Annotated in this window: 56 protein-coding genes and 1 riboswitch (2 of these 57 only partly in view); of the genes, 33 read left to right on the top strand and 23 right to left on the bottom strand. The window is 61.4% G+C overall.

Features of this window, described 5'->3' with window-relative positions; all coding sequences use genetic code 11:
- The 7 genes from HX821_RS15740 to HX821_RS15710 form a co-directional block, all read right to left on the bottom strand.
- Window positions 1–941, bottom strand: partial view of a microcin C ABC transporter permease YejB gene (locus tag HX821_RS15740; protein WP_003208021.1) — the 5' portion only. It extends 121 nt beyond the left edge of the window; 941 of the gene's 1,062 nt are visible here — the first part of the coding sequence; the start codon lies at window positions 939–941; the stop codon falls past the left edge of the window.
- Window positions 941–2,800, bottom strand: a complete 1,860-nt coding sequence (locus tag HX821_RS15735) for an extracellular solute-binding protein (protein ID WP_003208022.1) — start codon at window positions 2,798–2,800, stop codon at window positions 941–943. The genes HX821_RS15740 and HX821_RS15735 overlap by 1 nt, the downstream gene beginning before the upstream one ends.
- A gap of 140 nt (window positions 2,801–2,940) precedes the next feature.
- Window positions 2,941–3,222: a peptidylprolyl isomerase gene (locus HX821_RS15730; protein ID WP_003208024.1), complete on the bottom strand. Its 282-nt coding sequence runs from the start codon at window positions 3,220–3,222 to the stop codon at window positions 2,941–2,943.
- A gap of 87 nt (window positions 3,223–3,309) precedes the next feature.
- A complete protein-coding gene (locus tag HX821_RS15725; protein ID WP_102370284.1) occupies window positions 3,310–4,167 on the bottom strand; it encodes a response regulator transcription factor in 858 nt (285 codons plus the stop codon).
- A gap of 56 nt (window positions 4,168–4,223) precedes the next feature.
- The gene (locus HX821_RS15720; RefSeq protein WP_003208028.1) at window positions 4,224–5,642 is read right to left on the bottom strand and encodes an aminotransferase; all 1,419 of its coding nucleotides are present in this window, start codon (window positions 5,640–5,642) and stop codon (window positions 4,224–4,226) included.
- Window positions 5,643–5,667: 25 nt separating this feature from the next.
- Window positions 5,668–6,768, bottom strand: coding sequence for a polyamine ABC transporter substrate-binding protein (locus HX821_RS15715; protein WP_177036016.1), 1,101 nt, complete (start codon window positions 6,766–6,768; stop codon window positions 5,668–5,670).
- A 104-nt stretch (window positions 6,769–6,872) separates the two neighbouring features.
- On the bottom strand, window positions 6,873–7,367 hold the full coding sequence (locus HX821_RS15710) for a DUF1543 domain-containing protein (protein WP_177036015.1): 495 nt from the start codon (window positions 7,365–7,367) through the stop codon (window positions 6,873–6,875).
- 108 nt (window positions 7,368–7,475) lie between these two features.
- Here HX821_RS15710 and HX821_RS15705 point away from each other — a divergent pair, with 108 nt between their 5' ends.
- Complete coding sequence (locus tag HX821_RS15705) at window positions 7,476–8,297, top strand: aldo/keto reductase (RefSeq protein ID WP_177036014.1); 822 nt, start codon at window positions 7,476–7,478, stop codon at window positions 8,295–8,297.
- 55 nt (window positions 8,298–8,352) lie between these two features.
- On the opposite strand, the gene HX821_RS15700 is transcribed toward HX821_RS15705, so the two are convergent.
- Complete coding sequence (locus tag HX821_RS15700; RefSeq protein WP_003208034.1) at window positions 8,353–8,868, bottom strand: Hcp family type VI secretion system effector; 516 nt, start codon at window positions 8,866–8,868, stop codon at window positions 8,353–8,355.
- Between the two features lie 476 nt (window positions 8,869–9,344).
- On the opposite strand from HX821_RS15700, the gene tssA reads away from it, so the two are divergent.
- Genes tssA through HX821_RS15620 form a run of 16 tightly spaced genes read left to right on the top strand, consistent with a single transcriptional unit; the run spans window position 9,345 to window position 29,249 of the window.
- Window positions 9,345–10,898 (top strand): type VI secretion system protein TssA, encoded by a 1,554-nt coding sequence (gene tssA / locus HX821_RS15695; protein WP_177036013.1) that lies wholly within the window; start codon window positions 9,345–9,347, stop codon window positions 10,896–10,898.
- A gap of 32 nt (window positions 10,899–10,930) precedes the next feature.
- Window positions 10,931–11,428 carry a type VI secretion system contractile sheath small subunit gene (tssB, locus tag HX821_RS15690; RefSeq protein WP_177008256.1) on the top strand — a complete coding sequence of 166 codons (498 nt, stop codon included), beginning with the start codon at window positions 10,931–10,933 and terminating at the stop codon, window positions 11,426–11,428.
- A gap of 28 nt (window positions 11,429–11,456) precedes the next feature.
- A complete protein-coding gene (gene tssC, locus HX821_RS15685) occupies window positions 11,457–12,932 on the top strand; it encodes a type VI secretion system contractile sheath large subunit (protein ID WP_003208039.1) in 1,476 nt (491 codons plus the stop codon).
- On the top strand, window positions 12,929–13,354 hold the full coding sequence (gene tssE, locus HX821_RS15680; protein ID WP_102604773.1) for a type VI secretion system baseplate subunit TssE: 426 nt from the start codon (window positions 12,929–12,931) through the stop codon (window positions 13,352–13,354). The genes tssC and tssE overlap by 4 nt, the downstream gene beginning before the upstream one ends.
- Window positions 13,344–15,119, top strand: coding sequence for a type VI secretion system baseplate subunit TssF (gene tssF, locus HX821_RS15675; protein ID WP_177036012.1), 1,776 nt, complete (start codon window positions 13,344–13,346; stop codon window positions 15,117–15,119). Before tssE ends, tssF begins: the two co-directional genes overlap by 11 nt.
- Entirely contained in the window at window positions 15,083–16,090 is a 1,008-nt protein-coding gene (gene tssG, locus HX821_RS15670; RefSeq protein WP_177036011.1) for a type VI secretion system baseplate subunit TssG, read from the top strand. The genes tssF and tssG overlap by 37 nt, the downstream gene beginning before the upstream one ends.
- 12 nt (window positions 16,091–16,102) lie before the next feature.
- Window positions 16,103–18,667: a type VI secretion system ATPase TssH gene (gene tssH / locus HX821_RS15665; protein ID WP_177036010.1), complete on the top strand. Its 2,565-nt coding sequence runs from the start codon at window positions 16,103–16,105 to the stop codon at window positions 18,665–18,667.
- Window positions 18,667–20,199, top strand: a complete 1,533-nt coding sequence (locus HX821_RS15660) for a sigma-54-dependent Fis family transcriptional regulator (RefSeq protein ID WP_177036009.1) — start codon at window positions 18,667–18,669, stop codon at window positions 20,197–20,199. Before tssH ends, HX821_RS15660 begins: the two co-directional genes overlap by 1 nt.
- A 33-nt stretch (window positions 20,200–20,232) precedes the next feature.
- A complete protein-coding gene (locus tag HX821_RS15655; RefSeq protein ID WP_003208049.1) occupies window positions 20,233–20,364 on the top strand; it encodes a hypothetical protein in 132 nt (43 codons plus the stop codon).
- 18 nt (window positions 20,365–20,382) lie between these two features.
- Complete coding sequence (tagH, locus tag HX821_RS15650; RefSeq protein ID WP_177036008.1) at window positions 20,383–21,564, top strand: type VI secretion system-associated FHA domain protein TagH; 1,182 nt, start codon at window positions 20,383–20,385, stop codon at window positions 21,562–21,564.
- 5 nt (window positions 21,565–21,569) lie between these two features.
- The gene (tssJ, locus tag HX821_RS15645; RefSeq protein ID WP_023658927.1) at window positions 21,570–22,052 is read left to right on the top strand and encodes a type VI secretion system lipoprotein TssJ; all 483 of its coding nucleotides are present in this window, start codon (window positions 21,570–21,572) and stop codon (window positions 22,050–22,052) included.
- A 1-nt stretch (window position 22,053) separates the two neighbouring features.
- A complete protein-coding gene (tssK, locus tag HX821_RS15640; protein WP_134326852.1) occupies window positions 22,054–23,382 on the top strand; it encodes a type VI secretion system baseplate subunit TssK in 1,329 nt (442 codons plus the stop codon).
- A gap of 4 nt (window positions 23,383–23,386) precedes the next feature.
- Window positions 23,387–24,247, top strand: coding sequence for a type IVB secretion system protein IcmH/DotU (gene icmH / locus HX821_RS15635; RefSeq protein ID WP_177036007.1), 861 nt, complete (start codon window positions 23,387–23,389; stop codon window positions 24,245–24,247).
- 15 nt (window positions 24,248–24,262) lie between these two features.
- A complete protein-coding gene (gene tssM, locus HX821_RS15630) occupies window positions 24,263–27,649 on the top strand; it encodes a type VI secretion system membrane subunit TssM (protein ID WP_177036006.1) in 3,387 nt (1,128 codons plus the stop codon).
- Window positions 27,646–28,383 carry a PP2C family serine/threonine-protein phosphatase gene (locus tag HX821_RS15625; RefSeq protein ID WP_177036005.1) on the top strand — a complete coding sequence of 246 codons (738 nt, stop codon included), beginning with the start codon at window positions 27,646–27,648 and terminating at the stop codon, window positions 28,381–28,383. Before tssM ends, HX821_RS15625 begins: the two co-directional genes overlap by 4 nt.
- Entirely contained in the window at window positions 28,371–29,249 is an 879-nt protein-coding gene (locus HX821_RS15620; RefSeq protein WP_177036004.1) for a serine/threonine-protein kinase, read from the top strand. The genes HX821_RS15625 and HX821_RS15620 overlap by 13 nt, the downstream gene beginning before the upstream one ends.
- Here the strand turns inward: HX821_RS15620 and HX821_RS15615 are convergent.
- Both HX821_RS15615 and HX821_RS15610 read right to left on the bottom strand, forming a co-directional pair.
- Window positions 29,246–29,575, bottom strand: a complete 330-nt coding sequence (locus tag HX821_RS15615) for a DUF6388 family protein (RefSeq protein WP_087694170.1) — start codon at window positions 29,573–29,575, stop codon at window positions 29,246–29,248. The genes HX821_RS15620 and HX821_RS15615 overlap by 4 nt on opposite strands.
- 27 nt (window positions 29,576–29,602) lie before the next feature.
- On the bottom strand, window positions 29,603–30,898 hold the full coding sequence (locus tag HX821_RS15610) for a serine hydrolase domain-containing protein (protein WP_371316162.1): 1,296 nt from the start codon (window positions 30,896–30,898) through the stop codon (window positions 29,603–29,605).
- Window positions 30,899–31,152: 254 nt separating this feature from the next.
- Here HX821_RS15610 and HX821_RS15605 point away from each other — a divergent pair, with 254 nt between their 5' ends.
- Window positions 31,153–33,246, top strand: a complete 2,094-nt coding sequence (locus HX821_RS15605; protein ID WP_102604784.1) for an EAL domain-containing protein — start codon at window positions 31,153–31,155, stop codon at window positions 33,244–33,246.
- Here the strand turns inward: HX821_RS15605 and HX821_RS15600 are convergent.
- Window positions 33,224–34,090 (bottom strand): LysR family transcriptional regulator, encoded by an 867-nt coding sequence (locus tag HX821_RS15600; RefSeq protein ID WP_177036002.1) that lies wholly within the window; start codon window positions 34,088–34,090, stop codon window positions 33,224–33,226. The genes HX821_RS15605 and HX821_RS15600 overlap by 23 nt on opposite strands.
- Before the next feature lie 92 nt (window positions 34,091–34,182).
- Here HX821_RS15600 and HX821_RS15595 point away from each other — a divergent pair, with 92 nt between their 5' ends.
- Window positions 34,183–34,737, top strand: coding sequence for a DUF4865 family protein (locus HX821_RS15595; RefSeq protein ID WP_087694166.1), 555 nt, complete (start codon window positions 34,183–34,185; stop codon window positions 34,735–34,737).
- A gap of 40 nt (window positions 34,738–34,777) precedes the next feature.
- Here HX821_RS15595 and HX821_RS15590 read toward each other — a convergent pair whose 3' ends face one another.
- Window positions 34,778–35,506: a CbtA family protein gene (locus tag HX821_RS15590; RefSeq protein WP_177036001.1), complete on the bottom strand. Its 729-nt coding sequence runs from the start codon at window positions 35,504–35,506 to the stop codon at window positions 34,778–34,780.
- A gap of 15 nt (window positions 35,507–35,521) precedes the next feature.
- Complete coding sequence (locus HX821_RS15585) at window positions 35,522–35,734, bottom strand: CbtB domain-containing protein (RefSeq protein ID WP_003208073.1); 213 nt, start codon at window positions 35,732–35,734, stop codon at window positions 35,522–35,524.
- A gap of 31 nt (window positions 35,735–35,765) precedes the next feature.
- Window positions 35,766–35,905, bottom strand: a riboswitch (cobalamin riboswitch).
- A 27-nt stretch (window positions 35,906–35,932) separates the two neighbouring features.
- Here HX821_RS15585 and HX821_RS15580 point away from each other — a divergent pair.
- From HX821_RS15580 to HX821_RS15570, 3 genes are read left to right on the top strand one after another with little or no spacing between them, the layout of a single operon-like run.
- Window positions 35,933–36,496 carry a histidine phosphatase family protein gene (locus tag HX821_RS15580; protein WP_177036000.1) on the top strand — a complete coding sequence of 188 codons (564 nt, stop codon included), beginning with the start codon at window positions 35,933–35,935 and terminating at the stop codon, window positions 36,494–36,496.
- Between the two features lie 58 nt (window positions 36,497–36,554).
- On the top strand, window positions 36,555–37,310 hold the full coding sequence (cobF, locus tag HX821_RS15575; protein WP_003208076.1) for a precorrin-6A synthase (deacetylating): 756 nt from the start codon (window positions 36,555–36,557) through the stop codon (window positions 37,308–37,310).
- A gap of 12 nt (window positions 37,311–37,322) precedes the next feature.
- A complete protein-coding gene (locus tag HX821_RS15570) occupies window positions 37,323–38,042 on the top strand; it encodes an alpha/beta hydrolase (RefSeq protein ID WP_003208077.1) in 720 nt (239 codons plus the stop codon).
- A 145-nt stretch (window positions 38,043–38,187) separates the two neighbouring features.
- Here HX821_RS15570 and HX821_RS15565 read toward each other — a convergent pair whose 3' ends face one another.
- Complete coding sequence (locus HX821_RS15565) at window positions 38,188–38,766, bottom strand: hypothetical protein (protein ID WP_177035999.1); 579 nt, start codon at window positions 38,764–38,766, stop codon at window positions 38,188–38,190.
- Window positions 38,767–38,838: 72 nt separating this feature from the next.
- Window positions 38,839–40,647 carry a monovalent cation:proton antiporter-2 (CPA2) family protein gene (locus HX821_RS15560; RefSeq protein ID WP_102604789.1) on the bottom strand — a complete coding sequence of 603 codons (1,809 nt, stop codon included), beginning with the start codon at window positions 40,645–40,647 and terminating at the stop codon, window positions 38,839–38,841.
- A 359-nt stretch (window positions 40,648–41,006) separates the two neighbouring features.
- Between HX821_RS15560 and HX821_RS15555 the strand changes: the two genes are divergently transcribed.
- The 3 genes from HX821_RS15555 (at window position 41,007) to HX821_RS15545 (ending at window position 42,685) form a co-directional block, all read left to right on the top strand.
- Window positions 41,007–41,372 carry a type II toxin-antitoxin system RelE/ParE family toxin gene (locus HX821_RS15555; protein WP_003208083.1) on the top strand — a complete coding sequence of 122 codons (366 nt, stop codon included), beginning with the start codon at window positions 41,007–41,009 and terminating at the stop codon, window positions 41,370–41,372.
- Window positions 41,365–41,670 (top strand): XRE family transcriptional regulator, encoded by a 306-nt coding sequence (locus tag HX821_RS15550; protein ID WP_003208085.1) that lies wholly within the window; start codon window positions 41,365–41,367, stop codon window positions 41,668–41,670. The genes HX821_RS15555 and HX821_RS15550 overlap by 8 nt, the downstream gene beginning before the upstream one ends.
- A 118-nt stretch (window positions 41,671–41,788) precedes the next feature.
- Complete coding sequence (locus HX821_RS15545) at window positions 41,789–42,685, top strand: LysR family transcriptional regulator (protein ID WP_256579493.1); 897 nt, start codon at window positions 41,789–41,791, stop codon at window positions 42,683–42,685.
- Here the strand turns inward: HX821_RS15545 and HX821_RS15540 are convergent.
- A complete protein-coding gene (locus HX821_RS15540; protein WP_177035998.1) occupies window positions 42,675–43,076 on the bottom strand; it encodes a RidA family protein in 402 nt (133 codons plus the stop codon). The genes HX821_RS15545 and HX821_RS15540 overlap by 11 nt on opposite strands.
- A 181-nt stretch (window positions 43,077–43,257) precedes the next feature.
- On the opposite strand from HX821_RS15540, the gene HX821_RS15535 reads away from it, so the two are divergent.
- Both HX821_RS15535 and HX821_RS15530 read left to right on the top strand, forming a co-directional pair.
- The gene (locus HX821_RS15535; protein WP_177035997.1) at window positions 43,258–44,811 is read left to right on the top strand and encodes a DUF726 domain-containing protein; all 1,554 of its coding nucleotides are present in this window, start codon (window positions 43,258–43,260) and stop codon (window positions 44,809–44,811) included.
- Window positions 44,812–44,852: 41 nt separating this feature from the next.
- The gene (locus HX821_RS15530) at window positions 44,853–46,172 is read left to right on the top strand and encodes an Nramp family divalent metal transporter (protein WP_087694160.1); all 1,320 of its coding nucleotides are present in this window, start codon (window positions 44,853–44,855) and stop codon (window positions 46,170–46,172) included.
- A gap of 10 nt (window positions 46,173–46,182) precedes the next feature.
- Here the strand turns inward: HX821_RS15530 and HX821_RS15525 are convergent, their stop codons facing one another.
- The 3 genes from HX821_RS15525 to HX821_RS15515 all read right to left on the bottom strand — a co-directional run bounded on the left by HX821_RS15525 (window position 46,183) and on the right by HX821_RS15515 (window position 47,999).
- On the bottom strand, window positions 46,183–46,560 hold the full coding sequence (locus HX821_RS15525; protein ID WP_003208092.1) for a type II toxin-antitoxin system VapC family toxin: 378 nt from the start codon (window positions 46,558–46,560) through the stop codon (window positions 46,183–46,185).
- Window positions 46,557–46,928 carry a type II toxin-antitoxin system Phd/YefM family antitoxin gene (locus HX821_RS31815; protein ID WP_003208094.1) on the bottom strand — a complete coding sequence of 124 codons (372 nt, stop codon included), beginning with the start codon at window positions 46,926–46,928 and terminating at the stop codon, window positions 46,557–46,559. Before HX821_RS31815 ends, HX821_RS15525 begins: the two co-directional genes overlap by 4 nt.
- Before the next feature lie 138 nt (window positions 46,929–47,066).
- Window positions 47,067–47,999, bottom strand: coding sequence for a LysR family transcriptional regulator (locus tag HX821_RS15515; protein WP_102604793.1), 933 nt, complete (start codon window positions 47,997–47,999; stop codon window positions 47,067–47,069).
- 118 nt (window positions 48,000–48,117) lie between these two features.
- Here HX821_RS15515 and HX821_RS15510 point away from each other — a divergent pair, with 118 nt between their 5' ends.
- From HX821_RS15510 to HX821_RS15500, 3 genes are all read left to right on the top strand, one after another.
- Window positions 48,118–48,603 (top strand): DMT family transporter, encoded by a 486-nt coding sequence (locus tag HX821_RS15510; protein WP_008437061.1) that lies wholly within the window; start codon window positions 48,118–48,120, stop codon window positions 48,601–48,603.
- 4 nt (window positions 48,604–48,607) lie between these two features.
- Window positions 48,608–49,063: a DMT family transporter gene (locus HX821_RS15505; protein WP_003208100.1), complete on the top strand. Its 456-nt coding sequence runs from the start codon at window positions 48,608–48,610 to the stop codon at window positions 49,061–49,063.
- Window positions 49,064–49,164: 101 nt separating this feature from the next.
- Complete coding sequence (locus tag HX821_RS15500) at window positions 49,165–49,335, top strand: metallothionein (protein ID WP_043224890.1); 171 nt, start codon at window positions 49,165–49,167, stop codon at window positions 49,333–49,335.
- 114 nt (window positions 49,336–49,449) lie between these two features.
- On the opposite strand, the gene HX821_RS15495 is transcribed toward HX821_RS15500, so the two are convergent.
- Complete coding sequence (locus HX821_RS15495; RefSeq protein ID WP_017479865.1) at window positions 49,450–49,692, bottom strand: DUF6555 family protein; 243 nt, start codon at window positions 49,690–49,692, stop codon at window positions 49,450–49,452.
- Between the two features lie 116 nt (window positions 49,693–49,808).
- Between HX821_RS15495 and HX821_RS15490 the strand changes: the two genes are divergently transcribed.
- The 3 genes from HX821_RS15490 to HX821_RS15480 all read left to right on the top strand — a co-directional run bounded on the left by HX821_RS15490 (window position 49,809) and on the right by HX821_RS15480 (window position 51,826).
- Window positions 49,809–50,573: a helix-turn-helix domain-containing protein gene (locus HX821_RS15490; RefSeq protein ID WP_177035996.1), complete on the top strand. Its 765-nt coding sequence runs from the start codon at window positions 49,809–49,811 to the stop codon at window positions 50,571–50,573.
- An 89-nt stretch (window positions 50,574–50,662) separates the two neighbouring features.
- Entirely contained in the window at window positions 50,663–50,836 is a 174-nt protein-coding gene (locus tag HX821_RS15485) for a DUF1427 family protein (RefSeq protein ID WP_003208108.1), read from the top strand.
- Between the two features lie 30 nt (window positions 50,837–50,866).
- Window positions 50,867–51,826: a zinc-binding alcohol dehydrogenase family protein gene (locus tag HX821_RS15480; RefSeq protein WP_102369314.1), complete on the top strand. Its 960-nt coding sequence runs from the start codon at window positions 50,867–50,869 to the stop codon at window positions 51,824–51,826.
- A gap of 142 nt (window positions 51,827–51,968) precedes the next feature.
- On the opposite strand, the gene HX821_RS15475 is transcribed toward HX821_RS15480, so the two are convergent.
- The 3 genes from HX821_RS15475 to HX821_RS15465 all read right to left on the bottom strand — a co-directional run.
- Window positions 51,969–53,006 (bottom strand): purine nucleoside permease, encoded by a 1,038-nt coding sequence (locus HX821_RS15475; RefSeq protein ID WP_177035995.1) that lies wholly within the window; start codon window positions 53,004–53,006, stop codon window positions 51,969–51,971.
- 20 nt (window positions 53,007–53,026) lie between these two features.
- Window positions 53,027–53,983 (bottom strand): nucleoside-specific channel-forming protein Tsx, encoded by a 957-nt coding sequence (locus tag HX821_RS15470; protein WP_032899590.1) that lies wholly within the window; start codon window positions 53,981–53,983, stop codon window positions 53,027–53,029.
- A gap of 155 nt (window positions 53,984–54,138) precedes the next feature.
- Window positions 54,139–55,034, bottom strand: partial view of an AraC family transcriptional regulator gene (locus HX821_RS15465; protein WP_177035994.1) — the 3' portion only. 55 nt of this gene lie beyond the right edge of the window; 896 of the gene's 951 nt are visible here — the last part of the coding sequence; its start codon lies off the right edge, out of view; the stop codon is at window positions 54,139–54,141.

The raw sequence follows: 55,034 nt of genomic DNA, 5'->3' as shown, positions 1-55,034 counted from the left end.
TAATCCCGTGAAACTGCAGCTTCGTAGCTCATGCGACCGAGGCCGTCGAGGGAGAAGATCACCTCGATCAGCAGCGAACCGGCAAAGAACACCGCGATAAATGCCTGGGGAATCCCCGAGATCACCAGCAGCATGGCGTTGCGGAACACATGCCCGTAAAGCACCCGGCGTTCACTCAAGCCTTTGGCCCGGGCGGTGACCACGTACTGGCGGGTGATTTCATTGAGGAACGAGTTTTTCGTGAGGATGGTCAAGGTGGCGAAGCCGCCGATCACCAGGGCGCTGACCGGCAGTACCAGGTGCCAGAAGTAATCGGCGATCTTGCCGACGGTGCTCAACTGGTCGAAGTTTTCCGAGACCAGCCCGCGCACCGGGAACCAGTTCAACGAAGTGCCGCCGGCGAACACCACGATCAGGAACATCGCAAACAGGAACGCCGGCATCGCATAGCCAATCACGATCGCGGTGCTGCTCCACACATCAAAACTGCTGCCATGGCGCACCGCCTTGCGAATCCCCAGCGGGATCGACACCAGGTAGGTGATCAAGGTGGCCCACAGGCCGAGGGAAATGGTCACCGGCATCTTTTCGAGGATCAGGTCGGTCACGCTTTTGCCACGGAAGAAGCTGTTGCCGAAGTCCAGCTGGGCGTAGCTCTTGAGCATCAGCCACAGGCGTTCCGGCGCGGGCTTGTCGAAGCCGTATTGTTTTTCGATGTCCTTGATCAGTTTCGGGTCCAGGCCACGGCTGGCCCGGGAGCCGCTGCTGAGGCTTTCGGCAGACGAGCCGCCGACGCCACCGCCGCCGATACCTTGCAGGTGGGCGATGGCCTGTTCCACCGGCCCGCCGGGCGCGGCCTGCACGATAACGAAATTCACCAGCAGGATAATCACCAGGGTGGGAATGATCAGCAGCAAGCGCCGCACGATATAGGCAAACATCAGCGGGCTCCCGGGCGTTTGGTCAGTTCGGCTTTCATCTGCTCGTTAGTGAGCGGTGTGGGGCTGATTTCCCACCAGGTTTCCAGGGCCTCATCGGTCTTGGCTTCCACGGCCGGGCGGCCGAAGCGGTTCCACCACGCGGCGGAGGTGCCCGGCGGGTAGTAGTTGGGGATCCACAGGTAATTCCATTGCAGCACGCGGTCCAGGGCGTGGGCGTAACTGAGCATCAGCGACTGGGTATCGGCCTTGACCAGGCCGTTGATCAGGCTGTCGACGGCCGGGTCTTTCAGCACCATGTAGTTGTTGGCGCCGGTATCAAACGCGGCGGCCGAACCGAAGTAGTTGTACAGCTCCATCCCCGGCGAGGTGGTAACCGGGAAGCCGGTGACGATCATGTCGTAGTCCCGGGCCATCAGGCGGTTGACGTATTGCGAGGAGTCAATGCGGCGGATGTTGAGGGTGATGCCGATCTGCGCCAGGTTGCGCTTGTACGGCAACAACAGGCGCTCAAGACCGTTCTGGGCGTTGAGGAAGGTGAACTCCAGCGGCTCGCCCTCGGCATTCACCAGCTTGTCACCGTCGGGCTTCCAGCCGGCCTGTTCCAGCAGGGCCAGGGCTTGCAGTTGCTTGTCGCGGATCATCCCGGTGCCGTCAGTGGTGGGGGCCTTGAACACCTGGGTGAAGACTTCGTCGGGAATCTGCCCGCGCAAAGGCTCCAGGATCGCCAGTTCCTGGGCATCCGGCAGTTGGGTCGCCGCCAGCGGGCTGTTGGAGAAGAAGCTTTGCTGACGGATGTACATGTTGCGCATCATCTGCCGGTTGGCCCACTCGAAGTCCCACAGCATGGCCAGGGCCTGGCGCACGCGGCGGTCCTTGAACATCGGTTTTTGCACGTTGAACACGTAGCCCTGGGCCGGCTGCGGTGCCTCCTTGGCCAGGTGCGCGCGTTGCAGGCGGCCATCATCGAGGGCCGGGCCGTTGTAGCCGATGGAGTAGCCGGTGGCAGAGAATTCGCGGTTGAAGTCATAGGCACCGCCCCGCAGGACCTGGCGCGCGACTTCGGTGTCGCCGAAGTATTCCAGGCTCAGGTGATCGAAGTTGTACAGGCCGCGGCTGATGGGCAGGTCCTTGCCCCACCAGTTCGGGTCACGCTTGAAGGTGATGGTGTTGCCGGCATCCACCTTGCTGATGGTGTAGGGGCCGCTGCCGAGGGGAATCTCGTAGCCGCCGCCGTCGGCAAAGTTGCGGGTCTTCCACCAATGCTCGGGGAACACCGGCAGGGTCGCGACATCCAGGGGCAGGGTGCGGTTTTCATTGCTTGCGAAATCGAAGCGCACCTGGCGCGGGCCTTCGACTTCGACGTGTTTGACGTCGGCGAACAGCGTGCGGTAGCGCAGGCTGCCCTGGGTCATCAGCAGGTCAAAGGAGTAACGCACGTCTTCGGCGGTGATCGGTTGGCCATCGGCGAAACGCGCCTTGGGGTTCAGGTAGAAACGCAGGGACAGACCGTCGTCTGACCGCTCCATCTTTTCCGCCACCAGGCCGTAGACCGTATAGGGTTCGTCCAGCGAACGCAGGGCCAGGGGCGAATACAGCCAGCCGTCGACCTGGCTGACCCCGATGCCTTTGTCGCCATAAGGCAGTACATGGTCGTAGCGCCCGATTTCGATCGCCGAACGCCGCAGGCTGCCGCCCTTGGGGGCATTGGGGTTGGCGTAGTCGAAATGGGTGAAGCCGGGTTGGTATTTGGCCGGCTCGCCGTACACGGTCAATGCCGATTGCGGCGCGGCGATCACGGCGGTGCTGGCCAGCAACAGGGCCAGGGTGGAGCAAAACAGGGTAGAAAAAGCGACTCGCATTATCAGCCTTGGGCGCCGGGTGAAGAGGTAAAGGGATTTGTACGCTATGCACGTACGCCTCGCCAGTCATCACACTGTCACAGATGCACAACGGCCCACCAAAGGGCGGGCCGTTGTTTTAAACATTAGCGCGGACTGGATCAGTCCTGACGGCTGGTTACTTCCAGCAGGTGATAACCGAACTGGGTTTTCACTGGGCCTTGCACGGTGTTGACCGGGGCGCTGAATACGACGGTGTCGAATTCCTTGACCATTTGGCCCGGGCCGAACGAACCCAGGTCGCCGCCTTGACGGCTGGACGGGCAGGACGAGTTGGCTTTGGCAACTTCGGCGAAGTCGGCGCCGCCTTCGATTTGCGCTTTCAGTTCGTTGCACTTGTCTTCGGTGGCAACGAGGATGTGACGGGCGGTGGCTTTGGCCATGAGGGGTATCTCCTTGGGTAAAAATGCTGAGCGTACCGGATTCAGGTGGTTATTTCCTGGCAAAGTTCCCCTGGGTTGCCTGGACGGTCAGGATCGGGCCATTACGCCGCTGTGGGTCAGCCAATCGATAAACAGCGCAAACAGCTCCGCCTGGGAGTTGATTTCAAGCTTGGTATACAAATGCTTGCGGTGCATGCGCACGGTTTCCGGGGAAATGCCCAGCACCTGCGCGGTGGATTTCACCGAGTGCCCACGCAATATCAGATGGGCGATTTCCCGTTCGCGCACGGTCAATACGCCGCTGCCAAAATGCATGAACGCCGCTTCAATCTGCTGATGCACCTGGGTCTGGGTGAAGGCCTCGTCGCTGATCACCTTGCACAGCCCGCCCGTGGTGCCGAAGCGGCGCAGCAGTTCGCGCACGATGGGTTGGGCGGTTCGTTGCAGTGCCAGTTGTTCGTCGCTGAACTGGCCGGCACTCAGCCCCTGGAACATGCACAACGAAATCTTGCTGTTGGGGCACAGGTCGACGATGTAGTAGCTCTCCTGGGCGCCGCCGCTGCGCAGGTAGTAGGTTTTGTAGTACTCGCTGTTGAAGAAATCGTCCGGGGCGATCTGCGCCAGGTGGTAGAAACCTTCGGCCAGGCCCTTGTCTACCGCGAGGCAGAACGGGTCCAGCAGGTAGCCCCGGGAGAAGTAACGGTTGATGATCTCTTCGTAGTGCGGCCGGGGGATGCCTTGCTGGTAGAGCAAGTGTGGCGCCTGGCCCTGGCGCTCCAGGCTGATCATCATCGATTCGATAGGGGTCAGCGCACTGAGGGCGCAGGCCAGGTGTTCAAGGAATGACGCTTCGTCGACGCTGGCGAAGGCGTGGGCCAACGCACCATTCCAGGCGTCAAGCACCTGGAAGGACGGGGCAGGGCAGTGATCGGCATGCTCGTTCATGCCGGCCAGTCTACCCGCCGGCGAGGGCCCCGGCAAAAGCACCGGGGCGCCCAGGCTCATCGGCCTTGATACTCGCCGCTCTGGCGCAGCTCTTCGGCGGTGTCGAGGATGCACTGGCGCAGGATTTCCACCACTTGATCCACCTGGGCATGGGTGATGATCAGCGGCGGCGACATCACATTCAGGTGGCCAATGGGCCGTACCAGCAAGCCTTTGGCCTGGGCCCGCAGGTGGATCTTCTCGCCGATGTTCACCGCGTCCGGCAGCAGCGCCTTGGTGTGTTTGTCGGCGACGAACTCAATGCAGGCCATCAGCCGCTGGCAGCGCACATCGCCCACCAGCGGCAGGTTGGCCAGGGTTTGCAGGCGCTGTTCGAGGTACACACCGACGTCTTCGACATGGGCCAGCAGGTTTTCCCGCTCGATGATCTCGATGTTCTTCAGCGCCGCCACACAACTCACCGGGTGGCCGCTGTAGGTGAACCCGTGGGTAAAGCAGCGGCCCTTGCCCGGCTCGCCGATCACTTGCCAGATGCGCTCCGAGAAAATACACGCGCCCAACGGCAGGTAGCCGGACGTCAGGCCCTTGGCGGTGGTGATGATGTCCGGTTGCATGTCGAACACTTCCTGGGAGGCAAAGAATTTTCCCAGCCGGCCGAAGGACGTCACCACTTCATCCGCCACGTAGAGCAGGTCATAACGTTGGCAGACTTCCCACATGCGCCGGTGGTAACCCTTGGGCGGAATGATCACGCCGCCCGAGCCCATGATCGGTTCGGCAAAGAACGCGGCCACTTTGTCGGCGCCGATGGTCAGGATCTTGTCTTCGAACTCATCCACCAGGAAATCGAGGAACTGCGCCTCGCTCATGCCCTGCGGCGCCCGGTAGTAGTTGGGGCACGAAATGTGGTGGAACAAGTCGCTCATGAAATCGAATTCCGGCGCGCGGTCGGCGGCCTTGTTGCCGATGGACATCGTGAGGAACGTCGAGCCGTGATACGCACTGAAGCGCGAGATGATGTGTTTCTTCTCATGCTTGCCGCGACTGTTCTGATAGAACTGCACCAGACGATAGGCGGTATCGACAGCCGTGGAACCGCCGGTGGTCAGGAACACATGATCAAGATCGCCGGGAGCCAGGCTGGCAAGCTTGGCGCACAGTTCGATAGCGGTGACGTTGGCCATGTCGCAGAACGGGTTGGAGTACGCCAGCTGGCGAACCTGGTTGGCGATGGCGTCTGCCATTTCCTCGCGGCCCAGGCCGATATTCGTACACCACATGCCGCCGACCGCATCCAGGTAGCGGTTGCCGGCGGTGTCGTAGATGTAGGCGCCGTCACCCGCCGCGATATTCAGTGAGCCTTGTTCACGGTGTTCGTCGAACATATGAAAACCGTGCATGTAATGGGCCTTGTCGGCGGCGTCCAGTTGGTCGTGGTCGAACTGGGCGAAAAAGTCAGGATTTGGCAGGGTCATGGCGTTTACCTTCAATGGCTGGGTTTCACTTGCCGGTCTTCACGGCATTCCAGGTACGGGTGATCAGGCGCACGGCAGCTTGGGACTGGCTTTTCTGGGTGAACAAGCGCTGCATCGTCGCCGGGTCCGGGTAGATGGCCGGGTTGTCGCGTATATCGGCATTTACAAAGGGCTTGGAGGCCAGGTTGCTGTTGGCGTAGTGAATGGTGTTGCTTACGCCGGCGATCACTTGCGGTTGCAGGAGGAACTCGATGAACTTGTGGGCATTCGCCACATGGGGTGCGTCGGCCGGGATGTAGAAGTTATCGAACCAGATCAGCGAGCCTTCCCTTGGGATGAAGTAACCCAGGTTGACCTTGGCCCCGGCTTCCGCCGCCCGGGCCTGGGACGTGGCGTAGTCGCCGGACCAGGTGGTGGCCATGCACAACTCGCCATTGGCCAGGCCGTTGATAAAACCGCTGGAGTCGAATTTGCGGATGTACGGGCGCACGGCCATCAGCACGTCCTGAGCGGCCTTGAGGTCTTTGGGCGCCACGCTGTTGGGGTCCAGGCCGAGGTAGGTCAGGGCCAGCGGGATCATGTCGGTAGGGGAGTCCATGAAGGTGATGCCACAGTCGGCGAAGCGCGAAACGATCTTGGGATCGAAGATCATCGCCAGTGAGCCGATGGGCGCATCCGGCATGCGTTCCTTGATCTTGTCGATGTTGTAGGTCACGCCATTGCTGCCCCAGGTGTAAGGCGCGGAATAGGTCACGCCCGGATCATGGGTTTCCAGGCTTTTCAGCACTTGCGGGTCGAGGTTGTTCCAGTCCGGCAGCAGCGCTTTGTTGAGGGGCCGGAAGGCCTTGGCCTTGATCAGCAGCGGCACCAGGGACGCGTTGAGCACCACCAGGTCATAACCCGAGCGCCCGGACAGCAGCTTGCCCTGCACGGTCTCGTAGGAATCGTAGGTGTCGTAGATCACCTTGATGCCGGTGGCTTTCTCGAAGTCGGCGAGGGTGTGTTCCCCGATGTAATCGGCCCAGTTGTAGATGCGCAAGGTGTTGCCCGGGTCGTCAGCGGCCTGGCTGACGGACGTTGATGCAAGCAAGACAGCGCTGAACAGGGCGATAACGGCTTTATGCATGGCGAACCCACCTTGATGTTGTGCTTGTTGTCAGGCCGAGGGACTGATTGCACTTTCAGGCAGGTGGCGGGTGGGGCGCCATACCCCGTTCGGGTAGGAGGCGGTCAGGGCAGTACGATGTAGTCGTTTCGCGTGACGACCGGGCGGTGTACGCCGGGTTCCAGGTGGATGTAGCGCCCGTCTACCAGGTCGATGGGCAGGCAGTCGTCGATATCCAGTACGCCGTCGGTGTGGGATTGCGTCCAGTGCGTGAGCATCTGCTGTTTGCCTTGGGCTGCCGCCTCCCTGGCCGTGCGCGCAACCACCAGCAGGTAGTGGTGTGCCTCGCCAAAGACGTTCGATTCATACCCGCCCAGGTTGATGAAGTACAGGCGCGGCGCCCCGGCGTTCGGCGCCAGGTGGCTGAGCTGGACTTTCCAGCCGTCAACGCCATCCACCGTCATCCAGGAGTCGATATGCATACCTTTCTGGCTGCCAAACCAGCCCTCGCGCAGTTGCGGGTAGGCGGCTTCCAGGGTGTCGGCGACGGCGAACACCACATCATGCACTTCGATTTTCGCCCGGGGGTGCTTACCCCCCAACATGACCACAAACAGCATTGCATGCCCTTTCTATGGCTGGGATGGAAAGGGCCACCTTCCTTCGATTGAACCCTTTTGTCCAGTCGGTGCCACACTGTTAATTCGCAAATTCATCAGGAGGTTGTCATGCGCACCATTGAGCTGGCCGGCGTACCCGTCCCTGTCATCGGCCAGGGGACCTGGCGCATGGGCGAGGATCCCGGCAAGCGCAGCGCCGAAGTGGCCGCGTTGCAACTGGGTATCGATGAGGGCATGACCCTGATCGATACCGCTGAAATGTATGGCGAAGGCGGTGCCGAAGAAGTCGTCGGCGAGGCGATTCGCGGCAAGCGCGACCAGGTGTTCCTGGTCAGCAAGGTGTACCCGCACAATGCCAGCCACAAGGGCATTCCACGTGCATGTGAGGCCAGTCTCCAGCGCCTGGGCACCGACTACATTGATCTGTATCTGTTGCATTGGCGTGGGCAATACCCCCTTGAAGAAACGGTAGAAGCCTTCGAGCGCTTGCGTGAGGCAGGCAAGATCGGTCGTTGGGGTGTGTCCAACTTTGATGTGGCAGACCTGCAGGAGCTGGCTTCCCCGGCCTGTGCCACCAATCAGGTGCTCTACAACATCGAGGAGCGCGGCATCGAGTTCGACCTGCTGCCATGGTGGCAGCAACACAATTTACCCTTGATGGCCTACTGTCCCATCGCCCAGGGTGGCGAGCTGTTGGCCAGCCCGACCCTCAAGCAAATTGCCCGTCGCCACGAGGTCACACCCGCCCAGGTTTCCCTGGCCTGGGTGTTGCGCCAGGACGGGGTGATCGCGATTCCCAAGGCTGTTACGCCAGAGCATGTCCGGCTCAATGCCGCAGCGGCGAAGCTGGTGCTGGATGAGCACGACCTGGACGCGATTGACCGGGTTTTTGGGGCGCCGAAGCGCAAGCATCCGCTGGCGATGGTCTAGTGGCCGACAGAAACGGTGCCGTCCATGGCGATGCCGTTTCTGTTTCGGTGGCTGCTTAGCCGGCTACCGGGCTGCGCCAGTCATCAGAGCCAGAGGTACCGGAGACCTCATGGGTCCAGACGATTTTCCGGTAAGTGAAATACACATCCTCCAGGTGCGTGAAGTGTGCGTTGTTCGGGTCCTGGCAATTGGGCATCCGTGACTGGATGTCCACCAGGATCGCGTCTTCCAACTCGATGGTGAAGTAGTGTTCCTGGGTTCCGGCTGAAGAGGTTCGGTACCACTCAAGGCGGCACTTGACCATTTCCCCGGAGGTCAATGCGCTGAACAGCAATGGCGACGATTTATCGAATACCTTGCTGATCATCAGGGGCTTGTGCACACGCTGGCCGGTGGGCTGGCCGGATTGCGGGTCACGGGGAATGATCACCTGATGCTGGAATGCTTCCACCAGGATCTGGTCTTCATGGCCTTCCTGGTAAATGTTGCCGACCGAGTCCTGGGTGAACGTGCCTGCCGTGATCAAGCCTTGCTTGGTGCCGGTGATGGATAGATACGCGGGTGTTGGCATGACGGTTTTCCTTGCCTGATAAATGAGGTCGTCCCGGCCGACGGACTTGCCGGCCGGGTAATGCTCGATATCAAGAAGCGTGCCGGAAAGTTCGAGCGTCAATGAAAGCAGGGGGTTAAGGTTTTATCGGTTTTTATTTTGAGCGGCATTAAAGGTTTTAATTCGATTTAGTTGTATTTGTTTGCGCAGGAGTGTGCAGTTAGTTGCTCATGTTGATGGGCGGTGTTATTCGCAGAGTTCACCTCATTCATGATGATGCCTGGCGCCTTGGCTGCGCAAATTCTTGCGCGTCGGCGATTTTTCTATTCTTGTAGGAAACTCCTTAACTGCTATTTGGTGGCTTGAACAATGCTTTTTGCATGGATAAGGTTCGTGCTCTTCTCGTAGGGAAGGCAAACTTTAATCAATGTCCTGATGTGCGCTTGAATGGCCATTAGTTCACTGAACATGCTCAGGAAAGTAAAGTGCGGCCCATAATGGTTTACTCAGACAGGCTTTCCGATTATTACCTCGAACTTGCGCAGGCACCCAACTCGAAAACGAGTTATGCGGGGGCCGATATGCGTTTTTCGACCGAGTATGAGGCGCTTGAAACTGAACTGGGCAAGGCGCACTCCATTCACGGAAACAGTCAGCCTGACTGGCAATGGGTCGTGGAAAAAAGCGAGGCGCTGTTACGCCACCAGTCCAAGGACTTGCGGGTCGCTGTCTGGTTGACCTGGGCCTTGCATCAGCGCGAGTCCTTCCCCGGGCTACTCGCAGGCCTCGGATTGCTGCGCTACCTCTGTGAGCATCATTGGGCGGTCGTTTATCCGGGCAAGCTGCGTACCCGCAGTGCCGCCTTTGGCTGGCTGGTCCCGCGCCTCGAGCAGGTGCTTGCACAACCTGTTTCGCTCAAGGATCAGCGGCCCTTGTTCCACTGCATGCTCGAACACCTGGCGCGGCTGGACGAGTTGTGGACCGAACACCTTCTCGAAGATGCGCCACTGTTACTGCCGGTTCGCAGGCAGCTGTCGGACCGATTGCAACAGTCCACCGAAAGCGAACCTCCAGCAGGCGTTAGCACAGGGGTGATCGCCCATATCAGACAGGTCGCGACTCAGTTGATGGCGCCCGAGCCCATTGTGGAAAACGAAAAGGACGCCCACAAGCTGCTGCGCACGCTGCAGGAACATGCCCGGCCCTTGTCGGCCTGGTGGCAGCGCCAGAATGCCACTGACCTGCGCGCACTGCGTCTGAACCGAACGTTGACCTGGCTGACGATCACCAGTCTTCCGGACTGTGACAGCGAACAGGTAACGCCTTTGCGCGGGCCGGCGCCCGACAAGCTCAAGCGGTACCAGGAGCGCTTTGCCCAAGGGCAGCATACCGACCTGCTGCTGGAGCTTGAGGGCAGCCTGGCCGGAGCACCTTTCTGGTTCGACGGCTTGTACCGGGTGTGGGAGTGCCTGCAGGCACTCCAGGCCGACCTGGCCATGACCGAGCTGGAAGTGCACTTCGCGCTGTTGCTCCAGCGTTTGCCGGGGCTTGCACAGCTGCGCTTCCACGACGGAACACCCTTCGCCGACGACGTCACCCGTGGCTGGATCAACACCCAGGTTGCCCGCCATTTGCAAGCCCCGGTTCCACTCAGGTCGGCACCTGATGCCCCGGCTGCGCCTTGGGACAAAGCGTTGCACGACGTCATGCCCGTGCTGCGCAAGGACGGGTTCAAGGTGGCTGTGCGGTCCCTCAAGCAGGGCATGCAAACCGCAACAGGTGATCGTGCCCGGTTTCATTGGCGGCTTGGCCTGGCCAGGTTGTGTTTGCTGGCAGGCAAGCATGACCTGGCCAAAGTCCAGCTCGATCACCTGGACCACGAGCTGCAGCACTCAGGCCTGCAGCGCTGGGAGCCCGAGCTGGCGGTTGAAGTGCTGCAGCTCTTGCATGGCTGCTGTGACGTATTGCCCCAAAGCCATTCCGTGCGTGAGCGCAAGGAAGATGTCCATCGCAGGCTGTGCCACTTCGATCTCGAAGCGGCACTTGAATAGGCTTTCGAGCCCCCCGAAAAAGGAGAAACACCATGGCGAAAGAAGGTTCGGTAGCCCCCAGGGAACGCATCAATATCACGTTCAAACCCGCCGTCGGCACTGCGCAGGAAGAGGTCGAGCTGCCGTTGAAATTGCTGGTGCTTGGTGACTTCACCCAGCGTGAAGACCTGCGCAAGCTCGAAGACCGCAAGCCCGTCGGCATCGACAAGAACAGCCTCGACGAGGTGCTGGCCAAGCAGGCCTTGGGCCTGGCCTTGAGCGTCCCCAACCGGCTGCAGGATTCAGCCGAACCTGACGAGTTGGCGATCCGGGTCAGGATCAATTCGATGAAGGACTTCAATCCTGCACAGCTGGTTGAGCAGATACCCGAGCTGAAAACGCTCATGGACCTGCGCGATGCACTTGTGGCGCTCAAGGGGCCGCTGGGCAACACGCCGAGCTTTCGAAAGGCCATTGAAAATGCCCTCGCCGATGACGATTCGCGCAAGCGGGTATTGGCTGAATTGGGGCTGGACAGCTCCGCCGTATGACTCTCTCAGTTAAAAGGACACTGACACCATGACTACCAGCCAAAGCCCGTCGCATGCGCCCATCACGGATGAGTACAGCATTCTCGACAACATCATTGCCCAGACCCGCCTCAGCGCCGACGACGAGGCCTACAGTATTGCAAAGCGCGGAGTCTCGGCATTTATCGAGGAGCTGATCAAGCCGCAAAACAAGGGCGAGCCGGTCAAGAAGCGCCTGGTTGACCGGATGATTGCCGAGATTGACGCAAGGCTCAGCCAGCAAATGGATGAAATCCTGCACCATCCCGACTTCCAGGCACTGGAGTCTTCCTGGCGTGGCCTGCAGTTGCTGGTTGATCGCACCAATTTTCGTGAAAACATCAAGATCGAACTGCTCAGCGTCTCCCGCCAGGACCTGCTGGATGACTTCGAGGACTCACCGGAGGTGACTCAGTCCGGACTCTACAAGCACATCTACAGTGCCGAATACGGTCAGTTCGGCGGCCAGCCCGTAGGGGCAATCATCGCCAATTATTTCCTTTCCCCCAGTGCTCCCGATGTCAGGCTGATGCAGTATGTTTCCAGCGTGGCCTGCATGGCCCATGCACCGTTCATTGCGGCGGCCGGCCCTGGCTTCTTCGGCCTGGAGAGCTTTACCGGCCTGCCTGACCTCAAGGACCTGAAGGACCATTTTGAAGGGCCGCAGTTTGCCAAATGGCAGAGTTTTCGCCAGAGCGAAGATGCCCGCTACATCGGCCTCACCGTACCGCGCTTTCTATTGCGTACGCCGTACGATCCCGTTGATTGCCCGGTCAAGACGTTCGCCTACCAGGAACATGTGGCCAGCAGCCACGAACACTATCTGTGGGGTAATACGGCCTATGCCTTTGCTACCCGCTTGACGGACAGTTTCGCCCGGTATCGCTGGTGCCCGAACATTATCGGCCCGCAGAGTGGTGGTGCAGTGGAGGACTTGCCGCTGCATCACTTTCACAGCATGGGCGAGATCGAAACCAAGATTCCTACCGAGGTGCTGGTATCCGACCGACGCGAATACGAGCTGGCGCAAGAGGGCTTCATTGCCCTGACCATGCGCAAGGGCAGTGACAATGCAGCGTTCTTTTCCGCCAGTTCGGTGCAAAAACCCAAGTCTTTTGGAATCAGTGCCGAAGGCAAGGCTGCCGAGCTGAATTACCGGCTCGGTACCCAATTGCCGTACATGATGATCGTCAATCGCCTGGCCCACTATCTCAAGGTCCTGCAGCGAGAACAGCTGGGGTCGTGGAAGGAGCGCACCGACCTTGAGCTGGAACTCAACAAATGGATTCGCCAATACGTCGCCGACCAGGACAACCCCAGCACCGAAGTGCGTGGACGGCGCCCGCTTCGGGCTGCGCGCATTGTTGTCAGTGATGTCGACGGGGAGCCCGGCTGGTATCGCGTCAACCTGAGCGTTCGCCCGCACTTCAAGTACATGGGGGCAGACTTCACTCTGTCGCTCGTCGGCAAGCTCGATAAAGAATGAGCCGCCGCCACGTGATTACCCAAAACCGCAGCCTTTTCGAGCGCCTGGAGTCCGGCGTGGGGCGCAGCCCGCAAGGTTGCGTCGTGGAATCCGTGGCGGGTCATCTGGCGAAAATGCTCAGCACCCGTGCGGGCAGTGTCCAGACGCTACCTGATTACGGGTTACCTGATCTGAATGACATGCGCCTCAGCCTGCATGACGCGTTGAGCCAGGCTCGGTTCCTGATTGAGCGCTTTATCCAGGCCTACGAACCCCGTCTGAAGGATGTCCGTGTCAAGGCATTGCCTCAGGACCGTGACCCGATGGTGCTGGCTTTTTCCATCGAGGGGGCCATGGAAGTCAATGGCATGACGCAAGCGGTCGCCTTTTGCGCCAGCCTGGCTCACGGCGCACGGGTCGAGGTCAAACCGGATGTCGTTTAACCGCTACTACCAGGGCGAGCTGAGCGCACTGCGACAGTTGGGGCGACGCTTCTGCGAGCGCAACCCGGCACTCGCGCCGTTTCTTGGGGACGCTGGCCAGGACCCGGACGTAGAACGGTTGCTTGAGGGTTTTGCATTCCTCACCGGTCGCCTGCGGCAGAAGCTTGATGATCAATTGCCGGAGTTGAGTCACTCGTTGATGCATCTGCTGTGGCCCAACTATATGCGGCCGCTGCCGTCGTTCAGCATGCTGCAGTTTGATCCGCTCAAGCGCACAGGGCCGGCCATCAGGGTCGAGCGGGATACACCGGTGGAAAGCATTGCGATCGACGGTGAACGCTGCCGTTTTCGTACCTGTTACCCGACGCAGGTCTTGCCGCTGCAACTGGCCGCCATGGAGTACTCGGTACAGGGTGAGGGCGCTTTGCTCTGCCTGCGTCTGGAGATGACGGCCGAGGGCAACTTCAGTGAGCTGGAACTGAACTGCCTGCGTTTGCATCTCGCGGGGGAGCAGCCCGTCAGCCAGGCGCTTTACCTGGGGCTTTTGCGTCACCTGGACGGGTTCGAGTTGCAGCCTTTCGGGCGCGACGGGCTGCCGGTCATCGGCGCCGACGGCGAGCCTGTTTCATTGCGTCTGTCCAGCAACGATATCAGTCCTGTGGGCTTTTCCGAGGATGAGGCACTGATCCCTTATCCGTTGAATACCTTTCGTGGCTATCGCCATTTGCAGGAGTACTTCGCCTTTCCCGACAAATACCTGTTTGTCGATGTGAGTGGCCTTGGCGCGCTGAGCAGGTTGCCTATTGACGTACTCAAGCAGGTACATGGCGTGACGTTACGCTTCGACATGCGTGGCCGTTGTATTGAGCGAATGGCGCCTACCCTGGACAACGTGAAGCTGTACTGCACGCCCATCGTCAATCTGTTCAAGCACGACGGCGTACCGATTCGCCTGGACGGCAAGCAGGACGAATACCTGTTGTTGCCTGGCGAATACGCCAGGGGGAACTGCGGTGTATTTTCCGTCGACAAGGTCACGGGATGGCGGCCGGGAGGCCTCGGGTACCAGGAATATGTACCGTTCGAATCGTTTGAGCACGATTTTGGCAGCGCCGCGCCCAGCTATGGCGTTCGCCAGCGGCCATCCCTGCAACATGCCGGCCTGGATACCTGGCTGAGTTTCGACCGGTGTCCAGTGCATGAACAGGAAACCCTGTCGATTGAACTGACCTGCACCAACCACAACCTGCCATGCCTGCTGCAGGTGGGCGATATCAATCAGGCGTGCGAACAGACGCCCGAGTTTCTCTCGTTTCGCAACATCACCGCGGCAACCCCCAGCTTTGCGCCACCCCTGGACAGCGACTTCCTGTGGCGACTGATCAGCAATATGTCGCTCAACTATCTGTCATTGACCGATATCAACGCCTTGAGGGTGATCCTCGAAACCTACGACCTGCCGCGTTATCACGACCGCCAGGTGGAAAAGGTCAGCAGGCGAAGGCTGGGCGCCCTCCGTTCGATCAGTCACCAGCCCGTAGACCGGCTGCACCGAGGCCTGCCATTTCGCGGCTTGCGGGTTGACCTCACCATCGATCCTGAAGGCTACCTGGGGGAGGGCGACGTGTTCGTCTTTGCCTCGGTGCTCAACGAGTTCTTCGCGCTTTACGCCAGCCTCAACTCGTACCACGAACTGCGAGTCATCAGCACACAAGGAGACGTGTACCTATGGCCACCCCGGATGGGTCAGCAACCCCTGCTTTAACCGCACTGTCCCGAGTGATTCGCGAGTACTCGGTGTTTCAGGCGGTTGCGCAGATTATCGAGCGCCTGCGCGAGGCGCATCCCTCGCTGGACGATGAGGCGCTTTACGATCAATTGGAGTTCCAGGCCAACCCAGGCTTTGGCTTTCCCGGCAACGACATTGATCGTGTGGAGTTTTTTGTCGAGCACGGCCATTTGCGGGCACGGCTTCGCCTCAATGTGCTGGGCCTGTTTGGTACAGGGTCACCGCTGCCGGCGTTCTATGGCGAGCAAGCCTTTGCCGAGGTAGCGGGCGGTAATCCGACGCGGGAATTTCTTGATCTTTTTCACCATCGCCTGCACCGGCTGATAGTGCCGATCTGGCGAAAATATCGTTATCAGGCGAGTTTTCAAACGGGCGCCCGCGATCCCTTTTCCGAGCAGATGTTTGCATGGGTGGGCCTGGGTGGCAGCGCGATTCGCAGCGCGGCTCAACTGAACTGGAAACGCCTTTTGCCCTACCTGGGGCTGCTGAGCCTGCGCGTGCACTCCGCCGCGCTGATCGAGACCGTGCTGCGTTATTACTTCAAGCACAACCGGCTGGTCATCGAGCAGTGGGTCGAGCGCAGGGTAGTGATCGACCAGGAGCAGCGCAATGATCTTGGTCGCGCCTATAGCTCGTTGGGTTCGGACCTGGTGCTGGGGGAGTGCCTTATCGACCGCAGTGGCATGTTCAGGGTTCATGTATTGGCACTCGACTGGCAGCGTTTTCACGAGTTTTTGCCCACCGGGGCGGGTTACGAGCCGCTGTGTGCGCTGGTGCGTTTTGCCGCCCGGGACCCCTTGGAATACGACGTGCGACTGGTGTTGGCGGCGGGCGAGGTCCGGCCGTTGCACCTTGGCGAGCACAACGTCTGCCGCCTGGGCTGGACCAGTTGGCTGGGGCATGAGCGGGCAGACGGCGTGGTCATCCTGGCCAGTAAAAATCATTAGGGATTGATGGATATGATGAATGTGGATCTGCAACAACTTATCCAGGCATTGACGGCGTCCACACGGCGCGACCTGGAACGCAGCGCCGAGCGTTGTGTCACCCGGGGCGGCGGCGAGGTGCTGGTGGAAGACTTGCTGCTGACGCTCCTGGAGCATCCCGAGGGTGTTCTTATGCGAGCGCTGCAGGATGCGGGCGTGGATGCCGGGGAATTGCAGGCCGTGCTGCAACCTCGGGTCGACCAGAGCGCGTCCCGCAATCCGGTGTTTTCGCCCGCCCTGGTGCAATGGCTGCAGCAGGCGTTGCTGGTTGCCCATCTGGAGCTGGGCCGACGGGAAGTGGACCATGGCGCCTTGCTGCTCGCCTTGTTGCGCAACCCGATGCAGCACGCTGGCAGCCGTTACCAGGCGGTGATGAGCACGCTTGATGCACCGCGTGTGCTCGGATTTCTCTTGAGTGAAAACGCGCAGGCGGCTCCAGCTGAGGCGGGGCGTTCCTTGCTGGAGCGCTTTACCCATGACCTGACTCGCCAGGCCCGGGACGGGAAACTCGACCCCGTGCTCTGTCGCGATAACGAAGTCCGGCAAATGATCGATACGCTCGCGCGGCGGCGCAAGAACAACCCCATTCTGGTGGGCGAGGCGGGTGTCGGGAAAACCGCGATAGTCGAGGGCCTGGCCCTGCGGATCGTCAGCGCGCAAGTGCCAGAGGTGCTCAGGAAGGTGCGCCTGCTGACCCTGGACATGGGCCTGCTGCAAGCCGGTGCCAGTATCAAGGGTGAGTTCGAGCGCCGCCTCAAAGGCTTGATCGATGAGGTCAACGCCTCGCCGCAACCGGTCATCCTGTTCATCGATGAGGCTCATACCCTGGTCGGCGCAGGCGGCTCGGCCGGCAGCTCCGATGCCGCCAACCTGCTCAAGCCAGCGCTGGCACGAGGTGAGTTGCGTACCATCGCCGCGACGACCTGGTCGGAGTACAAGAAGTACTTCGAGAAAGACCCGGCGTTGGCGCGGCGTTTTCAGCCGGTGCAGGTGCACGAGCCGACGGTTGACGATGCCGTGACGATTTTGCGTGGGTTGGTCCCGGTGTATGAGGCCAGCCACGGAGTCTACGTGCGCGATGACGCCGTGGTCGCCGCCGCGCAGTTGAGTGCCCGCTACCTGGCCGGCTGCCAGTTGCCGGACAAGGCTGTGGACGTGCTGGACACCGCTTGTGCCCGGGTGCGGATCAGCCTGGTCACGGCGCCGGACGAACTGCAGCAGTTGCGCGCCGAACTGGCCGAGGGCACGCGCCAGCAACGTGCCGTGCGCAGGGATGCCGACGCGGGGTTGGCCATCGATGAACAGGTGCTGCAGCACCTCACCCGGAGACTGGATGAAGTAGAAGTTGCACAGTTCCAGCTTGAACAACGCTGGACCTACCAGCGCGAACTGGCCGAGAAGGTACTCTCGCTGCGCCAGCAACTGGCCGACGCCGGTAACCTTGGCGAAAGCACTGAGGCTCTCGCTCCGCTCCTGGCCCAGAACCATCAGGCGTTGCAGGCCATACAGCACGAACAGCGATTGGTCAGCTTCGAAGTATGCCCACGGTTGGTGGCACAGGTTATCAGCGCCTGGACGGGTATTCCCCTGGAGCAGCTTGCCCGCGAACACAGCGCGAAGGTCCTGAACTTTGCGGATGATCTGCGTGGTCGCATCCTCGGCCAGGAAGGTGCCGTGCAGGTCCTGGACCGTTGCCTGCGGGCTGTCGCGGCCGGCGTGAACAGGCCTGATGCCCCCGTGGGGGTATTTCTGTTGGTGGGCCCCAGTGGTGTCGGCAAAACTGAAACAGCCCACGCCCTGGCCGACCTGTTGTATGGCGGCGAGCGCTTTGTCACCACGATCAACATGTCTGAATACCAGGAGAAACACTCACTGTCCCGGCTGATCGGCGCACCACCGGGTTATGTCGGTTACGGGGAGGGCGGGGTGCTGACTGAGGCGGTGCGGCAAAAGCCCTATTCAGTGGTGCTGCTCGATGAGGTGGAAAAGGCCGATCCGGATGTGCTGAACCTGTTTTACCAGGTGTTCGACAAAGGGGTAGCCAATGATGGAGAAGGACGTGAAATCGACTTTCGCAATACCCTGATCCTGATGACTTCCAACCTGGGCAGCGATCTTGTCACCGGGCTGTGCGCCGACGGTCAACGACCGGCTGTCGAAGTACTGCATGCCGCGATCCTGCCGGTACTGACAGCTCATTTCAAGCCGGCGCTGCTGGCCCGTATGCGAGTCGTGCCGTATTACCCGGTGGCAGGCGCGGTGCTGCACCAACTGATTGAACACAAACTTCAGCGCCTGGGCCAGCGTCTGCTTCAGCGCAAGCTCGCATTCACTCACGCAGGGGATCTTGTCGCACACATGGCCGAGCACTGTAGCCACAGTGGGAGTGGCGCGCGGTTTGTCGACCAATGGATCGAGGAAAACCTGTTGCCGCAGGTGGTGGATCGCCTGCTGGATGCGATGGCCGTTGGCAAGTCCCTGCAGTTCGCCCATGCCAGGCTGGATGCCAATGGCACCGTAATCTGTGAGTTCAGCTGATGGCGGACAATCCGTTTACCCAGTTGCCAAGCCCGCTGGACTACGCCGCTGCCTTGTTGGGATGGTTTACCCGGTTGGGCGTCAATAGTGACGAATCGACATTGGCCGATGACTTTGCGGCAGGCGCCGCGCAACTGAGCGGCTGCGAGCTTGGCCAGTTGTACCTGCTCGACCAGGCCACCGGCCGCCTCGAACTGGCTGCCCAGTATTTGCCGGGCCTGTCGCCGCCAGGGGCGGTTGTGAGCTCGGGCGCGGATTTGCGGAACGAGCAACTGTTGCAGTACGTGCTGCAACAGAACCGGGTGTTTAACCTCACCGAGGCAGGCAGCAGTGTGTATGACACGGGGTTTCTGCCTGCGGGCGCGGCGTCCTGGCAATCACTCCTGTGCGTGCCGTTACCGGGGCCGAGCAAGCAGGTATCCGGGATGGTGTTGTGTGCCAGCCTGCGAGCGACGGAGCTGGCTGGCTATGGTGCGTCCCTGGGCCAATTGGGCAGTTTTGTCTTGAGCCAGTTGGCCCTGTTGCGGCGAATGCGCCGGACTCCCGGTACGTTGAAGGTGGTTCGCAGCACCCGCAGCACCAGCGCCTACGGCTTGATCGGAAACAGCACGGCCATGGACGAGACGTGCCGCCTGATCGGCAAGGTGGTGCATAGCCCCTACACCGTGCTGCTCCGGGGCGAGACCGGCACCGGTAAAGAGGTGGTCGCCCGGGCCATTCATGCCGCCGGCCCGCGCAGCAGCAAGGCATTTGTGGTGCAAAACTGCGCAGCGTTTCCCGAAGGCTTGCTCGAAAGTGAGTTGTTCGGTTACCGCAAAGGCGCGTTCACCGGGGCCGAAAGAGACCATGCCGGCCTGTTTGACACCGCCCACGGCGGCACGCTGCTGCTCGACGAAATCGGTGATATGCCGCTCTCACTGCAGGCCAAGTTGTTGCGGGTCCTGCAGGAGGGCGAGATTCGGCCGTTGGGTGCCAACACGTCCCACAAGGTCGACGTGCGAATCGTCGCGGCGACCCACCGGGACCTCACCAGCATGGTGGCTGAAGGAAGCTTTCGCGAGGACCTTTATTACCGGCTGGCGCAGTTTCCTATCGAGTTGCCGGCGCTGCGCCAGCGGGACGGGGACGTGCTGCAACTGGCCCGGCATTTCGCCGACAAGGCCTGTGCACTGTTGGGGCGAGCCACGGTGGGCTGGTCGAGTGCGGCCCTGGATCAACTGTCCAGCCACCACTTTCCCGGCAACGTTCGTGAGCTCAAATGCATGGTGGAGCGGGCGGTGCTGCTGTGCGACGACGAGGTGATCCTGCCTGCGCATTTATCGCTGCCATCAACCCTGTCCGCGCCCGCTGTCGACGCAACGCTGCGCCAGCGCATGGAGCGAGTCGAGCGGGTAGTGCTGATCGACTGCCTGCGCAAGAACCGTGGCAATCGAACCCGCACCGCCCGTGAACTGGGCCTCGCCCGGCGCACGTTGTTATACCGCCTTGCACGCCTGGACATTCCGTTTGGCGAAGTCCAGGGAGAGTGCTGAATGGCACACCCTTTCAATTCCGGGAGATACCTGATGCCTGTTAGTCAGTGGCAAGCCCTGGTGCTTGTGTTGTTTTTGCTGAGTGGCTGTAACACCAATCATGTCTTTGACGACGATGACTACCGTCCGCTGGGTGATCCGCGGTCCACCGGTCGTGGCCTGTGAGCGCGGAGGAGTCCTGCCATGCAGCTAGTGTTTGAGGTGTGCCCTGCGGAGCCAGCAGAGTCCGCGCCGGCGCTGCGCAAAGTCTTTGACGGAGTGGGGGGCGTCATCGGCCGGGGGGCCGGTTGCGACTGGACCCTGCCTGACACCAGTCGCCAGGTTTCCGGTCGTCACGCGGTGATCAGTTATCGTGACGGCCGGTATTTCCTGACGGATATCAGCAGCAATGGAACCCGCCTGGCAGGCAGCAGTGAGCGTCTGCATGAGGGGCAGCAGCAACCGATAGATGACGGCGCGGTATTTCAGCTGGGGCCGCTGAGTATTCGCGCACGACTGGTCAGCCCACCGCTGGGACAGGGCCAGGACGGATTACACAGGCTGATTCCCGATGATGCATTCCTTGAGCTGGACCCACTGCGGGCACTGGCCAGCGAACTGCAGCGCGAGGACGGGTCGCAAGAGCTGGCGGCCCTGAACATGACCACCTACGAGACATTGCGCTGGACGGACCACGCGGCGGCGGACCGGGATCACCTGACGGTTCCCGAGCTTGTGAAGCCTGCGCGCCAGGTTGCCCCAAGTCCGCAATCGCCCGTTCCAGGTCACGGCTCAGGGCCATTCTGGTTGGGGTTTGCGCAGGCACTCGGTATTGATCTGGGCGACCTCGATGAGTCGGCAAGAGAAGTCCTGGCGATCAAGGCCGCGAGCTTGCTCCGGCAAATGACTGAAGGGTTGCAACAGAGCCTGGGCACCCGTAACGAGCTCAGGCAAGAGCTGAAACTGGCACTCACCCAGACGCCGCTCCAAAGCCCCAACCCACTTAGAGACAGCGCAGACGCCAGTGCGGCCTTGGGGTCGCTGCTGGGTGTCGGGCAGCTGGGGCAGGTTTCCGCCGAGATGCTTGTCATGCGGGCGTACCGCGACATGCAGGCTCACGAGGTGGCCTTGCTGGCGGCCTGCCGCGCGGCAGTACGCGGCGCTCTGGCAGCCTTTGCGCCCGGCCATTTGCTGCTGTGCTTCGAACGCCAGGCAAGGCCGCCGCTGATTCCCCGGTGTGGCGCCCGCTGGCGCGCGTACCAGCGCCATTACCAGGCACTGATCGAGGACGAGCACTTGAGCGAGCGCCTGCTGGGCAGCGACTTCGCCAAGGCGTACGAGGAACAGATTCGTCTGATCTCAACCCTTCACCGTTATCCAGGATGATCTTCATGTCCCGAGTCACCGTTGCATTGTTGTGCGCTGTAATGGGTTTGCTGGGTGGTTGCTCCCTGTCGCCCTTTTCGAAGTTGACCAAGCTGGACCTGACACTGACCGCCAGCGAACGGGTCAACCCTGATCTCCATGGTCGCCCGTCGCCGATCGTGGTGCACCTGATGGAGCTTCGACACCCCGTGGCTTTTGAAAATGCGGACTTTTTCAGCCTTTATGCTCATGCCGAGCACACGTTGCCCAAGGACCTGGTGAACCTCGAAGAGCTGGAGTTGCGCCCCGGCGATCACTCCACGCTCAAACTCAGTCTTGAGCCAGGCAGTCGTTATGTCGGCGTGCTGGCGGCGTACCGTGATTTGCCTCACTCGCAATGGCGCTATGTGTTGCCGGTGACCGCGCAGCGATTGACCGGCGCTGAACTGATCCTTGATCAGGCCGGCATTCGGTTGGTCAACCCGCAACCCGCGAAGGCGGGCGACTGACATGTACAGCCAAAAAGTCATCTGGCAGGAAGGCATGTTGCTGCGCCCTCAGCATTTCCAGCAAAACGATCGGTACCACGATCAGCAACTCACGCGCCGCACCCAGCTGTTGTGCCGTCACGCCTGGGGCTTCCTGGCCCTGGAAATCGATGTGCAATACCTCAATATGGGCAAGGTCGTTATCAGCCAGGCCAGCGGCATATTGCCGGATGGCAGCCTGTTCGAGCTGGGCGGCGCGATGGAGTCGCTGGTGCTGGAGGTTCCGGTAAATACCGGGAAGCAGTCGATCTACCTGGCCTTGCCGCTGGCCACAGGTAACTGTGTTGAAGCCCGTCGACCCGAGCAGATTGATGTGTTGGCGCGCTACAAGACTCTTGCGGTAGACGTCAGCGACTCCAACGCCGGGGAAGAAGCTCGTCGTCAGGTCAATTGCGGGCAGCTGGATTTTCGCCTGTTGCTGGGGGAGCAACACAGCGACCCGCACTACGTGAAGCTCAAGGTTGCCCAGGTGCTCAGTTGCACCGAGGAGGGCGTCAGCCTGGACCCCGATTTTATCCCGAGCTTCATTCACCTGCATGGCTCCGGCTACCTGCTGTCTTGCCTCAAGGAAGTGATCAGCCTGCTCGCTTACCGGGGGGATGCCATCGCCGAGCGGATTCGCGCCAACGGTACCGCCGCCGGCGCGGAGGTTGGCGACTTCCTGATGTTGCAATTGATCAATCGCACCGAACTGGTCTTGCGTCACTACCTGGGCCTGAGCCAGGTCAGCCCTGAAACGCTGTATCGAACATTGCTGTCGATCCTGGGTGAACTCGCGACGTTTGCCAGCGACAGCAAGCGTGCGCACTTCGAGGGGCATTACCGGCACAGCGACCAGGGCGCCAGCTTTCGTGGATTGATGGAGCCGATTCGCAGCCTGCTGTCGATGGTGCTTGAGCAGCATGCCATTGAGCTGGCGCTGCAGCCTCGCCAGTACGGGGTGCTGGTGTGCCCGGTGAGCGATCTCAACCTGCTGGGTTCGGCGACCTTCATTCTGGCCGCCAGCGCCCATTGTGACGCCGAGGAGCTTCGACACCGGCTTCCGGCGCACCTCAAGGTCGGCCCTGTGGAGCGGATTCGCGAGTTGGTCAACCTGCAGTTGGCGGGCATCAAGGTCAAGCCGCTGCCGGTGGCTCCCCGGCAGATACCGTTTCATGCCGCCAACACCTATTTCATGCTTGAACTCGGTGCCCGGGACATTGAGCAGTTGAAGCAGTCGGGAGGATTTGCCTTCCACGTCAGCGGTGAATTTGCCGAACTGGAACTGAAATTCTGGGCCATCAGGAACTGAGACCATGGACAGGGAATACCCGCAGGACGAGAAAACCGTCCTGCTTGATCGACAGGGACGCGGACCGGCGCAGGGACCGATGACCGACTTCGCATCGCCGCCGCGTTTCGAACAACTGGAAGACCGGATGATCTACGCGGCCCGCTTGCAGGGCGCGGAGCATTTCGACATTGGCCTGAACAGTTTGGTGGCGCCTGCCTGGGAGCTGTTGTCCGAGGTGGTCCGCCTCAAGCGCAGTACCGCCGAGGAAAGCCTGCGCGCCCTGAATGAACGACTCTCGGCGGCAGTCACGCTGTTCGAGACGCGGGCCCGGCATGACGGGGCCCAGGCCAGCGAGGTCATGGCGGCGCGGTATGTGCTGTGCAGCGTGATCGACGAGGCAGTGGTCACCACCTCATGGGGCAGCCAGAGCGATTGGTCGAAGATGAGCCTGCTGAGCAGTTTTCACAACGAAACCTTCGGCGGCGAGAAGTTTTTCCAGTTGCTTGAGCGCATGTCGAGGGACCCCTTCAAGCACCTGGCGATGCTGGAGTTGATGTACCTGTGCCTGTCCCTCGGGTTTGAGGGCAAGTACCGGGTCATGGAGCGTGGGTTGTTGCAGCTTGAACAGGTTCGGGACGCGCTGTATCGGCAGATCCGGCATGTGCGGGGTGATACGCCTGCGGCGTGCGCGCCGTCGCACAGGCCGGAACAGCCGCGCCGGAAACGGCTGAGGGTCGTGTCGCTCACCTGGATTGCAGTGTTTGTCGCCGCCAGCCTGTTGAGCCTGTATGCAGGATTTGCCTGGGTGCTGGGCCAGCAGCGTGAAGCGATGTTGCAACCGTATCAACTCGTGGCGCCGGATATGTTCCGGGCGCCGCTCTAACGCAGGGAGCAACGCATGAACGCATTCTTCAGGAGCGCGGGCGCCGTGCTGGGCAGGGTTTGGGTCTGGAGCCTGCTGCTGGTGCTCGCGGTCGCAATGACCGTGTGGTTCTTCGGGCCACTGCTGGCTGTCGACGACTATCGATTCTGGCAAGCGGCGGCATCGCGCTTGCTGACAATCAGCGGGCTGTTTTTGTTGTGGGGCCTGGCGATGGTGTATGCCAATTGGCGCAGTATGGCCCGGCAATCAACCGTCGATGACGGCGAGCCACGCCCGCGCAAAAGCCAGATTGAAAACGAGCAGCGGCACCTGCGCGGTCGCTTCAAGGACGCTTTGTACACCCTGAAACACTCCCGGATTTATGGTGAACGCAGCCCGCGTTGGCGTAATGCATTGCCCTGGTATTTGCTGATCGGCAAGGAAGGCAGTGGCAAGTCCCGGATGTTGGCCGCCAGTGGCTTGCAGTTGCTCCAGGATCAGGGCGCGTCGGTAGCGACGCAGGGCGGTGCCACGCGGGACTGTGACTGGCATTTCGCCGAGGACGGCGTGTTGCTCGACGTCGCCGGCCGCTACCTTACCCAGCCTGACAGCCAGGTGGATGGCGCGGGTTGGTCGACGCTGCTGGAGCTGCTCAAGGTGCGGCGCCGGACACGCCCGCTCAACGGTGTGGTGGTGGCGCTGTCCACGGACACATTGCTCCATGGCAGCGAGCGTGAGCTGGAGAATGAGGCGCGGGCAGTCCAGAGTCGGTTGCTGGAGATCCGCCGGACGTTGCATGTGGAGGTGCCGATCTACCTGGTGGTGACCCAGGCCGACCGCCTGCCGGGGTTTGCGGAGTTCTTCGACCGGCCGTTGGGCGAAGGCAGTGATGCGGTGTTGGGCGAATCTATCGTCCCAGGCAAAGCGGGTATTGGCATTGCCCAGGTACGACAGGCGTTTGAAGCACTGCTGCAGCGCTTGAGCGGTGAGCTTGTGCAGCGCCTGCACCAGGAACGCAACAGTGATCTGCGCGGACGGATGCTCGACTTCCCCCATCAGGCGGCCCGGATTGGCGAGCGCCTGAGCCTCTATATCGACGTTGCTTTTTGCGGCCCGCGTTATCAGCACACCAACGGCTTTCGTGGTTTCTACTTGACCAGCGCCGACGGTGGCCCACAGGCACTTGAACCACGTGCGTACTTTATCCAGGGCTTGTTCAGCCGGGTGATTCTGGTGCAAGCCGACCTGGCGGACCTCGATAGCCAGGAACGCCGTCGAATCCGCCGGCACCAGGGGGGGCTGGCCCTGGGCGCGCTAGTGGTCGTCGTGGCGGCGGGCTTGCTGTGGACCCACAGTTACTCCTCCAATCATCAACGTCTGGAGCAACTGCAGGCGCTGGCACGACAGCCCGCACCCGTGCAGCCTGGGTCAGACGCTACCCAGGCACTCCTGCCGCTGCTGGACAGCCGCCTGGCGGCCACGCGGATTTTCCCCTTGCCGGGTGAAGCCCGGCTGGTTGAGCGGATGGGGTTGTATCAGGGCAGTATCAGCCGTCCGGTGCTGGAGCAGGCCTACGAGCGTGCCTTGGGGCGGCTGTTGCTGTCCCAGGTCAGCGAGATGCTGCAGGAACGAGTTCGCGGCAGCCTGGAAGATCGTGAGCGGCTGCTGGATAACCTCCGGGCGTACCTGATGCTCAACCTGCGGGAGCGGCGGGATGTCGGCTGGCTGCGTGAGCGGGTGGCGGGGCATTGGTCTGTACGGTTTGCCGGTGAGCCCTCCGTGCAAAACCGGTTGAATGAACATTTCGCGCGCTTGCTTGAGCAGCCGTTCGTGCAGCCGCTCGATGACGAGCTGGTGGCCCGCGCGCGCCACGTGTTGCGCGGCGAATCGCTGGTTGACGTGGTGTACCGGGTGCTGCGCGAACAAGCTCGCGGCCTTGAACCGTTGCGCCTTGCACACGGGCGGGTGTTTGAGGGGGGCGAGCGTTCCATTCCGGGGTTTTATACCCGCACGTACCAGCGGCATTTTGAAGCGCAGGGCGCGCGGCTGGTGAACACCATCGTCCAGGACAACTGGGTGCTGGGAGAGGGCGCCGACCTGAGCGCCATGGATTTGCAACGGTTGATGGTGGAGCTTGAACAACGCTACTTCAGCGAGTATGCCGATGCCTGGAGCGAGGCGCTTGGGCAGGTTGGCCTGCGTGAAACTGAAAACTCCAGGCAAGGCGCCGAACAGCTCGCCAGCTTGACGTCGGCCCAGTCGCCGTTGTTGCAGTTGTTGCAGCAGGTTCGTGACCACACGCGCCTGCCGTCGGCCAGTGAGCGCCTCGACGAGCTGGCTGCCAAGCTGCCTGGACCTGCGGCAGAGCGGTTGCCGACCGCCGCCGGGCTGGTCAATGCCTTGCCCGACAGCGCACGGCGAGCCATGCAGCGCCGCTTCGAGCCCTTGCACCAGTTGCTGGACAGCCAGGAGAACCCGGGGGCCGAGTTGACCGGCGTGTTACAGGCGCTCAACGACTTGCACCTGCAGTTGGCGAGCTTGAATCGCGAAGGCGCGCCGGAGCCGGTCGCGTTCGAGATGGTCAAGCGGCGGATCCAGGGGCAACAGGATGCGCTGAGTAACCTGCGCAACGTGGCCGCTCGTTTGCCGCTGCCGCTGGCGGGCTGGTTCGAAAGCCTGGCCGACGAGCATTGGCGCCTCATGCTCGACCAGGCCTATCGGCATGTGAACCAGCGTTATCAGAGCGAGGTATATGGTTTCTACAGCAGGGCGATCAAGCTGCGTTTCCCGTTCAATGCCCACGCCAGCAGCGACGTTTCCCTCAACGACTTCCAGGAGTTTTTCAAGCCTGAGGGGATCATGGCGCGATTCTTTGACAGCTATCTGAAGCCTTTTGTCAGCGGTGATTCCGGGCGCTACAGGCTGCGTAGCCTGGATGGGCGCAGCTTGCCGATGTCTCGGGCGTTGCTCGACCAGCAGGCGAAGGTGCAGGTGATCAGGCGCGGTTTTTTTGCGGATGAGCCGGGGGACTTGCAGGTTCGTTTCACGCTCGCGCCCTATAGCCTGGACCCGTCGGTGAGTCGCGCGGTCTTGCGTTTGGGTGGTCAGCAGATGGAGTACCGGCACGGGCCGATTGTCCCCATTGCGATGCAATGGCCAGCCGAGGCTGAGAATGGTCGCAGCAGCCTGGTGCTGGAGCGGGGCAGCGAGCGGGCGTTGGGGCTCGAAAAAAATACCGGGGCCTGGTCCCTGTTTCGCTTGTTCGACTTGATGCAGAACGAACCCTCCAGCGGGCAGGATGAGCTGATCCTCAAGGCTGACCTGGCAGGCTTGCGCGCCAACTACCTGCTGACCAGCCGACGCACCCCCAATCCATTTCAGATGGCGCAGTGGCGAACTTTTCGCCTGCCGGAGCAGTTGTGAGCCAACCTCGCGACCGCTGGCACAGCGCCGGTCGCACAGACCGTGGAAAGGTCCGTTTACGCAACGAGGATGCCTTTCTCGATTGCCCCGGGACGGGCTGCTGGGCCGTGGCGGACGGGATGGGCGGGCATCAGGCGGGGGACATCGCCAGCCAGCTGGTGGTCGATGGCCTGGCGTCATTGCCCGGCCAGGGCAGCCTGGATGAACGCGTCGAGGCGACCCGTCGTTGCCTGCAATGGCTCAACCGGCGGCTGGGCGATGAATTGACGCTGGCCTCCCATGGCGCCGAGGCCATCATGGGAAGCACGGTCGTGGCGTTGTTGCTTCAGGGCGATCGCGCTGCGTGTGTCTGGGCCGGTGACAGTCGTTGCTATCTGTGGCGCGGGCAGACGCTGTACCAGCTGTCGCGAGACCATTCGCTGTGTGAGCAATTGATTGACCAGCAGGTGAGCCCGGAACAGGCCAGGGCCCATCCAGACGCACGGGCCTTGACCCGGGCCATCGGCTCGCGGGCACCACTGAGCCCGCAGGTCCTGGAACTCGGTACCTTGGCAGGGGATGTGTTTCTGTTGTGCAGCGACGGCCTGTACCAGGCGCTTAGCCATTCTGAGTTGGGCCAGGCCTTGAGCCAGGGAAACCCGCAACGTGTCCTGGACCAGCTGTTTGCAGGTGTCTTGCGCGGCACGGCCGGCGACAACCTGACCGCTGTGGTGGTGCAGTCATGCGTGACCTGACCCACTTTGCCTTTGCCAAGGCCCCGGTAAACCCACCGCGCGACGGAGCCCCCGAGTTGCTGGCCGGGCGATACCTGATCGAGCGCGTGTTGGGCGCAGGCGGCATGGGCGTGGTCTATCGTGCGCGGGACCTGCTGCACGAACAGTTTGGCGAGCCCTGTTCCAGTGTCGCGATCAAGGTGTTGGGCGAAGCCATTCGCGAATCTGCGGATGCCCACGTGTTGCTGTACAACGAGTTTGCCCTGACCCGCAGCCTGCGGCATGAGCAGGTGGTGCGTGTGTATTCATTTGAAGTGGATGCTCCCGGCCAGATCGCATTCTTTACCATGGAACTGCTCCAGGGCATGACCCTGGACCGGTTGCTGCTGGAGTGCCCCGGCGGTTTACCCTGGCAAGCGCTGCAAGGCATCGCCGTGCAATTGCTCGACGCGTTGCGCCATAGCCATCAGCAGGGTGTGCTGCACGGGGATGTGAAACCCGCCAATGTCATGGTGGGAGACGACGGCTTGCGCTTGTTCGATTTCGGTCTGGGCGAGGCTTGCGGACAGGCCCCGGCGGGTTCTCCAGGCTTGAGTCGCAGCCGCTTCAATGCCTGGACGCCCGCGTACGCCGCGCCGGAGTTGTTGGCTGGCGGAGCACTGTCGGCCAGCGCCGACCTGTATGCAGTGGCCTGTGTGTTGTACGAATTGGCACAAGGCCGGCGCCACGCCAGTGACAGGCCGGCCCGGCCCCGGCAACTGCCTCGCCATTGCTGGCCTGTATTGCGTACCGCGTTGACGGCTGACCCTGAACGCAGGGCCGTTACTCTTGATGAATTACGCGCGGTGCTCGCTGATCGCAGGAAGGGCCTGGGCCGCTGGTTCTAGACGGGCAAGTCGTGCAGCTGGCAATACTCGAACCAACTCAGGCCTGCCATTTGCGCCACCTCCTTGTGCACCTCAAGGCGTTGCGCCTCGAACTCCGCCGGGGAATGCGCCGTCAATTTCAGCGTCAGTTCCCAGGCGAACAAGCCCTGTTGCTCGGCTTCTGCCTCGAAGGCTTCATGCAGGCGCTCGGCGCGGTACTGCTCCATGGTTTCCCCTTTGGCCTGGGCCGCCAGGGGGTTCAATGTATTCAGTTCCGCGGCCAGGGCCGGGTGTTCACTCAAGAATCGGTCCAGGGCTAGCTGGTGGTTTTCGCCGGGTTGGGACAAAGGTTTACTCCACGGTAAGAGAGACGGTCAGTGTGGCTTGGACATTAAAAAAGCCGCCATGGCTGCATAGGCGGGCAAGGTCACCCCATCATTGGCGGCGTTGCCGGCCACCGGGTGGGAGGCATAGCGAACAATCACCATTTCGGCCTTGGGGTCGATGTAGATGCTCTGGCCATGCACCCCGCGGGCCATGAAGGCGCCGTCGGGATTGTGGGTTACCCACCACATGTTGCGATAGCTCCAGCCCTTCAATTGAGCGTAGCCGGCCTGGGCGAACGCCTGCTTGTCGCCGCCCTGGCGAATATCCGTCACCACGTTTTCGGGCACGATCTGCTGGCCATTGAAGCGCCCGCCGTTGCGCAGCATCTCGGCAAACCGGGCCAGGTCCCGCAGCCCGGTGTTCAGGCCGCCACCGGCGAAGGGTGTGCCGATGGAGTCGACGGTGAAGTAGGCGTCCTGTTCGGCGCCAAGCCGACTCCAGATGCGTTCGCTGAGCAGTTGCGCGACGTTGCGCCCGGTCGCGCGGGCAATCACCCAGCCGAGTACGTCGGTATTGACGGTCTTGTAGCCGAAGGCACGCCCGTGTTCGCCACGCTGCTTAACCGTTTGCAGGAACTCGTAGTAGCTGCGCGGCCCGGTGTAGTCCTTGGGTTTGGGCAGCGGGTTGCCGGCCTGGGCGTGGGCCCAGACTTCGGCATTGGGGTCGGCATAATCTTCGCTGTAGTCCAGGGCGGTGGTCATGTCCAGCACCTGGCGCAAGGTGGCGCTGCCAAAGGCCGAACGGCCGAGTTCGGGCACGTAGTCCACGATCTTTTTCTGTGGGTCCAGGGTGCCATCGGCCACCAGCATCGCGCCCAGGGTACCGATCACCGATTTGGTGACCGACATGGCCGCGTGTTGCCCATCCTCCTTGAGCACCCCGAAATAACGCTCATAAACCACCGTGCCGCGATGCATCACCACGATGCCATCGGTGTAGGTGGCGTCCAGGGCCTGGCGCCAGGTCAGCGGCTGGGCTGCACCCACTGGCTGCACGGGGATTGCATCGAGTGCCGGGTCGAGTTTGCGTGGCAATGCCAGCGGTGCGCCGAGCCCGCGGGAGACGTTCACCGTGGGCATCAATTGGCGAAAGTTGGCGACACTCCAGCGCATCGCCGGGAAGCGGAAATAGCTGCCGTCTTCAAAGCGTACGGTGCGGTCGGCCGGCGGCGGTGCGCCGACCATCCATTGCAGCCTGGCCGGGTCGCTGGCCTGGGCATCGGCGAAGGTCGGGGTGGCGGCGCCGGCCAACGGGCTGGTCAGCCCAAGCAGCGCACAGGCCATGAGGGGAGTGAATCGCAGCATCAGTCGAGTCCGTTCGAGGGGTGCGTCGTTTTTTACGACAACCAGTGCGCCAAAGGATGGGCCAACCCGAGCCAATCGACAAGCAGCAAGCCCCTGCGGTGATTCTGAATAAATGCGCCAGGGGCGGCAAAAGCCTTTCGCTTGCGGTGTCAGGGCGTGTAGCGTTACCCCGTGATAAGGCGACAGCCAGGTGTTATTTTGCGACCCTGGCATCAGGGACCGAGGGACAGGTGATGGCGCAAACGCTGTTCAAGCTTTTCTTCACCCAGCGGCTGGCGGCCCTCGCCAGTACCGAGTCGTTGCGGGCCATACGCGAGGGGCTGTTGTGGATCCTGCCGTGCCTGCTGGTATCGGCCGGTTTCCTGATCCTGTCCGAATGCGCCCGAGTGCTGGGTTTCGACCCTCAGGTGGTGGCCTTCCTGGCGGGGTTGCACAACCAGATCAGCTCGGTGATCCCGCTGCTGGTGGCAGCCTCCATCGGTTACATGCTCGCGATCCAGCACCGCCTACCGCAACTCCCGGTAGCGTTCCTGTGCCTGGCCCATGTAGTGATCGCCACGTTTGTGCTGCGGGATTTTCCCCGAGCCTCGGCGACCTTCGTGTTGTTCATCGCCATCGCCTCACCGCTGATCAATGTGCCCGCCATCGCCTGGCTGCATCGGCGTCGCTGGACGCGGTTGATCAACGAAGACCTGGTGGGACACAACCTCAAGGGCACCCTCAATATGGTGGTGCCGGGGGCGATCACGGCGCTCGGGCTGGTGCTCGTGCTGTCGTTGCTGTTGCAGATTCCGCAGGTGGCGCAGCTTCAGGGTCCGCAGGTGCTCGATGCACTGGAGACGCCCTATGGCAGCGGCCTGTTTGTGACCCTGATGAATTCGCTGCTGTGGTTTTTCGGGATCCATGGGGTCTACGCCATGCAGCCATTTTTTGATGTGCTGGACCAGGCGGTCGGGCTAAATAACGCGGCGGTGGCCGCGGGCGAGCCAGTCAAATATCTACTGAATGGCGGCTTGCTGGGCAGTTTCGCGTTTATCGGCGGTTCGGGTGGTGCCCTGTGCCTGCTGCTGGCGATCCTGCTGTTTTCCAAAAGCCGATCCATGCGATTGGTGGCGATGGCGAGCCTGCCGCTGTCGTTGTTCAATGTCAGTGAAGTGCTGTTGTTTGGCTTGCCGATCATTCTTAACCCGCGGCTGTTCATTCCCTTTCTGGTGGTCCCGGCGTTCAACGTGATACTGGCGTTGATGGTGGTGCAGATTGGCTGGGTGTCGCCTGCGGTGGTGAGCGTGCCATTTACCGCGCCGGTGTTGCTCAACGCCTACCTGAGCACCCACGGCGATCTTGCGGCAGTGTTGCTGCAGGTGGTGTTGCTGGGGGTTGGCATGCTGATCTATGCGCCCTATGTGCGCGCGATCAACCGCCAGGCCACGGAGGGCGGCACGGTGTATTTGAAGTCGCTGGACATGACCTTTCGCGGCCTGGAAGAAAAAGGCCGCTTGCTGGAGCTGGACCCGGTGATGGCGTCCCACAAGGCCCAGGCGCGCCAGGTCAGCGAGTTGAGCCATATCCAGCAGATCAGCGACTACGAGTTCTACCTCGAATTCCAGCCGCAGATTTCCACCCGGACCGGGCTATGCACCGGTTGCGAAGCGTTGATGCGGGCCCGGGACGCCGAAGGTACGGTGCATTCACCCTGGGAGTTCCTGCAATGGCTGGCCCATGCCAGGTTGATGCCTGACGTGGATGTGTGGGTGGCATCCCAGGCTGTGCGCCAGTACCAGAAGTGGCAGAAGGTCGGGTTTACCTTGCCGATGACGATCAATATCTCCAGCGCCACGCTGACTACCCCGGCGTATGGTGATCGGCTGGTGGAAATACTGGCCCAGGCCCACGGGCAGGTTTCGGTGGAGATCACTGAGGATGCGCTGGTGGGCGATATCCAGGGCACGCGGCAGATGATCGAGAAGCTCCAGGCGATTGGTGCCAAGGTGTATATCGACGACTTCGGCACCGGATTTTCAGCGCTGAGTTACCTGCACCAGTTCCCCGTAGATTTCATCAAGATCGATCGCAGTTTCGTGGTCGCCCAGCATGATCCAAAGGGCGCCCAGGTGTTGACCGGGATGCTGCGGTTCTGTGAGGCGTTGAACCTCGGGGTGGTGGTGGAGGGCGTGGAAACCGCCGAGCAACTGGCGTTTTTGCAGTCGGGCTCGGAGCTGATCATCCAGGGCTGGTATTTCAGCAAGGCGCTGCCGGGCGATGAACTGGAGCGGTTCGTGCGCGGGCGGTATACCCAGATGCAATCTAACGCTCCAGAACCCCTCTGAAGGTTGCGCTCAACGCCCGCAATGTCTCGCGGGAGCGGCCGTCGCTGATGCGGCTGTGCAGCACGATTTCACTGACGGGCAATGCCGGTAATCCGTACTGTTCGCTGACGTCCACGGCGCCCGCCGGCGCCACTCGCCGGGCCAGCGCCGCCACACCCAGGCCGGCGCTGACTGCCGCACCTACCGCCATTACGCCGCCGCCGACAAACACTTCGGTCCAGTCAATCCGCGCCTCATCCAGCGCGCGCACCGCCAGGTGTCGCACGCCGCAGGGCGAGGCCATGGTTGCCATGCGCAGGGGCGTGCCGGGCGTGTGCTGCCAGGTAGGCGCGGCGAACCAGCCAAAGCGCTCCACCACCAATACCTCACCGTCCTGGCGATCGCCTTCGTTGCGCACGATCACCGCGTCCAGTTCGTTGCGGTCGAACGCCGCCACCAGGTCGCGGGACGAAGCGATCCGCACCTCCAGGATCACCAGCGGGTCATAGGCGGCCAGGCGGCTGAGCCACAGTGGCAGGTCCGGCCCGGCCACGTGGTCGCTGATGCCGATCACCAACCGTCGGGGGGCGCCATTGCCCATGTCACCCAACGCCCGTTCGTGGGCATTGAGCAATGCGCGGGCGGCGACGATGAACTGCTCGCCCTGGGGCGACAGCCGCACATGCCGCGGTGTACGAACCAGCAGGCGATAACCGAGGCGTTCTTCCAGGCGCTTGAGCTTGAGGCTGATGGCTGCCTGCGAGGTGTCCAGTGCCTGGGCCGCGCGGGTGAAACTGGCGAAATCGGCGACCAGGACAAAGGCGTGCACGGTGTTGATATCCAGCGGCTTGAGTGCGTCGATCATTTCAGTTCCTTATCACACCTATATCTGGTGATATCTTGCTGAAATCATGGGCGCTGCGCAAGCTGGGCACTCATCTGAACAGGAGCGCCATGATGTTTGCCAAACAATATTCACACCGCTTGCCAGCCGATTACGACATGGGTGTCATCCGTGAGCGGGCCGCTCGCCTGGGGCCGTTGTGGGATCATGCCGAGGGTTTGCTGTTCAAGGCGTTTATCGCCCAGGAGCGAGGGCAGGGGCCGGGGGTGGGTAACCTGTATTCGTCGGTTTATCTGTGGTCGGATCCTTTGCAGGCTGCGGATTTCTTGCTCGGCGAGCGCTTCCAGAAGGTCCTCGACAGTTTTGGCCAGCCGCACATTGAGTCCTGGTTACCGCTGGACGTGCAGCGAGGTCCGGCGCAAGACGCCTTGAGCCTGTATCGGGAGGAGTGGGCGCTGGCGCCGGGGGCGGACCGCGGGCAAATCCTCGCCGCAGAAAAGGCCCGCAACCAGCAGCTCGCGGACAGCAGCGATAACTTCGCGGTGTTTCTGGCGCTGGATGTGCAGGCGTGGAAGCTGGTGCGAATTACCTTGTCGGCCAAGGCGCTGGATGTGAACCATCCGGGCAATGGCTACGAGGTGTTCTACCTGGCGCGGCCCGGGGTGTGAATGCCGGTAGCCGCCGATTCGTCGGCGGCTACCTGTACCGTCAGGAGTTGAGACGCGCCTGAGGCTGGCTCAGCTTGCGCTCGGCCACGGCGCCGAACACCAGGCCCAGGGTGGTCCACAGCACCAGTTGAATCCCCAGGGAGGCCACGCGGAATTTCCACAGCAACACTGCCGAGAACTGTTCCGGCACTTCGTTGATGGTCGGGAACAAGCTGCCGGCCACCGACACGATCACAATGTACAGCGCCACACCGAGGATCGCGCCTGCCCATAGGCCACGGCTGGCAATCAGCTTGCGCGCCGCGTTGATCGCAATCACCGCAGCCGCCACCGACACCAGCAGCATCAGGAAGAACAGCTTGGTGCGTTGCGCGATGGTGGCGGGGTCGCCCACCGATGGCGGGTTGGCCGGATACTTCAGCCCCGGCACCACGATGATCGTCACAAACGCCGCCAATGCCAGCAGCGCTGCCAAGCCACGGGGGCCGACCTTGCCGATGCGGCCCAGGGAGTAGGCGAACACCAGGGCGAAAATGCCACCCAGGGAGACGCTGTACACCACCACGCCGGTGAACAGGCCGAAGGTACTTTGTACTTCGCGGCTCACCAGTTCTTCTTCCGGCGCGTCGCCGTGAATCTGTGCCATCTGATCTTCGAAGGCGATGGCCTTGTCGATCTGCGGCTCACCAAAGGTCTTGGCGAAGCCGAAGGCCAGGATGCCGGCGAGCAGGCCCACCAGCATCCCGCGAACGAGTAAATGCCCTGTCATGTCGTCACGCTCCAATCAATGGCAGGGGAAACCCAGCAGGTGGCGACCGTCATGCACAAACTCATGCACGTACATGCCTTTGAACACGGCCGTCGCGCCTTGCTCGGCGCCGACGAAGTAAATCGCGAGCAATAGCAGCAGGCCGCCGAAGATCGCCCAGGGCAGGATTTCGCCCAGGGGAATGGACGGTATTGAAACGTCGGAGCCAGTTGCAGCGGTATAAGCCATGAGAACCTCCAGGGATGACGCGTCCCGAAATGGATAGCGAGTTGGCTGAAACAGGGTCTGGCTTACGGCTAGAAGGCCGAATACAGTGGCGCGACCGCGCCGGCATTGAACCGGCTTCCTGTTGCAGAATAGTTGAAACATGTTGAAACAACTTCGCAAGTCTACGCTGACTGCACCTTAAAACCAGAGCGATTTGTCATGCAGGCCACCCGTTTGACCCTTGTTGCCCACGCCGGCACCCGTGCCCAGAAACAGGCACGCTTTGCGCTGGATGAGTCGGTGGAGATGGACTGGCAGCAGGCGGCGCTTTCCCAGGGGCAACGCTTCAAGCGTGCACCCCGGGTGCTGTGCGGCCCGGAGGCGCGGACCCGGCAGACGGCGGCGCTGTTTGCCGACGATGCTTTGGTTGAAACAGCCCTGCGCGATTGTGATTTTGGCCGCTGGCAAGGGTTGGCGATCGAGGAGGTTCAGCAGGCCGAACCCGAAGCGCTTCAGGCCTGGTTGACCGACAGCACCTCGGCGCCCCACGGCGGCGAGTCGGTAGTGCAACTGTGTGAGCGGGTAGGGCAGTGGTTGCAGTCCCTCGAGCAATCCCCGGGGCATGTCGTGGCGGTGACGCATCCATTTGTGATCCGCGCAGCGCTGCTGCATGTCATGCAATGCCCACCCGCGATGTTCAACCTGATCGACGTGGAGCCGCTGTCATCCACCGAGTTACGCTTCAATGGCCGTTGGCGCCTGCGCCTGGAAACTCACGCCTGACGTCCCGAACATGGCAAAATCCGTTCCCCGCACCGAGACCACCCATGAAGACTTTCCCATGAAACGCATCCTGATCATCGGCATTGGCGCCGGCAACCCCGACTACATCACGATGCAGGCGGTCAAGGCGCTCAACCGCACCGACGTGTTTTTCCTGATGGACAAGGGCCAGAGCAAGGACAAGCTGATCGACCTGCGCCGGGAAATCTGCGAGACCTACATCACCGATCACGCCTACCGCTTTGTCGAGGCCGATTGCCCCGAGCGGGTGCGCGGTGATATCGACTACACCACCGCCGTGAAGGACCTGAACCGCGACAAGCAGCAGACCTTCGAACGGATGATCAATGAAGAAATGGCCGACGGTGAAGTGGGCGCATTCCTGGCCTGGGGCGACCCTGCACTGTACGACAGCACCATTCGTATCCTGCAGGCGATCCTCGCCAGCGGCAGCTGCGAATTCGAATTTGAAGTGATCCCCGGGATCACCAGCGTCCAGGCGTTGGCGGCGCAGCACAAAGTGCCGCTGAACCGCATCGGTCGCTCCATCGAAATCACCACCGGGCGCCGGTTGGCGGCGGGGCAGGCGAGTGATGCCGACACCCTGGTTGTCATGCTCGATGCCGAAGATTCCTACCGCACCGTGGCCGATCAGGACCTGGATATCTACTGGGGCGCCTACCTGGGCACACCGGATGAAATCCTGATCAGCGGCAAAGTGGCCGAGGTTGCCGAAGAGATTGAACGTGTGCGCAAGGCGGCGCGCCAGGCCAATGGCTGGATCATGGATACCTATTTGTTGCGCAAACCCTAGAGGTTGATGCTCATGCTCAAACTGATTGCCCTGACGGTAGCGCTGTTTACCGGCGCCGCACAGGCCGAAGACGTATTGCACACCGACCTGCCGCTGCCTTACCTGGAACAGACTCAAAGTGATGCCCGCAACGAGCCGCTGGTGATCTTCCTGCACGGTTATGGCAGTGACGAGGCCGACCTGTTCGGGCTCAAGGACCGCTTGCCGTCGACCTGGACCTACCTGTCTGCACGGGCACCGATGCCGGTGGAGGGCGGTGGTTATCGCTGGTTTCGCAAGAAGCCGGGCGATGGCGATTTTGATGGCGAGACCGCCGACCTGCAGAGCAGCGCCAAGCTGATCGAAGCCTTCGTCGCCCAGGCCACCACCAAGTACCACACCCAACCTGAGCGGGTGTTTCTGGTAGGGTTCAGCCAGGGTGCGATCATGTCGTATGAAGTCGGGTTAAGACATCCCGAAACCCTGCGCGGGATTGCGGCGTTGAGCGGCAGCCTGCTGCCGGTACTCAAGGCCGAACTCAAGCCGGATGCGCCACTGGGCAAGCTGGCGATTTTCATCGGTCACGGGACGCTGGACCAGGCGCTGCCGTACTACTCGGCAACGCGGGCCAACGAGGTATTGCAGGGGATTGGCCTCACGCCGGAATTCCACGGCTACCCGGGGATGATTCATACCGTCGGTGAGGCGGAGTTGCTGGACTTGAAGCAGTGGCTGGAAAAGAGCCTGCGCTGAGTCCTGCGATGTGAACGCGATCAAAAATGTGGGAGCGGGCTTGCTCGCGAAGACGGTGTTGCAGTCAGCGCATGTATTAACTGACCCACCGCATTCGCGAGCAAGCCCGCTCCCACATTGGATTTTCACTGCCAGATAAAACCGGTTATTTACCGCCGATAATCTGCTTCACCAACAGTGCATGACCGGCTTCATCATCCGCCCGGGAAATGGCCTGCACCACCAATTGGTGGCTGCCGGAACCCGTCAGGAAGGTGGAGCTCAGTGTCTTGCCGCCGCCCATGGTCGCGGTGCTGTCGACCTGGCGCAGGGCCAGGCCTTTCACGGTGAGTTTCTTCTCGGCGCCTTTCTTGAAGTCCGGCAGGGCGGCGCTTTGTTCCTTGACGAAATCCGCCACGGCACCGTCGAGGAACTGCGGGTCGTTGTCCTTGATCAGGCCGGCGACACTCGGTTTTTCGACGACGAAGATCACGCTTTTGGTGGCCTGGTCACTGTACATCGTGCCGCTGGCGCCTGCGGTGCCGTGCTCGGCATCACCGGCCGGCAGTGGGTCGGCCAGGTAGGACTTGGGCAGGTTGAAGCTGAACTTGCCATCCAGGGTGGAGATGGTCTGGGTGGCGGTCTTCTGCGCCACTGGCTTGCTGGCGGCGAGGACTTGGCTGGCGCCGAAGCCGGCGGCCAGCGCGAGGGCCAAGAGGGCTGCGGTCTTGCTGAGGGTGGCCATGAAGCTCTCCAGGGATGAACGAAATTGCGCCGTATTCTGTCAGAAAACTCGCAAGATCGTTCATCTCCATCCCTACACCTTGTCGGACTCTTCCTCGATCCGGTCCATCTCAAACAGCCGTGCCAGTTCCGTCCGGGCTTCCTGGGCAGACTGCATCACCTTGGCCGCGTCGTCATACACGGCGTGTTGGGCCGCCAGCAATTGCAGGTCATGGTTTTTGAAGCGGCTGATGCGCGCGTCGGCCTGGGCCTGGGTCAAGCCAAGGCCCACCAGGGTGCGGCGGCTCATTTCCAGGCTGGAGTAAAACGTCTCGCGCACCGGTGACGCGTCGAGGTCCACCAGGCGGTGCACATGCTGGCGGTTACGGGCACGGGCGATGATCTTCATGTGCGGGTAGAGGCTGCGTACCAGCGCGGCGGTCTTGATGTTGATCTCGGGGTCGTCCATGGCGATCACGAAAAACTCGGCCTGGTCGACTTTCGCTGCGTGAAGGATTTCCGGGCGCTGCGGGTCGCCGTAGAACACCGGCATGCCGCCGAAACTGCGGGTCAGTTCGATGGTTTCCACCGAGGTGTCGAGGGCAATGAACGAGATGTTCTGTGCCCGCAGGATCCGCGCCACGATCTGCCCCATGCGGCCCATCCCGGCGATCACCACCCGTGGCGCATCGCTTTCGATGGCACGGTATTCCTCGGGTACTTCCACCGGCTTGGCCTTGGGCTTGAACAGCTTCGGGCAGAGCAACAGCAGCAATGGCGTCACGGCCATGGACAGGGTGATGGTCAGCACCAGGATGTCGTAGAGGTGCGGCTCGAACAGGCCCTGGTCGCGGCCGATCTTGAACACCACGAATGCGAACTCACCACCGGCTGCCAGCACCACGCCCAGGCGCAGCGCGCTTTCAGGGTTCAGGCCGCCTGCCAGGCGACCCACGCAAAACAGCAGCGGCAACTTGATGGCGATCAGCAGCAGGGTCAGCCCCAGCACGATCACCGGCGCGCTGAACAGCAGGCTGATATTGGCGCCCATGCCCACGCTGATAAAAAACAGACCCAGCAGCAGGCCCTTGAACGGTTCGATCTGCGATTCCAGCTCATGCCGGTATTCGGAGTCTGCCAGCAGCAACCCGGCGAGGAAGGCGCCGAGGGCCATGGACACGCCCACCAATTCCATCAGCCATGCGGTGCCGATCACCACCAGCAACGCGGTGGCGGTGGAGACCTCCCGCAGGCCGGTCTTGGCGACGATGCGAAACACCGGCCGCAACAGATAGCGCCCGCCGATGATCACCACGGCGATGCTGCCCAGTACTTCCAGGCCGTGTCGCAGGCCCTGGGAGGTGGTGGCGGGATGATCGCTGCCCGCGAGCAGCGGCACCATGGCGATCAACGGGATGGCGGCGATGTCCTGGAACAACAGAATCGCAAAGGCCAGTCGCCCGTGGGGCTGGTTGAGTTCCTTGCGCTCGGCGAGGCTTTGCAGGCCAAACGCGGTGGAGGAGAGCGCCAGGCCAAGGCCCAGCACAATCGCGCTGTTCCATGATTGGCCAAACACGAACAGCGCGACCACGCCGATCACGGTGCCCGTCAGTAACACCTGTGCCAGGCCTACACCGAACACTGCCTTGCGCATCACCCACAGACGCTTCGGTGACAACTCCAGGCCAATGATGAACAGCAGCAATACCACCCCAAGTTCGGAAAACTGGCTGACGCTTTGCGGGTTGCCCACCAGGCCCAGCACCGATGGGCCGATGATCACTCCGGCCAGCAAGTAACCCAGCACGGCACCCAGTTGCAGGCGCTTGGCCAGGGGCACGGTCAGGACGGCAGCGAGCAGGAATACAACGGCCGCTTGTAACAGGTTGCCTTCATGGGGCATTGGGAACTCCGGGATCGTTTTGCTGAATCAACAGGTTTTACTGTAGGAGCGAGCTTGCTTTGCAGGTCCCAAGGCCTTCGCCTCCGGGTTCATTGGATGTCGTCCGGTTCTTTCGCGGCACTCTCCAAACTATTAATACCATTTATTTCAATGAGTTTTATGCACGTGGCGGTCGGGATCATCCGTGGTGCCGGCGCTATGGTCGTGTCTTCAGCCGCGCGAAAGGGTGGTTTTTTATGGGCTGAGCATTGTGCGGGAATAATCTACAAACACTTTTCCGGGACAAACGGAAGCCTGTACAAGCCAGGAACTCCTACAGTTATGCCCTTGAGTTTATATTCCATGGATGGCATATTTGCATGAGTTGGGACGTTGAATACACGGACGAGTTTGGAATCTGGTGGGGCGGTCTGGATGCAAAGGAGCAATCCTCAGTATCGGCCAGTGTGGATTTACTGGGCCTTCTGGGGCCAGGCCTTGGCTTCCCCCACAGCAGTGACATCAAGGGCTCCAGGCATGGCTGCCTGCGAGAGTTGCGGGTGCAACATGCCGGGCGGCCTTACCGCGTTCTGTATGCATTTGATCCGCGCCGGTGTGCCTTGTTGCTGATTGGCGGGGATAAAACCGGTCGAGGCCGGTGGTATGACGAATACGTCCCGCTGGCTGAGAAGTTGTATGACGAACATTTGGAAACACTGCTTAAAGAGGGCCGTCACCATGGCTAAAAAATTCAGTGAGCTGCAGGCTCGCATGACACCGCAAGCCCGGGCCGATGCAGAGCGCATCTTCCAGCAACACCTGAAAGAAATGCCCCTGCATGAACTGCGCAAGGCGCAACAGATGAGCCAGGATACGCTGGCCAAGGCGCTGAATATCAATCAGGCGGCAGTGTCCAAAATGGAGCGGCGTACCGACATGTATATCAGCACGCTGCGTAACTATATCCGCGCCATGGGAGGAGAACTGGAGATTGTCGCTACGTTTCCTGATGGCCAGGTAAAGATCGAGAACTTTGCCCACTGAGTCATCCGCTCCGTCAAAGCCCGGCCATGCGCCGGGCTTTTTTGTTCGCTGAATGCCTGTCGTCATTGTGCAGCTTAATGGACAATACTCGCCATTCTTGCCCTCATCGGACATCAACGTGAACCAACTCCTCGCCATGCGTGCCTTCGTCCGTGTCGTCGAAACCGGCTCCTTCAGCCGCGCGTCCGACCAGTTGGCACTGCCGCGTTCCACCGTCAGTAAACTCATCACGGACCTGGAGAAGCACCTTGGCGTCAAGTTGATGCATCGCACCACCCGTGCGCTGGCGGCGACGCCGGAGGGGTTGGAGTACTACAGCCACGCGCTGTGCCTGGTGGCGGAACTCGATGAACTGGACAATGCCCTGCGCGGGCAGAAGCTCAAGCCCGGCGGCCACCTGAAAGTGGATGCGCCGGCGTCCTTTGCCAATTGCCTGCTGATCCCGGCGCTGGTGGATTTTCATCGTGAGTACCCTGAGATCACTATCGCCCTGGGCATCAGCGACCGTGCCGTGAATATCGTGGGGGAGGGGGTGGATTGCGTACTGCGCGCTGGCAAGCTCGATGACATGGCAATGATCGCCCGCAAGGTTGTCGACCTCGAGTACGTCACTTGCGCGGCCCCCGGCTACCTGGAGCGCATGGGTACTCCCGTGTCTCCAGAGGACCTCGAGAAGAACCACCTCAAGGCGGGGTATTTCTTTGCCGGGTCGGGTAAGCCGGAGCCGTTGATTTTCGAGAAGGGCGCGACTCGGTATGAGGTAGGCAACTGCGCGTTTTCCACCAACGAAGGCAACGGCCTCAAGGAAATGCTGCTCGCCGGCCTGGGCGTCGGGCAGCATTTCAAGACCATCGTTGACTACTACGTCGAGGCAGGCCAGTTAGTCCCGGTACTCGAAGACTGGACCCGGCCCGCCACGCCGTTGCACGTCATCTATCCACCCAATCGCCATCAGAACGCCCGGCTGAAGGTGTTTATCGACTGGGTGATCGAGCGGTTCGGCGTCAGGCAATAATCGCTGTCACGCGGATTTCAATGCGCATTGCCGGCAGCCCCAGGGCTTCTACTCCCAGCTCAGTCCAGATGGGGGCGTGATTGGGCATGTAATGGCGGTACCACTTGACCATCTGCTCGTTCACCTCCGGCGGGAAACCTCCCACGTGGTAGGAATTGACGTGTACCACATGCTCCCAGCCGGCGCCGGCTGCCGCCAGGGTGCGTTCGAGGTTTTGAAAGGCCAGGGCGATCTCGTCGGTGAGGGATTCGGGAATCTGGAACTCGTCATCCCAGCCGCCCTGGCCCGAGGTTTCGACGCGGCTGCCGATTTTGACCGCCTGGGTGTAATGCAGGGTCTCGCGTGCAATGTCGCCGTAACCGGGTGTGATGAAAAACTCGGGCTTGCTCATGGTGTTCCTCGGTTTCAGTGGTTGACCCGACAAAGGTTAATGGACTGAATCTGCGAACAAAATCCGCGTTTTTTGTCATCACTGTGCAGCGATATGGATAGTCCGAGTATCAGTTTTTCACATTCCCGTAGCCCGCCCTTTGTTACTATCGCCCTCCGTCGTCGCCAGGAGTCACCGTCACATGCAACACCAGTGGGATGAAATGCACCGCACCCGCAAGCCCACGTTTGTGTTGTGTGGCGAGCCCCAGGGGGATGTGCTCAATCTCTACGTGCATGGTTATTCGGCGTTCTTCAACCAGCAACAACTGGGTAGTTTCTCCCGGCAACTGGCAACCATCGAAGGCTCCACCAACCTGATGCTGTTCTGGCCGGCAGGGCATTTCCTGGAAAACCTGTTTGCGCCGTTCAAGGATGTGATTACCTCGATGTTGGGTGGCGGTAGCCTGGGTGCCGCAACCATCGGGGTGGGCAAGGCGATTGCCTATTTCCTCGACCACTACAAAAGCGTCGAGGCGCGGGTGGATGAGGTCGCCAAAAGCCTGCTGCCCGAATTGGCCAACTACCTCCATGGCGAGTCGATCAAGGTGCGGCAGATCAACCTGATCGGCCACTCCCTGGGCGCGCGCATCCTGGTCAAGAGCCTGCTGGCCAGTCCTGAGGTGGCCCGTGAGTTGCCGCTGAACAACCTGCTGCTGATGGGCGGTGCGATTTGTACCTCCAGCCCCTGGGACCTGGTCTCGGCGCCGCTCAGCGGTCGGGTGATCAACTGCCACTCGAGCAAGGATTGGGCGCTGGCGCTCAAGCCGGACACCGAGCGCTGCATCGGTCGTTATGCGATCCCGCTGACACCGGCGCTCAAGGCCAAGGTCGCCAACGTGCACCTGGCCACGTTCGACCACGCCGCGTATTGGCCGCAACTGAAGACGGTGGTGCAGTACACCGACCTGCTGCAGGAACGCCGGGGCATGATCCGCGCCGATCAGCGCAGCAGCGAAGTGCGCTTTGCCGAAGAGGATGTCGAGCTGTTCCCGCTGCTGGTGCAGGCACGGCCGGAGGAATTGCAGTTTTTCGCCGAGCTGATGGCGCAAAAGCGCAGTGCCTCTATCGACGCCACCGTGCGCGAGCCCTTGAAGCTGGCCATCGAGTTGCAGCGCATGGGCGGCGACACCTTTATGAACCTGGCCCGTGGTCATGGCGTGAGCTATCGCGAAATCGCCCAGGACGTGGCGCAGCGGGTGGGTATCAAGTTTGATCAACCGATCGAGAAAGTGGCCCTTGCTGATCTGGAACTGCAGGTTGCCGAGCGGCTGATCGAGCAATACAAGGACAAGCTCAGCCAGGCTGATCGCCAAGCGTTCGAGGCAGAGTTGAAGGCTGCGGCACAAAAGGAACAGGGTTTTTTCAATCGTTTCGATGTCGGGCGCTCAGCCACCACTGCCCTCAGCGGGACCGCGCTGGCCGGGTTGACCGGGTTTATCCTGCGCCGGGGCGCGGCCACGGCCATTCCGGTGGTGGGGCAGGCGCTCGCGGCGGCGATGCTGCTGGTGACCGGCGTGCGGGCGTTTTCCGGCCCCGCGTATTCCATCACCACCCTGGCGGTGCTGGTGATCGGGGTGATTCGCGAGCGCCTGGAGCGTGAAGCACTGAACCAGGAGATGGATCTGGTGGTCCAGGTGGTAGAGGCATTTGATCTGCCCCGGGAGACGGTGATGCGTACCGTTGCGTCTGACTGATAAGCTGCGTTCACGTCTTGTGTGAAAGCCTGGTACCCCGCGTGAAATTCAGCCTGCCCAAAATCGCTACCGCCCCGTTCTGCCCGCCGGAAGTCGCCGGCTCCATCGTCGTTGATCCCCGTGCCTCGTTTTTCAAACGTGCGCTGATGTTTGCCGGCCCTGGCTTGCTGATTTCCATCGGCTATATGGACCCGGGCAACTGGGCCACCGCCATCGAGGCCGGTTCGCGCTACGGCTACAACCTGTTGTTCGTGGTGCTGCTGGCGAGCCTGGCGGGGATGGCGGTGCAGTGCCTGTGCTCACGGCTGGGTATCGCCACCGGCAAGGACCTGGCGCAACTGAGCCGCGAGCGCTACAGCCGGCGCTCGTCGTTCGTGCAGTGGATCCTTGCGGAAATCTCGATCATCGCCACCGACCTCGCCGAAGTCCTCGGCTGCGCCCTGGCGTTTCACCTGTTGCTGGGCGTGTCACTGACCACCGGGATTGTCATCACTGCCTTCGATACCTTGCTGATCCTGGCCCTGCAAAATCGAGGCTTCCGCCGGCTGGAAGCGATCATGCTGGCACTGGTGGCGACCATCGGCGTGTGTTTCTTCATCGAGCTGGTGCTGATCAAGCCTTACTGGCCCGACGTGTTTCGTGGTTTCACCCCGTCGTTGTCCGCCATCAGTGATGCCGCACCGTTGTACCTGGCCATTGGCATACTGGGGGCCACGGTGATGCCCCATAACCTCTACCTGCACAGCTCCATCGTGCAAACCCGGCTGGTCGGCAAGGACCTGGCCAGCCGCCAGGACGCGGTGAAATTGGCGCGTATCGATACCATCGGTTCCCTGTCCCTGGCACTGCTGGTCAACGCGGCAATCCTGATACTGGCCGCCGCTGCGTTCCACCAGACCGGCCATACTGATGTGGTGGAAATCCAGGACGCCTATCACTTGCTCGACCCGCTGGTGGGTGGCGCGTTCGCCAGCGTGCTGTTCGGTGTTGCGCTGTTGGCTTCGGGCCAGAGCTCCACGTTCACCGGCACCATTGCCGGGCAAGTGATCATGGAAGGCTACCTCAACCTGCGCATTCCCTGCTGGCAGCGACGCCTGATCACCCGTGGCCTGGCGTTGATCCCGGCGTTCCTCGGGGTGTGGCTGATGGGGGATGATGCCATCGGCAAGCTGCTGATCCTCAGCCAGGTGGTGTTGAGCCTGCAGTTGCCGTTTGCGTTGTTTCCGCTGATCCGCATGACGGGTGACAAGCGCCTTATGGGGCCGTTCGTCAATAGCTTGCCTACGCGGCTGCTGGCCTGGAGCTTGTTTGTGGTGATCAGCGGGGCGAATGCCTGGCTGATCGGGCAGTGGTTGTTTTGAGCGAAGTGAATTAAGTCAAAACGGCCAATGATGTGTATTTCGCCACCATCGGGTCGGCTGTCACTAACTTCATCGGCTCAATGATAGCCGTTGCAATGATGAGCCGATCAAACGGGTCCCTGTGATGGTGTTCAAGGTCCTTGACCGCGATGGCGTGCTCCGAGGTGATGGGCAGTTCCACGTAGCCGCTTTCCAGGCAGTATTCGCGAATTTCGTCCAGGTTTACGTTGAGCTTCCCGAGCCCGACCTTTATCGCCAGCTCCCAGAATGTGGCGGCACTGACGTAAATTTCAGCCGCGTTCTCGATCAGCTTTCTGGCCTTCGCTGGCAGTTTTGGATCATCGCTCAGGGCCCAAAGCAGGATGTGGGTATCCAGCAGTATTCTCATGGGTGGTTTCCCTCAAACGCATCCAGCATGTCGTCTGGCAATGGCGCATCGAAGTCATCCGGCACCACCAGTTTGCCCTTCATCGCGCCAATTCGCCGGCCTGTCGGTTTCCCGACAGGAACAAGGCGAGCCATCGCCCGCCCATGCTTGGCTATGGTGATGATTTGGCCGGCGGCGGCATCATCGACCAGTTTTGATAAATTATTTTTTGCTTCACCCAACGGTACGGTAATCATTTGGTCTTCTCGAGGTTTTGGCCAAATATAGCCAAAATTTCGTAAGCAGGCAAAGATCAACCGACTGCTGGCGGAGGGTGATTTTTGCGGGGACGATTGCAGGTTTCCGAACGGGTAATGACTGGCATCCATGACGTCTCTCCTGAAGGAATTCCTCGAAGTCTGCCCGAGTGCAAGCGGTTTTTGACCCGTGTTGTGGAAAATCAGATCGGACTTACTTGAAGGGGGATTTTTCCCGACAGTGCGGGCCGAATAGTTTCCCACAGTTGCTCAACGGTCCCAGTAAGGCACTGCCCCAAAACACTCGACGAAGTAATCAATCACGGTCCGCACCTTCAACGACAGCCGCCGGCTACCCGGCCACAGCGCAGCAATCTGTTGCGGCTCCAGGGTCGTCGCCACTTCATAGTCGCTGAGCACCGCCTGCAGCGTGCCGGCGCGCAGGCCTTCACCGATCAACCATGACGGGAACACCACCAGCCCCAGGCCTTGTTCGGCAGCGTGGGTCAGGGTGTCGGCGTGGTTGCCGGTGATCGGGCCCTTGACGCTGTAGGAGGTCCAGTCGCCCTGGTCCCGGCGGAAGAACCAGCGCTGCTGGCCGGTGACGCCCTTGTAGGCCAGGCACTGGTGGTTCACCAGTTCGTCCGGATGCCGGGGCGTACCGAAACGCTCCAGATAGCCGGGGCTGGCAGCGAGACGAAAGCGCTGGGGGGCGAAGATTCGCGCCTGCATGCCGGAATCGTTCAGCACGCCGATGCGAAACAGCAGGTCTGTGCCGTCTTGCAACGGGTCGACGTAGGTGTCGGTTTGCTGGATATCCAGTTGCAGCTTCGGGTAACGCCGACACAGCTCCCCAAGCCACGGCGAGAGGTGGCGTTGGCCAAACACCATCGGCGCATTGATGCGCACCAGGCCGCTGGGTTCGCTTTCCTGTTCCTGCAACGCTTGGCCGGCGGCTTCCAGTTGCTCCAGCATCAATCGCGCATGCCGGCCCAGCAGGCGACCGGCTTCGGTAGGGCTGACCGCACGGGTATGGCGGTACAGCAACTGTTGGCCCAGGGCCTGCTCCATCAACTGGATCTGCCGGGAAATGGAGGAGGGCGCCAGGCCTTCGCGGCGTGCGACTTCGGAGAAACTGCCGTAGTCCAGTACCGCGACAAACAGGCGAAGCGCCTTGAAGCTCAGTTCGTTCAAACCCTGCATCATCACTCCATGCTGTGCGTATTGCGCAAAGGTGTTGTCGGCATGCTCCCATTTATCGCACAGCAGTGCCACCGGATAATACGCGCCATTGTTCCTCTCTCTAACGCGCAGGTGATGTATGCAGGCTTCTTCAGTGGCGGGTGTGGCTCAGGCCAAGCCCAAGACGTTTCTTCGGTTGTTGCTATTGCCGCTGGTGATCTTCGCCGGCATGGGCTTGTCGGTGGAGGCCGGCTTGCTGGGCCCGCTGGGTGTACAGGTCGGCCACTTGTGGGCGACCTTGAGTATCTTCGGCGTCGGCTCGGCGATCCTGTTTTTGCTGTTGCTGTTCAGCGGCCCGCAAAAGGGCCCGGCGTTGACCGACCTGCCGCGCTGGCAATTGATCGGTGGCTTCCTGGGGCCGATGTACGTGGTGGTGCTGACCCTGGCGACCCCGCATATCGGGATCGCGATGACCATGATTGCGATCTTGTCGGGCCAGGTGGGCAAGAGCGTGCTGATCGACCACTTCGGCTGGTTTGGCACTGCCCGCAAGCGGGTCAACGTGGAGCGCTGGATTGCACTGGCGTTGATCGTGGTAGCACTTGTTCTGATTGCGCGAGGTTAAGGCGATGAACCTGATTCTGTTGTTGGTATTGGTAGTGGCCGCCGGTGCGGTATTGAGTGTGCAGGCCGCCATCAATGGCCGCCTCGGGCAGGCGGTGGGCGTATTGCGCAGCAGCCTGCTGACCTTTGTCGTGGGCGCGATCAGTACCGGGTTGCTGATTCTGTTCTTTGAGCCCGCCCACGCGGTCAGCCTGCTGGACGTGCCGAAGTGGCAACTGACCGGGGCGTTGTTCGGGGTGGTGTACATGATGGTGATGGTCGGCGCGGTCCCGATTGTCGGCACGGCAGTGGCGACGGTGGCGGTGATTGTCGGGCAGTTGGGCATGGGCATGCTGATCGATAACTTCGGCTGGCTCGGCAACCCGGCGATCGAACTGTCCGGCAGCCGCATCGTGGCGATGCTGTGCCTTGCGCTGGCCCTGGTGTTCATGTACCGCAGCAACGCTCGTCGGGCTGACTGACGGGCCTTTGAACCTTGAATCGTTGCCTATAGTCATTGCTTGAGGTGCCGGCGTTCGCCGCACCTGGACGACCACGAAAAAGGAGTCTGACCATGCAAGACATGCAAGAAAAAAAATGCGCCTGCCAGGACTGCAACTGCCAGTTGGGGGAAACTGCGGTGATGAAGGATGGCAAGGGCTATTGCTGCCAAGGCTGCGCCGAGCATCATGCCCATGGCGAGCCTTGTGCTTCGGCGACCGGGTGCGAATGCACCAAGTCCGCCCACGGCTAACGCGGCGACCTGTAGGAGCGAGCTTGCTCGCGAAACACCCGAGAGCGACGCGGGGCACCAGGTGCCCCGTGTCATCGTTAACGACCTTCGCGAGCAAGCTCGCTCCTGCAGGTTTCAGGCAGTGGGGCGCGCATCCGAGCGGCGCCATTGCACGTTTTCGATGCCGAATTTCTCGGCCTGGGGCTGGCTCGTCTTCTTCACCTGCTCACGGGCAAAGCGCCCGATGCGGCCTACGCCGGCGTCGCAGCTCGCCCAATGCCAGGCTTCGGCGTTGTCGAGTTTTTCCAGGCGGATGATGAATGACTTGGGCTGGCCATGCAGCGTGTAGTCGATCACGAAAAGTTTTGCGTTAGTCATGGATCCGTAAACCCTCCTTGTGTCTTTAAGTGACCCTGCGCAGGTGGTAAAAATTCACTCGGATCATCCGGTTCACGTCTTATCATGGCGCTCCATACTTGAACGATGTGTCTTCCATGGCCCTTGCCGCGCCTCCCGACCTCAGTGATCACGCCGTCCCCGTGCAACCCTTGGCGCGCACCTATCCGCGCGGATTGTATGTCGAGCCCCATCAACACGATTGGGGCCAGTTGCTGTATGCCATGAGCGGCGTGATGTGGGTCGAGACACCCCGGGAAGCGCTGGTGGTGCCGCCCCAGCGCGCGGTGTGGCTGCCGCCGGGGGGCGAGCATGGGATTCGCGTGGTGTCGGACTTGCAGATGCGCAACATCTACCTGCGCCCGGCGCTGGCAGCGACCCTGGACAGCCAGGTGCAAGTGATCGAGGTCGGCGGGCTGCTGCGCGAACTGATCGTGGCGCTGGTGGAGCAGGGCGACAAGGGGGACCAGGCCTATTACGAAGCCGTGGTCGGCCTGGCCCTGCTGGAACTGCAACGGGCCCGGCGCTCGCCGATCCGCATTGCCTTGCCCGTGGGCGCCGACCGACGCCTGACCAGCGCCTGCCAGGCGGTGATGGCGTCACCGTCCCTGGACATTCCCTTTGAGCAGCACGCCGAAGCCGCCGGCGCCAGCGTACGCACCCTGGCCCGGCTGTTCCAGAACAGCCTGGGCATGGGCTTTGCCGAGTGGCGCCGCCAGGTGCAGTTGGCCACCGCCGTGGCCGAGTTGATCCAGGGCCAGTCGGTCAGCGCGATCGCCCGTTCCCTGGGTTATTCGCCGAGCAGTTTCAGCGACATGTTTCGCCGTGAACTGGGGATGGCGCCGTCGCAGTATCCCGTCTGAGGCTTGGCCGAAATCCTGAAGCACTTGGCCGATGCTTCGGTTTCAGGCCCCCTACACTGACCGCATCAACCCTTGCTGCGGAGTGTTCCATGAATTACCTGATTTCCTTGGCCATCGGCCTGTTGGTCGGCGTGATTTACGGTGCCCTGGACTTTCGCTCGCCTGCGCCTCCTGCCATCGCCCTGATCGGGCTGATGGGCATGCTGATGGGCGAGAAGCTCTGGCCCATGGGCCGGCAAATGGTCAGCGCCTGGTTCTCCTGAAACCCTTTTTAACCTCGATGGATATTGGTCATGAAAGCACTGCAATTTTCCGCCACCGGCGATCTCGCTGCCCTTGCTTACGTTGATGTCGCCACGCCGGTGCCGGCGGCCGGTGAAGTCCTGGTGCAGATCAAGGCTGCCGGGCTGAACCCCAGCGACGTGAAGAACGTGCTCGGGCGTTTCCCCTACACCACGTTGCCACGCATTCCCGGCCGTGATTTTGCCGGGGTGGTGGTGGAAGGCCCGCAGGAACTGGTCGGCCAGGAGGTCTGGGGCACCGGTCGCGACCTGGGTTTTTTCGCCGACGGTTCCCACGCCCAGTACCTCACCGTGTCGGCCAAGGGCGTGGCGCACAAGCCCAGCCATCTGAGCTTTGCCCAGGCCGCCAGTCTCGGCGTACCGTACACCACGGCGTGGGATGCGCTTGAGCGCAGCGGTGTCGGCAAAGGCACTCGCTTATTGGTGATTGGTGCCAATGGAGCGGTAGGCAGCGCGGCGTTGGCCCTGGCGAAGATTCGTGGGGCCCAGGTGCTCGGGGCCGTGCGTCGGCCGGAACAGGTCGAGGCCTTGCGCGAGCAGGGTTTCGAGGGCTTGTTACTGGGCCAGCCGGAAGCGCTGGGAGGGCAGGTTAATGCGCTGTTCGGTACGGGCGCCGATGTGATCTTTGACACCACCGGCTTCTGGTTGCCGGCAGCGGTGGCGGCGCTGGCGCCTTTTGGCCGTATCGCGATCATCGCCGCGCCGGTGGACGGGCACGTGCAACTGCCGGCCCTGGCGTTGTATCGCAAGGGTGGTTCGGTGGTGGGGATCAATTCGCTGCTCTACAACTGCGAGCAATGCGCCGTGATGCTGGAGCAGTTCGGGCGGTTCTTCGATGAGGACTTGTTGCCGCTGCCGACCGGTTTGCGGGAAGTGTCGCTGGCCGACGGTGTGAAGTGCTTTGAGCAAGTGAACCAGGGCAGTGCCGACAAGATTATCTTCCTGCCCTGACCCGCTTATTGTGGGCGCGGGCTTGTGTGGGAACGGGCTTGTGTGGGAGCGGGCTTGCTCGCGAATACGGTGTGTCAGCCAATACATTCGGCACTGATCCACCGCTTTCGCGAGCAAGCCCGCTCCCACATTTGATCTTTGTTCAGGCTTCGGGAACGCCTTTTTCCCACGCCGACCAGTTCTTCAGAATCGCTTGTACCAGCGGATTACCAGTGCGATACAGGTTCTCCAGCGCCGGCACAAATCCGCCCTGGTCCGCATACTTCAGCAGGTTGTCCACTTCGCTGTAGCCCGGGTACGGCCGATCAAAGTCGGAACCGGCCCGCACCACCGCCAGGCGATTGATATCCACCAAACCTTCGCGGCTGGCTCGTAGCAACGCCTCATAGGTGGAGTTGTCTTCCTGCTGGGTGGTGCAGTACACGCCTTTATTGTCCGTCAGCAATTTGGTCCAGACCTCGGCGCGCTCACTCAGGCGCGTCCCGGAGAACCAGGTATTGCCCGCCAGGGTGTCGCACTGGGTGACCCGCGGCGGCTGATTGGCCGGCGCGTACGGATAGTGTTTGCGCCAGGCCGTGGACTCCTTGCTTTCACTGAGCTCGACTTTTTGCGACAGCGCAAACGCCTTGGCTTGCAGCTTGGGATTGAGCTCGAACACTTCGGTCTTGTAGTCCAGCGGCGGCTTCTCGTTCGGCCCCTTGGTATTGATGCCGATATAGCCGGTCGGCCAGTCCTTCGGCGCGTCCCGTGAATCCAGTTCCCATTGGGTACCGAATTCCACCAGGTAATGGGCCCACGCGGCCGTGCCGATGGTGCCATGGTGCGGGTTGATCCCGGCGATCCCGGCGATCAGGAAGTAGCTCTGGCGCAGGTCGAACTTGGGCGACAACGCCAGCGCCAGGGTCGAGGCGGCAGCGTTGGTCTGGCCCATGCCGGTCACCAGCAGGCACACGTCCTGGGTGTTGCAGCGGATCACTGGATACTCGGCCGACAAGCCTGGCACGCGAACCTCCTGCTTGAGTTCCAGGCGGTCGATCCAGTTCTGCGCTTCGGGGGCGAACATGGTGATCAGCATCACCTTGGGCTTGATCGGGGCCGGGGCATCAGCCAGCACGACATGCGGCAACAGCGCCCCGGCGGCCAGGCCGATGGCGATTGAAAGGCGGGTAAAGGTCTTCATCTACTGCTCCTTGTTCACACTCAGAATTGATAGCCCACACCGGCGTAGTAACCCCAGCCGTTGGAGCGGGCGCGGAAATTACCGTCGCCAAAGTTCAGCTCGCTGCCGTCTTCCCAGTTGCCGCCGTTGTGGAAGTAACGGCCTACCAGGGTGAAACGCAGGTGAGTGAACGAATACAACAGCACGTTTGTTGCAACCAGGGAGTTGGCGGTGCGCGCGGGGTTGTCTTTGTGCAGATCCGAGCCGAAATCGTAGTTGGTGAAGCCGATATAGGTCAGCGACGCACCATTGTCGAAGCTGCCGATGGGCACGATGTATTTCATCTGCGCACGGTAGCCGTCCCATGAGTATTCGTTGCTGGCGCCGTAGTTTTCCCACTGGTAACGGCCATAGAAGTTGGCCGACAGGTTGACCCGCGAGTGGGTCTCGATGTCGGTGCCCAGGCCGCTGTACAAGGTGTTGGCACGGTTGTCCTTGTTGCTGCCGTGGTCGTAGATCCAGTCAAACGCTACATACCATTCCTTGAACGGGCCGATGGCCAGGCTGCGACCGGCCAGGTAGTCGATGGAGATGCGCGGTTCGTGCTCCATGAACACCGGCGAGCCGTGGTCCCACGCGCCTTTGTCGTTGCTGTTGCCGATCCCGAAGATCTTCGGGATGTCGACGTAGCCATACAGTTCGAACGGGCCCTTGCGGCCGAAGTATTCGTACTCCAGGTACACGTCATCGGCGGGTTTGGGGCCGAAGCTGATGTCTTTGCTGCCGATCACCGTCAGGTCCTGGTTGAACCAGTCCGACAGGTACACGCCTTTTTTCGACGGGCTGGCTTCCGGGGCCAGGGCTTCGCCCTGTGCTGAGTCATCGGTGGGTTTTTCCTGCGCCAAAATGGGTCCGCTGAGTACTCCCGTAACGGCAGCCAGTAGCAGGGAAACAGCAAAAGGGGTAGCCGACGCGGATCGTCTGGAAGTGGGTTGCATTGAAAATCCCTGTTCGTACGCGGTTGGGGCCCGATTCTTCGGGTTGAGGTGAACCTGGTTGCCAAGTTCGTTCCGCAAACGTTTGCACAGGTTGTACCAATTTGTGTCAATTGCATGAAGGAATTGAGAAAAGTGGGAAATAGTCGGCCTTTTGGTCAGAAATGCGCCTTGGTAAACGGCAGCACCTGATCACCATTGCGGTTAAACAGGTACATCGCGGTTTCCCGGCGATATTCGCTGGGCGTCTGGTTCATCTCGATGCGAAAGTGCCGGTTGAAGTTGGAGAGGTTGGCGTAACCCACTTCAAAGCAGATATCGGCCACTGACATTTCGCTTTGCAGCAACAGGCGGCAGGCGCGCTGCACCCGGAACTTGCGCATCAGGTCGATAAAGCCGTGACCGGTGACGCGCTTGAAGAACCGCGAGAAGCCTGGCTCGCTCATGTCCAGCCGTTGGGCGATCACCGACAGCCGCAGGTCGCCGGTCAATTCCGTCATCAGGTATTCGAAGGCCTTGTGGATACGCTCCGAGCTGCGGGCATCCAGGCTTGGCGTGTAGCAGGCACTGGCCAGGCAATGGGCTTCCCCGGAGGGCGCCTGCCCCAAGGTATGCAGTAACTGGATGAACAGAATCAGGCGCGCGAGCCCCTGAGCAGGGCCGATGGATTCCAGCAGTTGCGCGGCCTTCAGTGCCGTCTCGCCGGTGAATTCCAGGCCGCGCCGGGCCCGGTCAAACAGGCCTTGCAGGTCGCCCAGCTCGGGCAGCGTGGTGCGCAGGGCCAGCAGTGCGGCGCCGTCGAACTGCAACACCACATCGCGCCCCGTCAGGTACTCGCCGGGGGCCAGGTCGCCGATCCAGTCGTGGGGCAGGTCGGGGCCGATCAGTGCGACATGGCCGGCGCCAAACGCACCGATATAGTCGCCCGCCACGAGCTTGCCGCTGCCCTGGCGGATCAGGTGGATTTCAAATTCGGGGTGATGGTTCCAGCGGGCGAGCTCGAACGGATAGTCATGTTCGTACCAGCGAAAGCCATGCTCGGGCTCGGCCAGAA

The sequence above is a fragment of the Pseudomonas sp. B6001 genome, from assembly GCF_013386015.1.
GTDB lineage: Bacteria > Pseudomonadota > Gammaproteobacteria > Pseudomonadales > Pseudomonadaceae > Aquipseudomonas.
Note: the sequence above shows the minus strand (reverse complement) of the source record. Positions and strands in the feature narration are given on the sequence as shown.

Coding starts and splice junctions, on each gene's coding strand:
- HX821_RS15735 (WP_003208022.1), bottom strand. CDS start 2,800: ATGCGAGTCGCTTTTTCTACCCTGTTTTGCTCCACCCTGGCCCTGTTG.
- HX821_RS15730 (WP_003208024.1), bottom strand. CDS start 3,222: ATGGCCAAAGCCACCGCCCGTCACATCCTCGTTGCCACCGAAGACAAG.
- HX821_RS15725 (WP_102370284.1), bottom strand. CDS start 4,167: ATGAACGAGCATGCCGATCACTGCCCTGCCCCGTCCTTCCAGGTGCTT.
- HX821_RS15720 (WP_003208028.1), bottom strand. CDS start 5,642: ATGACCCTGCCAAATCCTGACTTTTTCGCCCAGTTCGACCACGACCAA.
- HX821_RS15715 (WP_177036016.1), bottom strand. CDS start 6,768: ATGCATAAAGCCGTTATCGCCCTGTTCAGCGCTGTCTTGCTTGCATCA.
- HX821_RS15710 (WP_177036015.1), bottom strand. CDS start 7,367: ATGCTGTTTGTGGTCATGTTGGGGGGTAAGCACCCCCGGGCGAAAATC.
- HX821_RS15705 (WP_177036014.1), top strand. CDS start 7,476: ATGCGCACCATTGAGCTGGCCGGCGTACCCGTCCCTGTCATCGGCCAG.
- HX821_RS15700 (WP_003208034.1), bottom strand. CDS start 8,868: ATGCCAACACCCGCGTATCTATCCATCACCGGCACCAAGCAAGGCTTG.
- tssA (WP_177036013.1), top strand. CDS start 9,345: ATGGTTTACTCAGACAGGCTTTCCGATTATTACCTCGAACTTGCGCAG.
- tssB (WP_177008256.1), top strand. CDS start 10,931: ATGGCGAAAGAAGGTTCGGTAGCCCCCAGGGAACGCATCAATATCACG.
- tssC (WP_003208039.1), top strand. CDS start 11,457: ATGACTACCAGCCAAAGCCCGTCGCATGCGCCCATCACGGATGAGTAC.
- tssE (WP_102604773.1), top strand. CDS start 12,929: ATGAGCCGCCGCCACGTGATTACCCAAAACCGCAGCCTTTTCGAGCGC.
- tssF (WP_177036012.1), top strand. CDS start 13,344: ATGTCGTTTAACCGCTACTACCAGGGCGAGCTGAGCGCACTGCGACAG.
- tssG (WP_177036011.1), top strand. CDS start 15,083: ATGGCCACCCCGGATGGGTCAGCAACCCCTGCTTTAACCGCACTGTCC.
- tssH (WP_177036010.1), top strand. CDS start 16,103: ATGATGAATGTGGATCTGCAACAACTTATCCAGGCATTGACGGCGTCC.
- HX821_RS15660 (WP_177036009.1), top strand. CDS start 18,667: ATGGCGGACAATCCGTTTACCCAGTTGCCAAGCCCGCTGGACTACGCC.
- HX821_RS15655 (WP_003208049.1), top strand. CDS start 20,233: ATGCCTGTTAGTCAGTGGCAAGCCCTGGTGCTTGTGTTGTTTTTGCTG.
- tagH (WP_177036008.1), top strand. CDS start 20,383: ATGCAGCTAGTGTTTGAGGTGTGCCCTGCGGAGCCAGCAGAGTCCGCG.
- tssJ (WP_023658927.1), top strand. CDS start 21,570: ATGTCCCGAGTCACCGTTGCATTGTTGTGCGCTGTAATGGGTTTGCTG.
- tssK (WP_134326852.1), top strand. CDS start 22,054: ATGTACAGCCAAAAAGTCATCTGGCAGGAAGGCATGTTGCTGCGCCCT.
- icmH (WP_177036007.1), top strand. CDS start 23,387: ATGGACAGGGAATACCCGCAGGACGAGAAAACCGTCCTGCTTGATCGA.
- tssM (WP_177036006.1), top strand. CDS start 24,263: ATGAACGCATTCTTCAGGAGCGCGGGCGCCGTGCTGGGCAGGGTTTGG.
- HX821_RS15620 (WP_177036004.1), top strand. CDS start 28,371: ATGCGTGACCTGACCCACTTTGCCTTTGCCAAGGCCCCGGTAAACCCA.
- HX821_RS15610 (WP_371316162.1), bottom strand. CDS start 30,898: ATGGCCTGTGCGCTGCTTGGGCTGACCAGCCCGTTGGCCGGCGCCGCC.
- HX821_RS15605 (WP_102604784.1), top strand. CDS start 31,153: ATGGCGCAAACGCTGTTCAAGCTTTTCTTCACCCAGCGGCTGGCGGCC.
- HX821_RS15600 (WP_177036002.1), bottom strand. CDS start 34,090: ATGATCGACGCACTCAAGCCGCTGGATATCAACACCGTGCACGCCTTT.
- HX821_RS15595 (WP_087694166.1), top strand. CDS start 34,183: ATGTTTGCCAAACAATATTCACACCGCTTGCCAGCCGATTACGACATG.
- HX821_RS15590 (WP_177036001.1), bottom strand. CDS start 35,506: ATGACAGGGCATTTACTCGTTCGCGGGATGCTGGTGGGCCTGCTCGCC.
- HX821_RS15585 (WP_003208073.1), bottom strand. CDS start 35,734: ATGGCTTATACCGCTGCAACTGGCTCCGACGTTTCAATACCGTCCATT.
- HX821_RS15580 (WP_177036000.1), top strand. CDS start 35,933: ATGCAGGCCACCCGTTTGACCCTTGTTGCCCACGCCGGCACCCGTGCC.
- cobF (WP_003208076.1), top strand. CDS start 36,555: ATGAAACGCATCCTGATCATCGGCATTGGCGCCGGCAACCCCGACTAC.
- HX821_RS15570 (WP_003208077.1), top strand. CDS start 37,323: ATGCTCAAACTGATTGCCCTGACGGTAGCGCTGTTTACCGGCGCCGCA.
- HX821_RS15565 (WP_177035999.1), bottom strand. CDS start 38,766: ATGGCCACCCTCAGCAAGACCGCAGCCCTCTTGGCCCTCGCGCTGGCC.
- HX821_RS15560 (WP_102604789.1), bottom strand. CDS start 40,647: ATGCCCCATGAAGGCAACCTGTTACAAGCGGCCGTTGTATTCCTGCTC.
- HX821_RS15555 (WP_003208083.1), top strand. CDS start 41,007: ATGAGTTGGGACGTTGAATACACGGACGAGTTTGGAATCTGGTGGGGC.
- HX821_RS15550 (WP_003208085.1), top strand. CDS start 41,365: ATGGCTAAAAAATTCAGTGAGCTGCAGGCTCGCATGACACCGCAAGCC.
- HX821_RS15540 (WP_177035998.1), bottom strand. CDS start 43,076: ATGAGCAAGCCCGAGTTTTTCATCACACCCGGTTACGGCGACATTGCA.
- HX821_RS15535 (WP_177035997.1), top strand. CDS start 43,258: ATGCAACACCAGTGGGATGAAATGCACCGCACCCGCAAGCCCACGTTT.
- HX821_RS15525 (WP_003208092.1), bottom strand. CDS start 46,560: ATGAGAATACTGCTGGATACCCACATCCTGCTTTGGGCCCTGAGCGAT.
- HX821_RS31815 (WP_003208094.1), bottom strand. CDS start 46,928: ATGGATGCCAGTCATTACCCGTTCGGAAACCTGCAATCGTCCCCGCAA.
- HX821_RS15515 (WP_102604793.1), bottom strand. CDS start 47,999: ATGCAGGGTTTGAACGAACTGAGCTTCAAGGCGCTTCGCCTGTTTGTC.
- HX821_RS15510 (WP_008437061.1), top strand. CDS start 48,118: ATGCAGGCTTCTTCAGTGGCGGGTGTGGCTCAGGCCAAGCCCAAGACG.
- HX821_RS15505 (WP_003208100.1), top strand. CDS start 48,608: ATGAACCTGATTCTGTTGTTGGTATTGGTAGTGGCCGCCGGTGCGGTA.
- HX821_RS15500 (WP_043224890.1), top strand. CDS start 49,165: ATGCAAGAAAAAAAATGCGCCTGCCAGGACTGCAACTGCCAGTTGGGG.
- HX821_RS15495 (WP_017479865.1), bottom strand. CDS start 49,692: ATGACTAACGCAAAACTTTTCGTGATCGACTACACGCTGCATGGCCAG.
- HX821_RS15490 (WP_177035996.1), top strand. CDS start 49,809: ATGGCCCTTGCCGCGCCTCCCGACCTCAGTGATCACGCCGTCCCCGTG.
- HX821_RS15485 (WP_003208108.1), top strand. CDS start 50,663: ATGAATTACCTGATTTCCTTGGCCATCGGCCTGTTGGTCGGCGTGATT.
- HX821_RS15480 (WP_102369314.1), top strand. CDS start 50,867: ATGAAAGCACTGCAATTTTCCGCCACCGGCGATCTCGCTGCCCTTGCT.
- HX821_RS15475 (WP_177035995.1), bottom strand. CDS start 53,006: ATGAAGACCTTTACCCGCCTTTCAATCGCCATCGGCCTGGCCGCCGGG.
- HX821_RS15470 (WP_032899590.1), bottom strand. CDS start 53,983: ATGCAACCCACTTCCAGACGATCCGCGTCGGCTACCCCTTTTGCTGTT.